Genomic DNA, 57,671 nt, shown 5'->3' with positions numbered 1-57,671 from the left:
AAATGCACAAAATCAAAACCAAGAACAAAAGAACAATAACCAACAAACTGAGGTAAAACCTGTAAAAGTAAATATTAAAGAAGGCATGACGACAAGCGACGTATCAAAAATACTTGAACAATCGGGCATTATTGATTCCGCCTCCAAATTTAATCAATACTTAATTAAACACGATTATCATAAGCGTGTACAAATTGGAACTTTTGAAGTAAAAAAAGGGATGAGCTACTACGAGATCGCAGAAGCCCTTACAAGATAAAAGGGGCTGCGATCCGTTTTTTTATAAATAAGGTTTGAAACCAGCCGTTTGTAAAAAAAGGAAGTTTTTCAAAACTCAAAATGGTGAAGTTCAGAACCACAAAAAGATTGCCCTTATCATTTTTCTCCCATTCCCGACCGTGTTGATTATTGTCATTCCAAGATCATTGTCCCAGCCTCAATTTTGTGCTTTTCTCGGCTTTTAAATTGTCTTTTTTTAATCAATAGTACTTATAAAAGCCCACCAAAATTTTATGCCTTTTCTTTCACAAAATTGCCCTATGCTCTGCCCGAAATTTTTCCATAACACTTGTCTCTTATATTTCAGACATAGACACGATATAATACTTACAATTCCATTTTATATGCGATAAACTATTTAAATCGAAAGACATAAAAAGTTCCCTTCCTATTTAGATAAATTTGGGCGGCGAACCAAAATTTATTTTAGCACTAGGAGGGGCTTTTTAGTATCGCGGAACCATTTACGAATAACATAGCGATTTTATTTATATAAAAAAGGTTTGCCTGAAAACGGCAAACCTTTAATCATTTAAAGCATAATGGCGGCCTTTAACTAAATATAAAACATTTTCCGCGATATTCGTTGCATGGTCAGCAGTACGTTCAATAAATCTTGCTACAAGAGAGAGCTGGGTAATTTGATTCATATACTCTAAGTTCTCAGGAATAATTTGCAAAAGCTCCTTAATTGCTTCACCATATAAATCATCTACTTCATCGTCTATTTCGGCTATTTTTCTTGCTAATGCAACATCTTCCTCATGGTAAGCTTTCAGCGATAAAGACAGCATTTCTGATGCCAGCTTGTGCATTTTTGTGATTTGTTCAAGCGGTTTTATAAGCGGTTCATTTCCAATTCGAATTGCTGATTTTGCGATGTTGACTGCGTTATCTGCCATTCGTTCGATATCAGCAGCTATTTTAATGGAAACAATGATTCTTCTTAGATCAATCGCAACGGGCTGCTGCTTTGCAATTAAAAGAATTGCAAAGTCATTAATTTCCTCTTCGAGCTGATCGACATTCACATCTTGCTCTAATACTTCAATAGCCAAATCGATATCCTGCTTTTCTAATGCGCGGATTGATTTGCCTAATGCAACTTCCGTCAAACTGCCGATTTCAATTAACTTGGTGTGTAACGTGTTCAAGTCAAGTTCGAATTTTTCTCTCATTTTTTTTCCTCCAACATGAACCGTGTTATTCAAAACAATTATTATCCGAAGCGTCCTGTAATATAATCTTCCGTCCGCTTATCTGACGGATTAGAAAAGATTTGGTCGGTTTCGCCAAATTCGATAACTTCTCCGTTTAAGAAAAAGGCAGTTTTATCAGATATACGTGCAGCTTGCTGCATGTTATGCGTTACAATAATAATGCTGTAATCTTTCTTTAATTCTTGAACCAATTCCTCAATTTTCAACGTAGAAATCGGATCAAGCGCTGACGTTGGTTCGTCCATCAAAATCACATCAGGTTCAATTGCTAAACAACGCGCAATACATAAACGCTGCTGTTGTCCTCCTGACAGGCCATACGCGTTTTCCTTCAACCGATCTTTTACTTCATCCCATATAGCCGCGCCTCTTAAACTTTTTTCGACGATTTCATCCAATATTTTTTTATCACGGATGCCGTGTATTCTCGGTCCATACGCAATATTGTCATAAATAGATTTCGGAAACGGGTTCGGCTTTTGGAAAACCATGCCGACTTGAGTGCGCAGTTCTTCAACACGATAAGATTTATCAAATATATTTTTTCCGCGATATAATATTTCACCGTTGATTCGAACGGATGGAATCAGCTCGACCATTCGATTCAATGTTTTGATATAAGTCGACTTTCCGCACCCAGAAGGACCGATGATTGCAGTTACTTCATTTTCATAAATGTCTAAATCAATGTTTTTTAGAGCTTGATCATCACCGTACCATAAATTTAAGCCGTTCGTTTTATAGACAATTTTCTTTTCATTCTTGTCTTCGCTATTTTGTTCATAAACAATTTCTTGTTCTTTTTTCAGTTCAGTTTTTTTCAATTCAGTAATTGCCAAAATAAAAACCTCCTTCATCCTTTTAGGAAAACCCATTTAATAACGCTTTTGAAATTTGTTTCGAATCAACACCGCAACCGAATTCATTACTATTAAGAAAATAAACAACACAATGATTCCGGCAGCTGCTACATTTTGAAATTCTGCTTGAGGTCGCGACGCCCAATTGTAAATTTGAATCGGCATAACCGTATAGGAGCTTAATAAATTCTCTGGTAAATAGTTAACAAATACAAATGCACCCGCCACAAGAAGAGGGGCTGTTTCTCCAATAGCTCGTGAAAAAGCTAAAATGCTTCCGGTAAGAATTCCAGGAATTGCAGCTGGAAGAACAATTCGATAAATTGTTTGCCATTTCGTTGCTCCCATTCCATAAGAAGCTTCACGTAACTCTTTCGGAACCGAACGGATCGCTTCTTGTGCCGCCACGACAATAACTGGCAATATTAATAAACTCATCGTTAAACCGCCTGCCAAAATGCTTCTGCCTAAATCCATTCCCCGAACAAATACTGTAAGCCCCAACAAACCAAAAACAATAGATGGGACACCCGCCAAATTCGAAATATTCGCCTGAATAAAATTTGTAAGTTTATTTTTTTTCGCATATTCCTCTAAATAGATAGCTGTTCCTACACCAAGCAGGAGGGAAATTGGAATGACCACTCCCATAACCCAAATTGAGCCGACCAGGGCTGCTTTTATTCCTGATGCAGAAGCTCTCCTAGAGGCAAAATTTTGGAAAAACTCCGGTGTTACATAACTAATTCCTTGAGTGAATATTCGGTATAACAGAATAGCAAGTACTACTAAAGCGAAAATGGTAGATACAAAAAACAGTGTTTGAAAAAAACGATTTTTCATGGCCCTTTTGCCCATCATTTTTCGAACAACCGTTTGATCAATGTACTTCATGTTAATATTCCTCCCTGAATCGGCGCGAGATAAATTGAGCTAATAAATTCATCAGCATTGTAAAGACAAAAAGCGTGGCACCGACAGCATAAATGCTGTAATAGATTGTTGTTCCGTATCCCGCATCGCCCGTGCTGACTTGAACGATATAAGCCGTCATCGTTTGAATAGATTCAGTTGGATCAAACGTTAATTTTGGAGTGGCTCCTCCAGCCAATGTGACAATCATTGTTTCGCCAATCGCACGGGAAATTCCTAGTACGAACGAGGCAACGACTCCCGATGTGGCAGCAGGAAGTACTACTTTTAAAGCCACCTCAAATTTTGTCGCACCTAAAGCAAGTGCGCCTTCTCGAATGGAATTCGGAACAGAGCTCATCGCATCTTCTGAAAGGGAAGCAATCATCGGAATAATCATAATTCCAACAACAATGCCCGGGCTTAATGCATTGAAAAAGCCAATATCAGGGATCAATTTTTGCAAGAGAGGAGTAACAAACGTCAGAGCAAAAAAACCATATACAATAGTTGGAATTCCTGCCAAAACCTCTAAAATCGGTTTGATAATCCTTCTTGTCCGATCTGACGCATACTCACTCAAAAAAATAGCAGATGCAAGACCGACTGGAAGCGCAACAATCATGGCAATAACCGTTACTAAAAGCGTGCCAGAAACAAGAGCCATGATTCCATATGAGGCATCATCTTTTAAAAACGGATACCATTCTTTTTCAGTGATAAATTCAAAAAAAGAAACTCGTGAAAAAAACATGATTGTTTCTGTAGCAAGAGTAGCAATGATTCCGATAGTTGTTAAGATGGAAATAGCTGCTGCAACAAATAAAACGGCTGGGACCATTTTTTCCATAAAATCGCGCGTGGATTTTTTTGTTTTTTTCTCTTTGATCATTTCCCGAACCGATTTTCCTGCAGATAAAGCCATCATGAAAACCCCTTTCATGCCCATAGGAAGATGAGAAGCAAGGATGCTTCTCATCCAACCAGTCTATTTATTTTTATTTTAAACCTTCAAGCGTTTTTAACTGTTCATCATATTGCTCTTGCGGAAGTTTTACATAGCCAACTTCCTCTGCCAATTGCCCAGCGTTTTCCAAGGCAAACTTCACGTATTCATACACTTGCGGCTTTTCTTTTAATGATTTGTTGTTCACATAAAAGAATAGCGGACGGGAAAGCGGTTCATAAGTTCCTTTTTCAATCGTTTCATTTGTCGGCTCGACTGCTTCCCCTTTAGAGTTTACAATCGGTACAACTTTCAACTGGTCTTTATTTTCTAAATAGTATGCATAGCCGAAATAACCTATTGCATTTTTATCGTTAGCGACTCCTTTTACAAGTACGTTATCGTCTTCGGACAATGTCGCATCTTTTACAATCGGCTCACCGCCTAAAACAACTTCATCAAAATAATCATACGTACCGGAATCTGTACCAGGCGAGAAGTATTTAATTTTTTCATCCGGCCACTCAGGGTTGATGTCAGACCATTTTTTCGGCTCGCCTTTCCAAATTTTTGCTAAATCTTCGATCGTAAGTTTATCGACCCAGTCATTTTCTTTGTTTACAACAACGGATAAACCGTCAAAAGCAATTTTGAATTCTGTATATTCAATACCATTTTCTTCAGCAACTTTTTTCTCTTCGTCTTTAATTGGGCGAGATGCGTTAGAAATATCAGTTTCACCAGCTGTAAATTTTTCAAAGCCCCCGCCTGTTCCTGAAATTCCAATTGGAGCTTTTACATCAGGATGTTCTGCAGCAAATTCTTCAGAAACAGCTTCCATTATCGGACCAACAGTTGATGATCCATCAATAGCGATTTCACCTTCTAATTTTTGCTCGCTTGATCCGCTTTCTGAAGATGATTGCTGTCCGGAGTTTGAACCATTTGTGTTTGCATCATCCGAATTACCGCAGGCTGCTGCAAAAGCTAATACAGAACTGATCATAATGGATGACGCCAAAAATTTAAAATTTTTCATTCGGTTACTTCCCCCTATTATTTCGTGATCTCATCTTACGTATATAAGATTAACTTTCAAGTATTAAACAAGTTTTAATAGAATGTAAAGCTTTTGTAAAGCTTGTTTTTTGTGTGTATAAAAAACAGATGATGCTGCGTAAACGGCATTCCGCATTTATTTTATCCCTTCTCTCCATCCGCTAGATTTGGCCTGTGTATGCGCTTTTCTTGTTTTAACGGGCGGTTGCTTTCTTTCAGCCTAATTTGTTTAACAAACAGATATATGAACGCATGGCCTGAACCTATTAAGAGCAATAAAAAAGGAATGGTTTTTGTTTCATTTGTCAAAGCAACTGTAAAAATAAAAAAGAGGATCGATAGGATTCTTCCTGCATTTAGAAAAATTTCTCGAACAACAATATATTCGATCCTTGCTTGCGCAATATTCCACCCTTTTCCAATCACATCATACGTGATCGAAGAGTACGGAACAAGCAAAATTGGATAGGCAATTCCGATTGCAATAGTATATATTAACAATCTTTCATAGGAAATTTGAAATAAAATGAGAAACAAGGAAAAGTATAGCATAAGCCCGCCGGCTAGAATAGCTTTTTTCCTCATTTTTTTCGTAATCCACCGAGAAGCCACAATATAAGTGAAAAAGGCTACGAAAGAATTTAGAAAACTAAATGTACCTAAAGCCATCTCACTTTTGGTCACGATGTATACAAACACATTAATGAAAAATGTAAATGTTCCTTCACGCAATCCTTGAAACACATGAGCGTTTGTAATTAATCTCCAATTTTTGTTTCTTTTTCTTTCTTGAATGATTTTCAATAAAATGTAATCTCCGTGAGCTTTTCTAGACGTAAAAAAGAAGCTCAACATGACAGCAACAGTAAATAACATTAACGAAACTGCAAAAATCACTTTATACCCAATAGTATTTGTAAGTCTTGAAATAATCAGACCGGCTAACATCGGTCCAATCATCCCTGAAAGGGAAGTTAATATCCCAAGAAAGCCATTAAAAAAGTCCCGTGTTTCCGGTTCAGTAATTTCAAATGTCAACACATTAAAGGCTAGCCAATAAAAACCGTAGCCGATGCCAATGATTGCACCTAACAAATACATGTAGTTGACAGCTTGATCTTTTAAAACTAAAACGGTTAGAAAAAATGCGGCTAAAAACGACACTCCTAGGCGAAGTACAACGACTCGATCAATTTTTTTGGATACTTTCCCAGCAATAATGAAAGCAAGCGGCTGAAAAATGACAATAAATAAATTGTATAATCCTAAATCAATCAATTCCCCTGACTGTTTCCATAAATAAACATTTACGAACGTATTCGAAAGTGCAATGCTTAATGAATAAAAACCGCCGATCATCAACAGCAGCATTAAATCATGGTCTGTTTTTCTTGATCCAATCCATTTTTTGACGTTTATCATATAAAACTCCCCTTTACTTGCTACTACTATTTTTCCTAGCTAAAGGGGAGTTATGTATAAAGAAAGGTGTTTTCGTTACCTTTCAGTGATCAGCCTCAAAAAAATGCACAGAAACCGCTGAAACGCGAATTATGCCAGTCATTTCCAAAAAATAGTAGAGTAGAAAACTGATTTCAGGGGCTGTCCAGAAAGTCAAATCCGTTTGTGTCGTCCCATAGGCTTGACCAGTTTGGATTTTTCTTTGTTGATTTCAAGGTCTAGTTTCTCCACCAGTTGCCTGTCAGCTACCGAGCGTCCTGGCATTTACTCGAGTTGGATTTGCACCAACTAGCAGATAACAGCTTAGCTGGGCGCGCCAAATAAAAAAAGGCTGAGATTCGAATATCTCAGCCTCTTATAACAGTTATTTTGCAGCGCTGTAGCGTTTTGCCACTTCGTCCCAATTCACAACATTCCAAAACGCTGCAATATATTCAGGACGACGGTTTTGGTATTTTAAGTAATAAGCATGCTCCCAAACATCAAGACCTAAAATTGGAGTTTTCCCTTCCATAAGAGGATTGTCTTGGTTTGGAGTGCTTGTAATTTCAAGCTCGCCGTTGTTTACAACCAACCATGCCCAGCCGGAGCCAAAACGACCAGCAGCAGCTTTAGCAAATTCTTCTTTAAAAGCTTCAAAACTTCCAAATTTTTTGTTAATTGCTTCTGCTAATTCTCCAGTTGGCTCGCCGCCTCCATTCGGTGAGAGGATGGTCCAGAACAAGCTGTGATTTGCATGTCCTCCGCCATTATTTCGAACAGCTGTACGAACAGATTCAGGAACAGCGTCTAAATTAGAGATTAAGTCTTCTACACTTTTAGATAAAAGTTCAGTTTGACCTTCCAAAGCAGCGTTCAAGTTCGTCACATATGTGTTATGATGTTTTGTGTGGTGAATCGTCATTGTTTCTTTGTCAATATGAGGTTCCAATGCATCATAGTCGTATGGCAATTTAGGTAATTCATAAGCCATAATGAATCTCCTCCTTAATGATTAATATGTACTAAATGCTTTCTGCCTTGAAGCTTTCATATTCAGATTACCAAACTTATTAAAATGATGCAATTAATGTGCAATTAAAAAAGCGGTTACATTATTCGACTAATTTTATGGACCCTGCAGGATTCGAACCTGCGACCGGACGGTTATGAGCCGTCTGCTCTAACCAGCTGAGCTAAGGGTCCTTTTTCAAACACATAAGTAAATTATCACTAAATAGCTGTTGAAGTCAATGGCTAATTTAGAATATTGTATAAAGAAAATGAATGATCATCAACAGCTGAATCAGCCCTTTTGCTACTGTGCTCGCCAACAACCCCAATAAAGAACCGACTCCAACCTTTACAGCCTCGCTAAATGTTTTGCGGTGTACGAGAAGCTCTGCCGCAACAGCCCCTAAAAAAGGTCCTAAAATAATGCCAACAAACGGGATGATAAATGGCCCGGCAATTAAACCAATCGTACTTCCCCATCCGGCTGCTTTACTTCCACCAAACCGTTTAACTCCTACCATATTTGCCAAATAATCCGATAGGAATAAAAGAATGATGAACATACTTTCAACAACCCAAAATGAAATGGTTAACTGGCTGAAGCTAAAACAAATTCCATAGATAAAAAAGGCTGCTACAATCAATAACGCTGACGGTAAAATGGGGAAAAGCAGCCCGACAAAAGATAAGATAAAAAGAGCAATGATCAAAATCCAAATGATTACATCCATTTGCTTATCCTCCTAGAAATTAGAAATCAATGAACAATTTAATCCACTTGAAACGATTATTGACGGTATCCTAAAACAGCTTCCGCAATATTCACCGAGTGGTCGCCAATTCGTTCTAAGTTGCTGATAATATCTACATATACTATTCCGCCTTGTCCGGTACAAATCCCTTCATTAATGCGGATAATATGTTTTTTGCGTAAAGTGCGTTCCATTCTATCGATTTTTTCTTCAGATTTCAATACTTTTTTTGCTAATACAACATCGTTATCATCTAAAGCGTCGATCGCATCCTTCACATTTTACAAGGTAATTTCAAACATTTCCAATAAATCTTCCAATGCCTGCACAGTAATGGTGACTTTATTATTATTTTTATAATCAATAAGCTCCACTATATTTTCAAAATGGTCGCCGATTCGTTCAATATCTCGAACAGTATCCATTAAAATGGAATGTCGGCGTGAATCATTTTGCGACATATCTTTTCCAGAAATCAATACGAGATAATCTGTTATTTTCCTATCTAAATTATTGATCGCCTCTTCAAGCTGCATCGCCATTTGTGCGTGCTTCTGCTGATTTGTCATCAAAAATTGTCTCGTTTCCTCTAGCCCTAATGATGCATATTGACCCATCCGAAGCACTTCTTCCTTCGCTTGCCCTAAAGCAATGGTTGGTGACTGTTCAATAAAAATTGGATCCAAATGCTTCGCTTTATACTCTATCGCTAAATCTTCACCAGGTATAACTTTTGTGACAAGCAGTGCAAGTGCACCGATGAACGGCGCTTGAACGATCGTATTGACAACATTAAATATTCCATGAGCAAAGGCAATGGTCATTTCAGGATTTAAATACAAATGGGCTTGCAATGATTCGATAAAATATTTGAAAATTGGTAAAATAATTAGAAAAATTGCCGTTCCGATTAAATTAAACATTACATGCGTCAAAGCAGCCCGTTTAGCAGCAATCGATGCTCCAATTGATGCCAAAACTGCTGTGATGGTTGTTCCGATATTATCACCGAATAATAAAGGCAGCGCAGCGTTGAGATCAATTAACCCTTGTGAAAACATCATTTGCAAAATCCCAATCGTCGCACTTGAACTTTGAACGATGATTGTAAAAACGGTTCCAATTACAACGCCAAGCAGCGGATTTGCACTTATGCTGACAGTCAAGTCATGAAAAATTTCTAATGATCTTAACGGCTTCATGCCGTCTCCCATCAATTCAAGCCCAAAAAACAAAGCGCCAAATCCAAAGATCACCTGCCCGATGCTGTTTATTTTTTTGTTTTTAGAAAAAAATAAAAGAACAGAACCTATAAATAAAATTGGCAAGGCATAAGCTTCGATATCGAATCCGATAATAAATGCCGTAACAGTCGTTCCGATATTTGCTCCCATGATCACGCCTATTGCTTGCTTTAAGCTCATGAAGCCGGCAGAAACGAGACCAACCGTTAAAACAGTTGTACCGCTGCTTGATTGAATTAACATTGTCACAAACATCCCAGCAAAAATACCCATAATAGGGTTTGTCGTAAACTTATCCAAAATATCTCGTAATTTATCTCCGGAGAATTTTTGCATACCTTCTCCCATACTTTTAATCGCAAATAAAAAAATTCCAATCCCGCCAAGAAATTCAAATAATATTTTTTGAACATCTACATCCACTCGTTTCACCTCCTTATTTTTCCAAATGTATTAACAGTTGAATCATTTTTGAAAAAGAAACGTTTATATTTCCCATTACCAAATTCCTTCAAATCCACTTTTTTTATTTTGCAATCGGTGCAGGCTCCTGCAGCTTCTATCTATAATAATGGATGAAGCCGATATGCCCCGCAAACAAAATTAATTTTTAACATGTTCCTCCCACACATGTTACTTTTATATTTTAAATTTAACAAAAAAATTTTACATTTTGTTCACAATTGTTATTCTTATTGCCGAATCGCCTATATAACTTATTTTCATTATTTTTGTTTCATTGGTACAATCAAATAGAAATGTTATAAAAGGAAGTGTTTCGATCAATGAATTTATTTGTCCTCCTTTTTAAAAGCATATACTCTCCAAAAACAATCGCTCTTACTAGATTTCAAAAAATCGGCAAACCTATTCTTTATGGATTTTTATTGGCCTTTCTTGCCGCCCTGCCCAATTGCATATATTTAAACTTAGCTATTGTAAATGCTATAAACGGGCTTGACCAAACGATAAATGAAAAAATCCCTGAATTCACCATTCATAACGGAACTTTAAAATCCGAGGAAAATGCGGTTGTGAAAGCAAAGCATGATCAATATACAATTATTTTTGACCCAAAAGGAACTTTCACAAGGGATGACTTGAAATGGCAGGAAAACGTCATCGGCATCTTATCGAATGAATTTGTTTTCGTTTCCAATGGCACAATGCAGCAGCTCGAGTATAACTTTTTTCAGGAAACAGAGATAACAAAAGAGGATTTGACAGCTGCCATCAAACAGCTGTCTGAAGTTGCTCCGATTATCATTCCCGTGATATCTGTCACACTATTTGCGATGTCAGCCACTTCTAAATTTGTGGAAATTACGTTTTTAGCTATTGTCGGGCTGTTGTTTAAAAAGAGGATGGGAAAAAGATTAAATTTTAAACAGCTTTGGACTATTTCAGCCTACAGCGTCACGCTTGCAACCGTGTTTTTTGCCATTATGAACTTTTTTCTCATCGATATATCCTTTGCTCTTTATATAAACTGGTTTGTACATATAACTGTTTTATATCTTGTATTAAAAGAAATCCCGAGCCCGAAACAACCAATAAAAGCTGCATAAAAAACCCCTTAAGGCAGAATTTCCAACTCTGCCTTAAGGGGTTATTAACACTATGATTTAAACTGAAATTTGTTTGTAGTGGACTTTAGAGATTCTGACAGTTCCATTAAAGTTAGTCCAATAGCATGGGTTTCGCGAATTTGTTCCATCTGTACTTTTGCGACAGATTGCATTTGCTCTGCACTGGCGAACGTTTCTTGAGAGACTGATAAAAAATTTTCAGCAGATTGCTCCATTTTAGGGAGCCAATCATCTAAAGTATGTAAGCTGTGTCTTGTTTCAGACAATATTTCATTCACTTTTCCAATCTCATCTACTAGTTGATCAAATGAAAGCCGCGATTTACCTGCAACTTCTAAATGGTTTTGCACAAGCTCCAAAATTAGCTTAAACTGCTGATAAGCGCTCTGAGAAATATCATGCATCATTTTTACAGACTGTGCTATGTCTTCCGTCGCTTTGGATGACTGTTCAGCCAATTTTCGGACTTCCTCAGCAACGATAGCAAATCCTTTGCCTTCTTCTCCAGCTCTTGCTGCTTCAATTGTTGCATTTAATGACAATAGCTTTGTTTTCTCAGATATTGCATATATCATTTCCACAACCTTTTCAATCGCCGTCGAATGATCTCGAACACTTTGGATCGTTTTAGACATAGTTTTGCACTCTTTTTCAAAGCGATTTAACGATTCGATCATCTGTCTCATATTTTGTTCTCCCGTGTTGGCTGATCGGTTCATGCCTTGTGCGCTTGAGAAAAGGCGCTCTATTCTCTCCAGCACAGTTTGAACTGTATTTTTCATGGAATGAAATACTTTTGCGCTTTCTTCAGAGCTTGAAGCTGTTTGCTGCGCACCGTTTTTCACCATTTCAATCGCTTCAACAAGATTCGTATGTAATGTTAATACGTCATCAGAAGAGTGTTTAAGCTTCCGGCCTGTCGAAAACAAATTTTCTGTTGTGGTATTAATCCTTTGAATCATCATCCCCAAATAGCCTGCCAATTGCTTAAAGCTTTTGATGAGCGAAAGGATTTCTGGAAGATTTGTATTTATGTTTAAATCAAGCTGAATATCTCCTTCACGCATTTTTCTCATTTTTTCCCTCAAAATCGTCAACGGTTTTGTCATACTTCTGACAGCTAAAAACAATATTCCCATCATAAAAAAGACACTGATTATTCCAATCCAGATTGTATTGTAAGCTAGTTCATGCACAGGCTTTATAAAACTTTCTGTCGGAACGGCAAGCAAAAAAATTCCTTTCAATTCCTGCATTTCTTTAAAGGCCAACGTATAATCTTGTCCATTGAAAGATTTATGAATAATTCCGCTATTTTTTTTCGTTATTTCCTTTACAATTGCAGTTGGGATTTGAGTTTTTGTTTTAACGCTAACCGAAAATGGTGTGGCCTTTTCATTTCGAACGAAAAAAAAGTCAGCATTTAAACCGTCCTGAATCAGCTGGGAGGATTGCCTTTGAACGACTTCTTTATCAAATCTTTCGAAAAAATCATCAGAGCTATTTACATAAGCATACAGAAGATTGCTGGCAGCAATCTCTGTCATATATACTTCCCTTTTTAATCGATCCTCTATCAAATTAAAAGTTGTTTCACTTGCTTTTTGGTAAGCAGTATAACCGACAACAGTTATCGAACTAATAAGAAGTATGAGCGCAAACAAAATCAATCTTACAGATAGAGGTATTCGCTCTCCTATCGACATGTTCTTTCTCTTCTTTTTCACTATTATGATTTCCCCCTTTATAAGCTTAACAGCATTATGACAAAAGATTATTAAGGGAATTTAAAGTTTTTTTATTTTTATTGTAAATTCCTCCACATTTTGCTACATACTATTTTCCAATTATTTTTAAATACGTATAGGAGTAAACATTGAACGAGCGACAACATAAAAAATAAAAGCTTAAACAACAACTGTTCATTGCCAATCCACAAGCTAAAAACAACCGGTCCGAGCGCAACCCCTAAAAAGCGCGCCATCCCGTATAAGCTAACTACAATCCCTCTTTCTGCATCATCAACACTTGATATGATCAACGAATTAATAACCGGCAGCACAAAACCTAAGCCGCCAAATGAAATAGTGATAAAAAACAAAAATAGCGAAAACTGTTGAAAAATCAAAAAACTGAAAAATGATAAAAACGTCATGAACATCCCTACCAATAAAAAAAGAAAACGGTTTTTTACATAGTCCAATCGCTTTCCTGTCCAATAAGACGATATAGATAATGCGCCTAACGGAAAAGAGTATACAAATCCTTTAAAGAATCCATCGATATGATATAACTCTTCAATTAAATAGGCTAAATAATACAGCAGCCCAAAAAGCAAAAACATACTTGTACCGCCATACAGGTAAAGAGATAACAATCGCGCTTTTTGCACCTTTAACACATCAGCTATTCTTTGCACATATTCGTGAAGCGATATTTTTTCCTCGCCTGATGGAGAAGTCTTTATAAAAAAAAGAATGAAAAAAAGTAAGAGAGTTCCAATAATAGGGAAAAGAATGAATGGAAAATACCATGCTACAAGGGCTAACAAAGCTCCTAAAATGGGAGCGGCTACTTTTGCAGTTCCGTTGAACACTTCTAAAACGGCAAGAGCTCGATCCCGTTTTTCGGCCGTAAACATGTCTCCTGCTAATGACATGGCTAGAGACGATATTCCTCCTGTGCCAAGCCCTTGCACCAAACGTCCAGCTAACAATGTCCAAAAAGCAATAGATTTGTTGACAAAACCGCTGAAAAAACAGATAGCCCCACCTATGATCAGCAATAAAAGCGACCATAAAATAAATGTTTTTCGGTCGTAACGGTCGGAAAGGAAACCTACGATTGGGATGATGATCGCTGCAGGTATATTAAATATGCTTAAAATAAAGCTCGTCTGTGCAGCTGTAATTTCAAGCGCTTGTCCAAACTCCGGCAATATCGGGATCAGCATCGAATTCCCTAGCACCATCATAAACGGAAGCATCCCTAATAACATAATGATGATATGCTCTCTCATATTTATCTCCCTTCGTTTACTCGAATTTCGAATTGATGCATGAATTCATTGTTGACAGCAGGGAATGCGTTAAACCGAAGAATATCTTGGACGTTTTCAAAATGCTCTTCGATCGTAAAGCTGCCTCTTCTACCCTTTAGGTTTAACTGAGCTTCCCTCTCGCATTAATTCAGGCACTGGCTTCAGCTTGAACATATTTTCGGAAAGAATAGCTGGAAAGGATCTGAATTCATAAATTTGAGCCCGCATTGCCTGAAAGCTTTAATCTGTATAAATTTTCCATTTGAGAAGGAAGAAAGATCGAAAAAAGCATCGAACTCGCTTTGCAACAGCTTCAGCAGCTTGTCTCAAGCGAGAAAAGAGATGTTGATTTCTCCCCAGGTCCTCCGAACTTGCTAACTTTTCACTTGTGTATGCCAGCAAAGACATAATTGGTATGTTTGTACATAAAAAAACATATATGTTAATAAAGAACAAAACGGGGGAACATAGAGATGAAACGTTTATTTTCCGCTTTACTAGTTATCTTTTTCAGTTTTGTTATTTATTATGATTTAAAAAACGGTACATTACCTGTATCTTCCATACAAAATGAACAGCATGCTGAAGAACAATTTATGGAGGTAAAAGTGAAGGAAGGAGATACGGTTCTTTCCATTGTTGAAAAAATACACAATAAGCCTGTTCCAGCAAGCATTGAAGAGATTATTAAAGATTTTGGGGAATTAAATTCAAATGAAGATGTGTACAGTATACAAGCAGGAAAAACATACAAATTCCCCTTATATAACAATTAGTTAAAGTTTTTAATTCTTGTCATTGCTTGGCTATGATTGGTACAATATCATAGGATGGCAAATGTTCCATCAAACGTATTTATATTTAAGGAGCGATAAACGTGGGCGAAATCACACATCGTACGAAAACACGTCCAGTCAAAGTAGGCAACATTCAAATTGGCGGAAATAATGAAGTAGTCATTCAAAGCATGACCACAACGAAAACGCATGATGTTGAAGCCACAGTAAAAGAAATTCACAGACTGGAAGAAGCAGGTTGTCAAATCGTTCGTGTTGCTTGTCCTGATGAACGGGCTGCAAATGCAATTCCAGAAATCAAAAAACGCATTAACATTCCTCTAGTTGTCGATATACATTTTGATTACCGGCTCGCTTTAAAAGCGATTGAAGGCGGAGCAGATAAAATACGGATTAACCCGGGGAACATCGGGCGAAGGGAAAAAGTAGAAGCCGTTGTGAAGGCTGCGAAAGAAAGAAACATTCCAATCAGAATTGGAGTAAACGCCGGTTCACTTGAAAAAAGGATTTTAGAAAAGTACGGCTATCCTACTGCTGACGGAATGGTTGAAAGTGCATTGCATCACATAAAAATTTTAGAGGATCTTGATTTTCACGATATTATCGTTTCTTTAAAAGCGTCTGATGTACGGCTTTCAATCGAAGCATATGAAAAAGCTGCAAAGGCGTTTGATTATCCTCTCCATTTAGGGATTACCGAATCTGGCACTTTGTTTGCGGGGACAATCAAAAGCGCTGCCGGCCTTGGAGCCATTTTAAGCAAAGGCATCGGCAATACTTTGCGTATATCATTAAGCGCTGATCCCGTCGAAGAGGTGAAGGTTGCCCGAGAATTGCTGAAATCATTCGGCCTGGCTGCCAATGCAGCAACACTTATTTCATGCCCTACATGCGGAAGAATTGAAATAGATCTCATTAAAATCGCGAATGAAGTCGAAGAATATATTTCAAAAATTCGTGCGCCAATCAAAGTAGCTGTTTTAGGATGCGCAGTAAACGGTCCAGGCGAAGCGAGAGAAGCCGATATTGGAATTGCTGGTGCACGAGGCGAAGGATTGCTTTTTAGAAAAGGAAAAATTGTTCGGAAAGTTCCGGAAGAAACAATGGTCGAAGAATTAAAAAAAGAAGTGGATTTAATCGCTGAAGAATATTTCAAAAAACAAGAAAAGGAAAAAGTTTAAAGCTTGGAGCGGATGCCCCAAGCTTTTTGTTTTTGTTAAAAAAACGGCAATACGAAAATTCCAAGCAGCAAGGAAACGATACCTATTCCGATCGCCCATGCTCCCAGATTTTCCGCACCGCGCCGACGGGCGATAAACCCAATAATGATACCCGTTGCTCCTAATAAAACGGGCAAAACAAATAAAGAAATAATCGATAGTGCCAGCGCCAGCCATCCTAAATTGCGGCCGCCAGCTTCATCGGCGTCATTATTATAATTATATGTTTCATTTGTATTTCTAGATTCAACTGCTCCAGCTTCTGCCGCAGTTTCTTCTAGATAATCTCGGTTTTCATTATTCCGGTTTTCAAAATTTCGGTTTTCCTGAATGGCATTTATTTCAGTTGATTTGCCGGCATGTGGGAAATTTTTGTTTGCCATTGCCATATCCCTCGCTTTCAAAAGATAGGAGCATTTATAGTATAAGCAAATCAATTCCCATTATTATGGAAATGTTTTCAAATAGGATTTAATGTTGGATCAGAGGACGGGAAGAAATATGTTGATCCTTTATTTTTTTACTATTTGTGAAATTTTATTCTTTTTTTAAGAAATGACAAAACTCGAGTTCATCCCTTCTTATCATGAATTCCCATAAAAAACAAACCTTGTGATCAAATTTCACAAGGTTTGTTCATGGCAATTCGGGCATAACCCATAAATTTCAAATTTATGTCCATTAATTTTATATCCGTCCAAATACTCCTCTATCGTATTCATTGGGCATGATTCGATCTCTTTCGTTTTTCCGCATTCCATGCAAATAAAATGGTGGTGATGATGTCCTAAGTCACAATGAAAGCGAAAGTGCTTTTCACCTGAAAGCTCTGTCGTTTCCAATATACCCAACTCTGCAAACAATGATAAATTCCGGTAAATCGTATCAAAACTTAAACCGGGATAGCGCTTATTCATTTTTTCCAAAACATCTTTAGCTGTCAAATATTTATCAGAATCGGCAATTAGTTGAAGCATTTCTTTCCTTTTGGATGTATATTTATATCCCTTTTCTTTTAAATATTGTAAAGCTTGTTCGACATTCATATTTTGCCCCTCCTAGCTTTTGACAAAATAATGGAAAAAATCAAAGCCAATACCTCTAAAATGACAATTGTTCCTCCCGGAGCAATATCTAAATAATAAGATAATACTAAACCGATTAAAACGGAAGCTTCTCCTATTATAACGGAAAGAAAAATTGTCTTTTTAAAACCGGTTGCTATTCTAATGCTTGCAGCAACAGGAAGGGTCATAAGCGAGGAAACTAACAAAATTCCAACAACTCTCATGGAAACGCTTATCACTAGGGCAACTGTTAAAATAAACAAAAGATGCAAGCCTTTTGCCGGCAGCCCTAATGCAGATGCATATTCTTCATCAAACGACAGTAAAAACAATTCCTTATAAAACAATACGATCAACAAAATAACCAATGCTGCAACACCAGTAATAATATATAAATCCGTCCTAGAAACCGCACTAACACTTCCAAATAAGTAATTAAAAAGATCTGTATTAAACCCGTCTGCCAAAGAGATAAATACAACGCTAAAACCGATCCCAGCCGACATAATTATCGGAATGGCCAATTCCGCATAAAATTTATAAAAAGCTCGCAGCTTTTCAATCACAAGTGAGCCTAAAACAGAAAAACCCATTCCTACATAAATTGGATTCAATGAAGAAAAGAAGGATATTTTTGAAGATAAAAAAAGACCGCCCGCAATTCCAGCCAAGGTCACATGACTCAGTGCATCTGCAATTAGTGATAATCGTCTGACCACCACAAAAACACCTAAAAGAGGTGCGATAAAACCGATTAAAATACCTGAAAGAAATGCATTTTGCAAAAACTCAAATTGTAAAATACTGCTAAACATCTTCATTTCCTCCATCTACTCATGATCATGCGTTATTAACTGAACTGGATGCCCGTACAATGAGGTCAATTCCGTTTCTTTCAGGCGTTCAAATTCGTCTTTATTTCCATGGAAATAAAGTTGTTTGTTCAAGCAAGCAACATGCGTAACTTTATCTGTAATAGCTCCAATATCATGGGTAACAAGTATTAATGTGATTTCCAATTCTTTATTCAAATGATGCAAAAGCTGATAAAAATGATTGACTGTCTGACTATCTACACCTACAGTTGGTTCATCTAAAATCAATAATTTAGGTTCACTGACAAGTGCGCGAGCAATAAATACCCTTTGCTGCTGTCCTCCTGAAAGCTCACCGATATTTTGGTGAACTGCCTTTTCCATTCCAACTGCCCGGATCGCTTCCATTACCTTTTCCCGATCAGCTTTTTTCATTTTTTTAAACAAACCGAGTTTGGGAGTCAAGCCGCTCGCTACTACTTCAAAAACAGTAGCCGGGAACGAAGAGTTAAAGCTGTTTGCCTTTTGAGAAACGTAGCCAATTTTATGCCAATCGTTAAATTGATGAATATCTTCACCAAATAAATGAATCGTCCCTTTCTGAGGCTTTAAAAGCCCTAGCAGACATTTCAATAATGTCGATTTTCCGGAGCCGTTCGGCCCAACTAAACCTAAAAATGCTCCTTTTTCAATGGAAATATTGATATTTTCGAGCACATATTTTCTCTCATATTGAAAAAAAAGGTTTTTTACTTCTACTATTTTTTCCCCCATGCTTCTCACCTATTTTATAGGAATCATTACGATTTATTTTTATCATTAAAGTATACAGGAGAAGAGCACATTTGTAAAGAAAAATGTGTTCTCCCTCTATTTCAATGTGTTAATTAATGGATGGCAGATTTAAATTTTCCGCCCTTCGTTTCTTGTGTATTCATAATGGTAATAAACGCGTTCGGGTCAATCTCATGTACAATCGATTTTAATTTTGCCACTTCAAGCCTTGTAACAACTGCATAAATGACGTCTTTTTCCGTATCCGTGTATCCGCCTTTTCCCTTTAATTTTGTCGTTCCGCGTCCTAAGCGTGACAATATGGCATCAGACACTTCATCGTAATGATCAGATATAATGATGGCGGCCTTTGTTTCATCAAGACCTTGAACAACCGCATCAATTGTTTTAAAGGCAATATAATATGTAAAGATGGAATACATGGCTTGCTCAATCCCGAAGACAAACGCTGCGCTTCCAAAAATGAAAATATTCAAAAACATCACGATTTCACCAACGGAAAAGGGAATTTTTTTCGTTAAAAGAATTCCTAAAATTTCTGTCCCGTCCAGAGATCCTCCGTGTCGGATGACAAGTCCCACTCCTGCACCGAGCAAAAAACCACCAAATACAGTGGCTAGCAAAGGCTCTGTAGTAAAGACCTCAAAATCATGGGCCAGCCTTTCCGCAATGGCCAAACAAATGATGCCAAATATGGACGAAAACATAAATGTCTTCCCAATCTGCTTATAACCGGAATACATAAAAGGAAGGTTTAACACAATAACTAATGTTGCGAAATTAATGATTTTAATATGATTCGAAAATATGTGGTCTAAAATAAGCGAAATACCGATGATACCGCCATCAATCATATGATTTGGGACTAAAAACAGCTCGATGCTTACGGCTGCCAGAACAGCTCCGATCACAATCATTAACAATCGATAAATGATGTGTCTTAAGCTTTCTTTTTTATGATGTTTTTTACTCATCTTCTCCTCCTAGTTTTTTTAATCATATTGTATTATAAAAATTTTGCTGAGACGATATTTATGTCATTTTCTCCACCCATTTTTTTTAAAAAAAGGCAACTATCTTCCCCTCTGTTCATACGAATAAGAGGGGAGGCGAGATCTTTGATTTTATTTGAAAAAATTATTCAACAAAAAATTAACAGTTTAAAACCTGAAGAACTTGTGTCATATGCAAAGCAATATGATATATCCATTTCGATTAACGAAGCAAAACAGCTGCTTCAACTCGTACAGGGAAAAAAAATCAACGTGTTTCATGAAGAAGAAAGAATTGCTTTGTTAAAACAAATTGCCAAAATCACTTCGCCGGAAACAGCCAAAAAAGCAAATCAATTATTTTTGCAATTCTTCAATGGCAATTGGAAATAAAAAAGGCAAGTTCCCTAAAAAAGGGAGCTTGTCCTTTTTTATTGATTCGCTATTTTTTCCAAAACATTTTCATCAAACGTCTTATTCTTCAGCATGTCAATTTCAAATTTATAAGGCGGCTTTTTATTTTTTTTGTCGTCACCGACATACGGAGTTTCTAAAATTTTTGGCAAGTCTTTTAATTGCGGATGGTGGACGATATAATTGATTGCTTTAAATCCTATGTGGCCGAATCCGATATTTTCATGACGGTCTTTTTGGGCCCCGCGCGGATTTTTGCTGTCGTTTATATGAACAACTTTTAAACGGTCGATGCCGATGATTTTATCAAATTGATTTAAAACCCCATCAAAATCATTGACAATATCATAACCGGCATCATGAGTATGGCAAGTGTCGAAACAAACGGACAAATGTTCATTGTAGGTAACACCATCAATGATCATCGCAAGCTCCTCAAACGTTCTTCCGCATTCTGAACCTTTGCCGGCCATCGTTTCAAGGGCGATTTGCACTTTTTGCCCCCTCTCCAGCACTTCATTTAAACCTTCAATAATTTTTTTGATTCCGGCTTCTGCACCGGCTCCAACGTGAGCTCCCGGATGGAGCACGATTTGTTTTGCACCGATTGCTTCCGTGCGTTCAATTTCCGATTTTAAAAAATCAACGCCAAGCTGGAAGGTCGCTAAATTTGTTGTATTGCCAATGTTAATAATATATGGTGCGTGAACGACAATTTCTTCGATGCCATGCTCTTTCATATGCGCCAAACCTGCTTCGATATTTAAATCTTCAATTTTTTTTCTTCTCGTGTTTTGCGGGGCTCCTGTATAAATCATAAACGTATTAGCGCCGTATGAAACTGCCTCTTCACTTGCCGCAAGCAACATTTTCTTGCCGCTCATCGATACATGCGAGCCAATTTTTAACATGTTTTTCCTCTCCTTACAACCTTTTATTTATTTTTTCTTGCTTGCTTTTTCTTTAGCTTTTCAATTTGTTCTTTCATCTTTTTTTTGTATCCTGGTTTTACCGATTTTGGCTTTTTGATGATTCCGATAATCGCGTTTGTTTCCATTGGTTGTTTTTTTCTTTTTTGTCTGCGATTTCGGTCATCGAGCGCTTTCCATATTCCGTTTTCAATATCTCGATTTTCAAAGATTATCCCCATTTTTTCAAGCTTTTGCAGCATTTGTTCGTTATCGTCTTCATAGATTGTATAGGCAAATCCTGAAAAGCCAGCCCGAGCCGTTCTTCCGGTTCGGTGAATATAAAAATCTAAATCAGTCGGCAGCTCGGCATTGATTACATGGGAAACACCTTCAATATCAATTCCTCTTGCAGCTAAATCAGTTGCTACTACAACTTGATAGGCAAGATCCTTTATTTGACGCATTTCTTTTTTCCGTTCACGCGGGGTAAGACCGCCGTGGATTTGCCCAACCTTTAATCCCTTTTCGGCAAGACCGTATGCCACATCTTGGGCATTCGCTTTTGTATTCACAAAAATTAACGCTAAATAAGGGTTTAAGGAAACTACCATATTGTATAAAAGATCTATTTTGTTTCGATGCCTCAGCGGAACAAGGACATGCGTGATGTTTTTGGCATGTACTTGTTTTGGAGATACATGAACATACTCAGGATTTTCCATATATTTTTTTAAAAAAGGCTTTAATTTTTCAGGAATGGTGGCAGAAAACACAAGCATTTGCAGTTCTTTTTTCATTCGACTAGCTATTTGGTCGACCTCATAAATAAAGCCTAAATCTAGCATTAAATCGGCTTCATCCACAACTATGCTTTTGGTCGAATATAAATCTAGCGCCCCTTCCTTGACAAGATCAAGAATTCTGCCAGGTGTTCCGATCACAAGATGGGGCTGAGTTTTTAGCTTTTCGATCGCCCGCATTTTATCTGTACCGCCAATAAAAAGTTTTGCATGTAATTCTTTTTCCGGCGGGGCAAATTTTATGATTTTTAACGCTTCCTCGTAAATTTGGGTCGCGAGCTCTCTCGTCGGTGCTAAAACAACAACTTGGACACGCTTTTCCTCTCCGCAAATGCTGTTGATTAACGGTAGCAAATAAGCATGTGTTTTGCCTGTACCTGTTTGTGATTGGCCGATGGCACTTGCTCCTCTTAATATGATTGGGATCATTTGTGCTTGAATTTCAGTCGGTTCTTTAAAACCTAACGACTGAACGGCATCTATAATAAAATCTTGAAATGGAAAATCTTTAAAATCAGCTGCCATTGCAAAACAACTCCTTCATAATCAATCAACCCATTTTTTGATTATAAACAATATAATGGAAAAACTCCAATTTTAATAAAACATTTTCCTAAAACGCCGCATAGTTTAATGTAGGTAAAACAGCAAAAGAAAGGGGAAAAGTTTATGCATCCTTATCGAGCTTTTCCTCCCTTCCGGCAGCAGCCATTGATCCGCCCTTTTTTTGGCGGAGGCTACCATCCTTTTTGGGGGCAGCCACCTGTTCAGCAATGGCCGGTTCCGCCTAGGGGAGGATTACAATCGCTTTTTTCGCGTTTTCTTCCATCGAGCACAATGCATGCAGGAAGTATACCGTCAAGCGGTGCTGTTCAAAGTTTAACAAACCCTGCCAATCTTTCAAACATGTTGACGAATGTCCAAAAAGTTCTCGGTGTCGCTCAGCAAGTCACACCGATGGTTCAGCAATACGGTCCTCTGATTCGTAATCTCCCGGCAATGTTCAAAATTTATAGAGAATTGAAAAATGCTGATACAGACAGTAGCGAAGAAGATGATATAAAAGAAAATTCGTCATCTAAAAGATTGAAGGAACAGACAGCCGATGACAGCCCTTCAGATGAAAATACGTCGGGCGAATCAAAACCTAAGCTTTATATTTAATTGTGTTTTGTTTTCTTCCTCCATGTTAGGTATAATGATGTTAGATAGTCAAGCCGCTTGACGGCTTTTTTATTTTCCTTTACTAAATATCAGGAGGAAAAAACATGGAGGTTATTAAAATTTCCCCTCGAGGATACTGCTATGGTGTTGTTGATGCAATGGTGATAGCCAAAAATGCAGCAATGGATAAATCACTGCCTAGACCGATCTATATTTTAGGAATGATCGTTCATAATAAACATGTAACAGATGCCTTTGAAAAAGAAGGGATTATTACGTTAGACGGAAAAAATCGACTTGAGATTTTGAAAAAAGTCGATAAAGGAACCGTTATTTTCACTGCTCACGGCGTTTCGCCAGAAGTGCGCAAAATAGCGAAGGAAAAAGGGCTTGTCACGATCGATGCTACATGCCCTGACGTCACAAAAACTCATGAACTTATTAAGCAAAAAAAAGAAGAAGGGTATGACGTCATTTATATTGGAAAAAAAGGGCATCCGGAACCGGAAGGAGCAGTAGGTGTAGCGCCGGATATCGTTCATTTAGTCGAGACTGTCAACGATGTTGAAGAGCTCGATATTTCCAACGACAAAATCATTGTTACGAACCAAACAACAATGAGCCAATGGGACGTAGCTGATATAATGGAAAAAGTGAAGGAAAAATATCCGCATGTCGAGTTTCATAAAGAAATTTGCCTCGCAACACAAGTTCGCCAGGAAGCTGTGGCCGAACAGGCAAAAGAAGCTGATTTAACCATTGTCGTCGGCGATCCGCGCAGCAACAATTCAAACCGGCTTGCGCAAGTATCTGAAGAGATTGCGGGCACGAAAGCTTATCGTGTGGCGAATGTAAGTGAAATCAAACTGGAATGGCTTAAAGACGTTAAAAAAGTTGCCGTTACAGCCGGTGCATCAACCCCAACGCCGATTGTCAAAGAGGTCATTCGATTTTTGGAGAATTATGATCCAGAAAATCCAGAAACATGGGATTTAACTTCAAATGTCCCTCTTGAAAAAATATTGCCAAAGGTAAAAGTCAAAAAATCATAGACAAAACCTTTTTAATGATTAAAGGGGATCGGTCCACTAAAAAGGACTGATCCCCCTTTTAATTATAGAAACTTGAACGGATCTGTATGGACGCGGGAAGGAATAATTTCTACTTCCAGATTTTCTTCAGCACACAGCTTTGTTAGTTTTTCCGCCACTCCCTCTTTCATCACCTTTTCAATGTTGTGACCTGGATCAACTACATGTAAGCCGAGCATCATAGCATCGTGAGCTGTGTGGTAATATACATCACCAGTTACATAAACATCTGCGCCTCTCATTTTTGCCTGATAAATGTATTTATTTCCGTCTCCGCCTAAAACGGCTACTTTTTTTATAGTTGCCTGTAAATCCCCTACTACTCTTACTTTTTCCACTTCTAAAGCTTTCTTAACATGCTCTGCAAATTCCTTCAATGTCATTTCTTTTTCAAGCTCTCCAATTTTCCCTAATCCAAGCTGTTTCCCTTCGTTTTCTAATGGATAGATGTCATAAGCAACTTCTTCATAAGGATGCGCCTTCAACATCGCTTGAATGACTTTCTTTTGGATTGACTGCGGGAAGATCGTTTCAATTTTGACTTCTTCAACCATTTCAAGCTTTCCAGTATCTCCGATAAAGGGATTTGCATTTTCCAAAGGTAAAAATGTTCCTGTTCCTGCCGAGGAAAAAGTGCAATAACTGTAGTTGCCGATAAATCCAGCACCCGCTTTGCCAAGCGCCTCCCGAACGTCCCCCTCATAGTCTTTTGGTACAAATACAGCAAGCTTTTTTAATGGGTCTTGATAAGTTGGGACAAGTATTTTTTGATTCACCAGTTGTAAGCGGTCGGCCAAAAGATCATTCACTCCGCCTGGAGCCACATCCAAATTTGTATGGGCTGCATAAACGGCAATTTCATGCTTGATGCATTTTTCTATAATACGCCCTGCCGGATCATCTGTTCTAATATGCTTTAAAGGATGAAAAATGGGAGGATGATGAGCGATAATTAAATCAACCTTTTGATTGATTGCTTCATCAACGACTTCCTCCAAAACATCCAGAGCGACCATAATTTTTCGGACAGGCTTGTTTAATGTGCCGATTTGCAGCCCGATCTTGTCTCCTTCCAATGCATAATGCTTTGGAGAAAACCGTTCAAATAATTGAATAATATGTTGGCCGTTAGCGATTTTCTTCATTTATTTTATGACCTCCTCAATGATCTCGATCACCTTTTTTATTTCTTCTTTTTTTTGCATAAGCTGTTCATTTCCGTTGGATTGCTCCAGCTGCCGTAGAATGTCCTTCCGATGAGAAAGCTCGTGTTTCCATTTTTTTAAAAAAACGTTGTTCTTTTCTTTTAACAAAAATGGACCCATTAACAAAGCTGCTTCAAATGGCAAAGCTTCGTACGGTTTCATTGCATTTCCACGCTTAGCGGACAGCACCTCATATATTTTTCCGCTCTCTTCTAGAATTGTTTCTCCTTCGAGCTCCCAACCATTGTCAATCAGCCATTTTCGAACTTCAATTGCATGAATATTCGGCTGAAGTACAAGCCGTTCAACCTTCCCGAGCTTCTCTTTTCCTTCCTCCAAAATCGTTTTAATAAGCGAGCCGCCCATGCCAGCGATCGTGATGCATGTTGCCTCATCCTTTTGTAATACGGACAATCCGTCCCCTTTCCGAACGGAAATTACATGCTGGAGCCCGTTTTTTTCCACTTGCTTTTTTGCCGCTTGAAAAGGGCCTTCATTGATTTCACCGGCAATCGCTTTCACTGTTTTTTTGGCAAGCACTAAATAACATGGCAAATATGCATGATCTGATCCAATATCTGCTGTCACCTGATTATTCGGAACAAATTCTGCCACAGCCGACAGTCTTTTTGAAAGTTGGACACTGTTCAATTTATTTCACCCTTTATTCCAATTTGGTAAACATGAAAATACGAAAAAAGTCCCCCAAAAGGAAGACTTTTCAACCAATATGTTTTTTATTATTTAATTTTAGAAACCCATTCGGCCATTTCATCAAGCTTTTCTTCAGGTACTAGCCCGCCAGGCATCGCACCGCGGCCGTTTTTAATTGTTTCTTTAATTTCATCAACAGACAATTTGTCGCCAACACCTTTTAATGAAGGACCTGCTCCGCCTTCAAAGTTTTGACCGTGGCAGCTTGCACAGCTTTGCTTGAATATATCCTCCGGCTTTGCATTAGCGACGTCTTCCGTTTTTTGTCCGCCCCCCTCTTTTTCTTCAGCCATCTCTTTCATATTATCCAGTCCGATGAAAGAAAATGCAACCATTAGTCCAATTCCAAACACAATGATTAATGCAAATGGAATAAGCGGATTACGATTCATTTTGTAACCTCCCTTATGTATAACCGTACATTTGCTTTTTTCGCTCAACATGGACGAGCTGAAACTAACCTAAACAATCTCTATTGTACTTTAATTTTCTTTGAAGGAAAAGTCTTTCTATATAAGTTCCTTGTGATGTTCACGAATTAGACAAAAAAACAATTTAAAAAGATCTTATGTTTTTTAACAAATGTCATTTGCAAAATGAAAGAAGATTCAGTAAAATATAGTACAAATAGTTATTGTTGTTAGCGTTTACATATATTGAAGGGAAGGCAGACGAATAAGTCTGCCCAAGGAAAGAAAAAAACATTTTTATTTTTATTCCAAAAAGTCTTTCAGCCGCTTGCTTCGGCTTGGATGGCGCAATTTTCGCAGAGCCTTCGCTTCAATTTGCCGAATGCGTTCTCGAGTGACACCGAAAACTTTTCCTACTTCTTCCAGAGTCCGAGTTCTTCCATCGTCCAGTCCAAAACGAAGGCGCAGAACGTTTTCTTCCCTGTCTGTAAGGGTATCGAGAACATCTTCAAGCTGCTCCTTTAATAATTCATATGCAGCATGCTCTGATGGAGAAGTAGCCTCTTGGTCTTCAATAAAATCACCTAAGTGCGAATCGTCTTCTTCGCCAATCGGTGTTTCTAATGATACAGGTTCTTGGGCAATTTTTAAGATTTCTCTAACTTTTTCTGGAGTCAAATCCATATCTTCAGCGATCTCTTCTGGTGTCGGTTCACGACCCAAATCTTGAAGCAATTGGCGTTGGACTCGAATTAACTTATTGATTGTCTCAACCATATGGACAGGGATGCGGATCGTTCTCGCCTGATCTGCAATTGCCCGTGTAATTGCCTGGCGAATCCACCATGTTGCATATGTGCTGAATTTGTATCCTTTTCGATAATCAAATTTTTCAACAGCTTTCATCAGCCCCATGTTGCCTTCCTGTATGAGATCGAGGAAGAGCATTCCGCGGCCGACGTAGCGTTTTGCAATGCTGACGACTAGGCGCAGGTTGGCTTCTGCAAGCCTTCTTTTCGCTTCTTCGTCCCCTTGTTCAATACGCTTGGCAAGTTCGATTTCTTCATCAGCCGATAAGAGATCAACCCGGCCGATTTCTTTTAAATACATTCGAACCGGATCATTTATTTTCACACCCGGCGGTACACTAAGATCATTTAGATCAAATTCTTCTTCATCTTCTTTGTCTAAATCCGGCAAATTGGAATCAACATCTTCGTTTTCGCTAATTAATTCGATTCCTTGTTCATTAACGTATTCATAAAACTCATCCATTTGATCTGAATCAATATCGAAATTTGCCATTTTCTCAGCAATTTCTTCATATGTTAATACTCCGCGTTTCTTTCCTAATTGAATAAGCTGATTTTTCACTTCCTCAACAGTTCCATCAGCTTCTAAATCTTTTGAATGGGCTTGTTTTTCAGCCATTGGATCCCCTCCTTCCAGAGTTATACAAGCTTTCACATTAATCCTTTTTTCAGCTGAATTACTTCCATTGCAATTTCGGCAGCTTTTACATAATCTTTTCGTTTTTCAGCCTCTTTCTTCTCAGCTTCCTTTTCCTTTAGGATGAGCATTTTTTGATGGTTCAAGATATGTTTTACATAGTCTTGAAGCTCTTGCTCAGTCAATTGTTCGCCAATTGTCATCATGGCAATTTCCGATACAATTCGGCTTAATGAAGGATCTTTGAGCTTCGTCAAAAAGTGGCTTATGTCCGGATCGTTCCCTTCCTCATAATAAGCGTATAAATAGGATGAAATAGCCCGATGCTCCTCCACGTTAAAATTTCCACCAATCGCATGAAGAACCTTTTCTGCCACTTCCCTGCTTTTCAACATATGAGCAATTAGAAGGCGTTCTGCCTTTTGATAAGCAGGCATCAGTGCATTCCGTTGTAATGCATCAGTCTTGAGGCTCGTTTTTTCTGGTCTTCTTCTTTTCCGCTTATTTATATTCCGAAGCTCTGCCATTAACGTTTCTTTTAATACGGAAAATTCTTCAGAAAGCTGCGTGATATACAGCTCTTGTTCGATCCCACTCGGAAGGCCGCTTAATTCGTTAAGCACTTCTTGAATGTATCTCGCTCGGTCCCCTTCATCCTGGAGATTTTTCCCCTTTCGAAAATATTCCATCTTAAATGCCATTAATGAGAGACTTGCCCCTATTACATCGTTTTTGAATTTTTCCTTTCCGTATGTCCGAATGTAGTCATCAGGGTCTAACCCTTCAGGCATTTTAGCAATCCTTACATTACATCCTGCTTCAACAAGCAATTTAGAAGCTCTGAAGGCAGCTTCAATTCCAGCGGAATCGGAATCGTAGCAAATGACAACTGTTCCTCCGCTTCTGGCTAAGAGCTTGACCTGTTCTTCCGTCAGCGCTGTTCCCATTGTTGCTACACTATGCTCGATTCCTGCATGAACGGACGATATAACATCCGCAAACCCTTCAAACAACACCACTTCCTGTTTTCGTCTAATGAAAGGTCTTGCTTGGTGGAAATTATAAAGAATCCGTCCTTTGTTAAATATTTTTGTCTCAGGGCTGTTTAAATATTTTGGCTGTTTGTTTCCTAGCGACCTTCCGGAAAAAGCGACTGTACGGCCTTGTGCATCTTTAACTGGAAACATGATCCGATTGCGAAACCGATCAAAAAAAGAACCGTTAGATTCGCTTCGGATAATTAATCCTGTTTTTTCTAATAACGGAAGTTCAAAACCTTTTTTCAGCAAATATTTTAAAGAAAAGTCCCAAGAATCTAAAGCGTAGCCAATCTCAAATTGATCGATTAATTCTTTCGTAAAACCCCGATGAAGCAAATAATTTAACGCGTTTTGCCCTTCTTTTGTATTTAGTAATAAATGATGGTACATTTTTTTCAGCAGTTCATGCACTTTTATCATTTTCTCTGCTTCGCTGTTGTTTGGGTATGTCGATTCTTGAGAAAGCGCCGAGCCCCCTGGAATGTCCAAACCAGCTTTTTTTGCTGTCATTTGTACAGCTTCTGTAAAGCTGCATCCTTCAATTTGCATGAGAAAGGTAAAAACATTTCCGCCAGAACCGCAGCCAAAGCAGTGGAAAATTTGTTTTTCAGGTGAAACAGAAAATGAAGGTGTATTTTCGCCGTGAAAAGGACATAGTCCAAAAAAGTTTCGACCCTGCTTCTTTAATTGAACATATTCACTCACAACATCTACTATATCTACAGCATGTTGTACTTTTTCTATAAATTCCTCGGGAAGCATTTTCCCCATATGAACAACTCCGTGCCTTAAAATTTATTCAATATGAATTTTAAAATTTCCTGCATAATTCGACAATATTTTTTCAAATGCTGTGATAAAATGATGACGATCTTTATCTTGGAATTTTTTTGGCCCTTTGATATAATTGCCGTTTCTTCTTTCCCTTGCCGAAATATACCGGAGATGGAGAACAGAGTCGATTGTATCTTCTGTAAACAGCATTCCTCTTGGAGAGAGAACATGTGTGCATTTTTTAAGCAGCATACCGGCTAGTCCGATATCTTGTGTAATGATGATGTCATGTTTTTTTGAGTTGTTAAAAATGTATAAGTCGACAGATTCCTTTTCTTGATCGACAAATACCCAGCTATTCCCGTCATCCTTTTTACCTACATGAGCATATGATGCAATGAAACAAACCGGGACTTTATATTTTTTTGCGACTGATGCAATTTCTTCTTTGACGGGGCATGCATCAGCATCGACAAAAATAGTGATATTTTTCCCATCATATTTCTCTATTCTTCATCACCTCAAAGAATCCTGCCTGCAATTTAAACTTTTTACAAAAAGTGATTTGTCGAATTTTCTTTCTCCAACCCCCTTGACATCTTCCTGTAAATAGTTTATTCGTATTTTTTTTAGTCTAAACCTAAAAAGCATAATTTTATCACAATTTTTTATTATAATACAATACACTGCATTATTCCATCATTTTATCTTTCACCATGAAAAAAACCTACTATATTCTTAAGATCGGAATAAGCAGGTTTTATCACATGTTATTTTTTTAAGAATAAATTTTGGATATGATTGGCTGTTTCTTCAACTGCTTTGTTCGATACATCTATAACTGGACAGCCGATTTTTTGAACAATTTTTTCAAAATAAGCTAATTCTTCTTTAATTCTGTCTATATTGGCATATATAGCCTGATCATTAAGCCCGAGCTGCTTTAATCTTTCCTTTCGGATATAATTCAGCTTTTCCGGACTGATTTTTAGACCGACGCATTTCTCTTTGGAAACTTTAAAAAGTTCTTCAGGGGGTTCTACTTCTGGAACAATAGGAACATTAGCTACTTTTAATCGTTTTAGCGCCAAATATTGCGACAAAGGCGTTTTGGAAGTCCGCGATACACCGATCAAAACAATATCGGCTTTCAAAATTCCTCTCGGATCGCGGCCGTCATCATATTTAACAGCAAACTCAATTGCTTCTACTTTTTTGAAATAGTCTTCATCAAGCTTCCGAACTCTTCCGGGCTCATACTTCGCTTTTATTCCATATGACGTTTCCATTTTATCAATTAAAGGACCAATGATATCGTGGTAGATCACACCTTCTTTTTCCGCTTCTTGAATAAGAAGATTCCTAAGTTCGGGGACAACGATTGTGAAGCAAATGATCGCATTATCCATTTTCGCCAATGCGACAACTTCTTTGATTGTATTTGCATCCTCCACATAAGGCACCCTTTTCACATTCGTTTCATATTGAGAGCCGTTAAATTGACTGATAGCTGCTTTTACAACGAGATCTGCCGTTTCCCCGACTGAGTCTGAAACAATATAGATCGTACGATTATTCATTCGGATCCCCCATTCTTACATAATATCGTCATCAACTAATCTTACCAATATTTTTGTAATGTTTGTTTTCGTAATTCTTCCTATCACTTCAAAACCGCCGTCCACTTCTTTTACAACGGGCAGTGCATCGATTTGCTTTTCAATTAAAATCCTTGCTACATCAATAATAAGATCTTCCTTTTTGCATACGGTTATATTTGGCATTCTAGTCATAATAATATTGACGGGGATTTGGGTTAATTCCTGTTTGCCGATGCTTGCCCGGAGGAGATCTTTTCTCGACAGCACTCCCACTAGCAACGATTGATTATCTACCACAAATAATGTCCCGACATCTTCCAAAAACATTGTACAAATTGCATCATAAACAGAAACATTATCGTTGACAACGACTGGGATCGACTGAAAATCTTTTACTTGGAGCTTTTTTAATTTCTCTGCAAGCAAATTGGCGCCTGATTTCCCTGTATAAAAATAGCCGACTCGCGGCCTTGCGTCAAGGTATCCAGCCATTGTTAAAATTGCTAAATCAGGTCTTAGCGTAGCTCTTGTCAAGTTTAAACGATCTGCAATATGCTCACCTGTAATTGGCCCATGCTCCTTAACGATTTGCAATATTTGTTCTTGCCGTTTATTAAGCTCTATTGTCCTCACCACCTTGAAAAAGAGGCTGCATTATAAAAATATTATATATGATTTCAATATTTTGAAAAGGTTTTCTATTGCTCATTACGGCGAAAGGAAAGACGATTATCCTCGGGATAATCGTCCATTTGCATTTATTTTACGATAATTTCATTCACTTTGGCAAAAGATGTGATTATCTTTGTTAATTGTACCATTTGGGACAGCCTGTTTTGTTTAACCGATTCATCCTCTGCCATTACCATAATATTATCAAAATAACGATCAATCACCGGCTTTAAAGCTTTCATTTCCAAAAATGCTTCTTTAAAATTACCCTCTTTTTGCAATTTTACAAAATTTTCTTCAAGCCGTAAATACGCTTGATACAATGTTTTTTCTTCTTCCTTCTCGAACAGCTCTTCTTTAATATTGCCCTCTTGGCCCTTAGACGAGATGTTGACAACACGAGACAGCGATTCAATTACTTCTTTAAAGTCACCCTTTTGGCTTTCTTCTGACAGAACGGCAGCCCGCTCAAAATATGCATTAACTTCATGGTAATTGGATTGTAATACCGATTCAATTATATCATGGCGGACATTTTCTTCATGAAGCGCAAATTTGACTCTCATTTGGAAGAACGACAGCAATTCTTTTCTCAAATTGTCTTTATTTTCTAAACCATATACATTTATAGCAAGGTCGAACAATTCCTCCAATTCAAGCCGCCATTGTTTGGCTCGAAGAATTTGAACAATGCCACTTGCTTGTCTTCTTAATGCATACGGATCTTGTGAGCCAGTTGGAATCAAACCGATCGAAAAAAATCCTGCAATTGTATCCAGCTTGTCCGCAAGCCCTACAATGGCTCCGCTCAACGTTTCAGGCGTCTTGTCGGAAGCATGCCGCGGCATATAATGCTCATTTATTCCTTTTGCAACCTCTTCCTGTTCACCCTTTAAAAGAGCGTATTTTTCTCCCATAATTCCTTGAAGCTCAGGAAATTCATAAACCATTTGCGTAACAATGTCAAATTTGCAAATGGAAGCAGTCCGTTTAATATAAGCTTTCTCCTCATTGGAGCATTCAAGCTTTTCGCTAAGCTTTTCTGATAATTTTACAATTCGGCGAACCTTGTCACCGATGGAGCCCAGTTCTTCATGAAAAACAATTTTTTCAAGCTTCTCCAGTGCGGTATCGATGGCAAGCTTTTTGTCTTCTTCGTAGAAGAAATTTGCATCGGAAAGTCTTGCCCGAAGGACCTTTTCATTCCCCTTGGCAATCGTTTCAATGTTTTGATCATTCCCGTTTTTTACGGTAACAAAAAACGGAAGCAGCTTTCCATCTTTATTTTTGACAGGAAAATATCGCTGATGCTCCTTCATCGTCGTCACTAACACTTCTTCAGGCAATGTTAAAAACTGGTCTTCGAATGAACCGTACAGGGCGGTCGGATATTCCACCAAGTTTGTAACTTCCTCGAGCAAATCTTCATCAACAGGGATGATCCAGTTTTCCTTTCTTTCCAGTTCCTCCAGCTGTTGAATGATCATTTGTTTTCGTTTTTCATAATCGGCGACAACAAACTGGTTCAACAAAGTATTTTCATAATCGCGTGGAGTGGAAATTTCCGCTTTCGTCCCTAAAAAGCGATGGCCATACGTAACATTTCCTGTCGGAACATCGGTAATGGAAAACGGAATGATGTCTTGTCCAAATAAGACAACTAACCATTGGATCGGACGGATATAGCGAAGATTCCAATTTCCCCAACGCATATTTTTCGGAAAATGGATGGTTTGAATAATCTCTTCTAACCCTGGGAGCAGTTCTTTCGTTTCTTTCCCTTTTTGAAATGTTTGAACAAAAGCGTACTCAACACCGTTTACTTCTTTAAAGGATATGTCGTTTGTGGAAGCTCCTTGGCTCCGTGCAAAGCCTAACGCTGCTTTTGTCCAATTTCCATTCTCATCAACCGCAATCTTTTTTGCCGGTCCTTTTGCTTCGCCAAGCAAATCTTCCTGTTTTTCATTTACATCCTCTACAAGGACGGCAAGACGTCTAGGAGTTGAATATTTTTTTATTTTGGCGTAAGAAATGCGATGTTCATCCAGCCAAGCTCCTACTTTGTCAGCCAGCTGATCAATCGAAGACAGGATGACGCCGGCAGGCATTTCTTCAAGCCCGATTTCGATAAGTAAATCCCGTTTATTCATGATTTTCGGCCCCCTTGTTTTTCAGCATTGGAAAACCGAGTTTTTCCCGTTCTTCATAAAACGTTTTGGCAACTTTTCTTGCCAGCTTTCTCACTCTGCCAATATATCCGGTTCGTTCTGTAACAGAAATAGCTCCTTTTGCGTCAAGCAAATTAAATGTGTGCGAGCATTTTAAAACGTAGTCGTACGCTGGATGAACGAGACCTAATTCCATCTGTCTGTGCGCTTCTTTTTCATACGTATTAAACAGTTCAAATAGCATGTTTGTATCGGATGTTTCGAACGTATACTTGGAATGCTCATATTCAGGCTGATAAAAAATGTCCCGATATGTAAATCCGTTTGTCCATTCAAGGTCAAATACATTTTCTTTTTCTTGAATATAAGACGCCAAACGCTCTATTCCATAAGTTATTTCAACAGAAATCGGTTTGCATTCCAGTCCTCCGACCTGCTGAAAATACGTGAATTGAGTAATTTCCATTCCGTCAAGCCAAACTTCCCAGCCAAGCCCTGCGCAGCCGAGAGAAGGATTTTCCCAGTTATCTTCCACAAAGCGGATGTCATGTTCCAGCGGATCAATTCCAAGAGCCTTTAATGAATCTAAATAAATTTCTTGTATGTTTTTCGGAGACGGCTTCATAATGACTTGGAATTGATGGTGTTGATAAAGGCGGTTCGGATTTTCCCCATACCTTCCGTCAGCAGGTCTTCTTGACGGCTCTACGTAAGCAACATTCCACGGTTCTGGCCCGATGGAGCGAAGAAATGTGTATGGGCTCATGGTTCCGGCACCTTTTTCTACATCATATGCCTGCATCAAAATACATCCATGATCGGCCCAATGCTTTTGCAGCGTCAAAATCATTTCTTGAATGTTCATTCATCATGCACCTCCACAATTAAGTTATGTTCGAACAAAATAAAAACCGTCCCTAATGCAACAAAGTTGCATAGGGACGGGATGACCCGCGGTTCCACCCTATTTGCTGAAAAACGTTTCAGCCTCTCGTAAACCGTTATTGCTCTGGAACGCCGTTCCCTGCATCCTCATACCTTAGCTCGCACCATCCTAAGGTCGCTTTCTATGAAGATTGCAGGTACTCTTTTCCTTCATCGCATTTTATTATTCAATTTGACATGTATCATTTCCGCTCATTACATGACATTAAATCGCTTTTTCTAACAGCATGAGGGGGGGATAAATCCTTCATTTGAAAGGTTTCACATCCATGTATATGGTTTACAACATTTCTTTTAAACTGTCAAGCTGATTTAAAAATTTTTTCGATTTCAGCGATAGACCTGCATATTCCTGATAATATTGATCAAGAACAAATCTCAGTTCTTTTTTTGTTTCAGCGGAAACGGATATTTGACCAATGCGGTTTAAGTCAATAGAATAAAACAGCTGCAACAGCTTCACTGTCTTCTGAGAAATATTGAGCCTGTAAGGATCTTTTTCAAAACAGCGGCTGCAAATCAATCCGTTTTCTTTTAATGAAAAATGAAACGGTCCGTTTGTTTCGCCGCTTACTGCACATTTGTTTAATTCGGGATATAAACCGAGAACGTTGAGCATCTTTATTTCAAATATATTGGTCAAAATTTCCGCATCCTTTTCTTCATTCAGCAGATGAAGTGTTTGAAATAAGAGCTCAAACAAAAAAGGGTTTCTGTCTTTTTCATCTGTTCCTTTATCAAGGAGCTCTACAATATATGAAGCATATGCAGTCAAAAAAATATTTTCCTTAATCTCTCTAAAAGCGGAAATGATTTCTCCTTGGCTTAAATTGCCCAATCCAGAAGATTGATGATACAAAAAATTTCCATACGTAAAAAGTTGGGTAACAGCTGCGAGGCGGCTGTTCGGTTTATTTGCGCCCCGTGCCATTACACCAACTTTCCCAAACTCCCTTGTATATATTGTAACAACTTTATTGGTCTCACCATATTCCGTTGTACGAATGACAATTCCTTCCGTCTTTACAAGCATTTCTCCACCATCCTATTGGATACAGCACTACTAAACAGGGAGATCAACCTCAGTCCGCTCTTCTTCCTTCATTTGACAATCTTTCGTCCGCTCCTTTTCAAGCTCTTTAAAAAGGAGATATGTGTCAATATTACCTGTAAACGTGAATACTTTCCAGGTAAAATCTAACATATTATCCCCACCTTTCTGTCGTTGTTCCTAAGCTATATCCAATTCATTGTTATCATAGCCTTTTTGACTCATTTTCATGTTTTGAAAATATTTCTAACTTCCTTCAAGTCAATTAATATTCGTCTTCCCTAAATCCAAAATCTCGCAATTGCGACAGGCGATTTCTCCAATCTTTTTGCACTTTGACCCACAGCTCTAAAAAGACTTTTGATCCGAGCAAGTTTTCAATGTCAACCCTTGCCCTTTTCCCAATTTCTTTCAACATTCTTCCTTGCTTCCCAATGATAATACCTTTTTGAGAGTTGCGTTCCACAACAATTGTTGCAGCTATATATACTGCATGGTTTTCTCTTTTTTCAATAGAATCAACAACAACTGCGACAGAATGCGGGATCTCTTCTCTTGTCAAATGCAATACTTTTTCGCGAACTAGTTCAGAAATGATAAAACGTTCCGGGTGATCTGTCACCTGATCACTAGGATAATATTGCGGACCTTCCGGCAAATACGCTTCAATTTGCCCTAGCAACGTTTCAATGTTGTTTCCTTGCAGGGCAGAAATTGGAACAATTTCCTGAAACTCGAACTTTTCCCTGTATTGGTCAATAAGCGGCAATAAATCATCAGGATGAACCCGATCGATTTTATTGACAACTAAAAATACAGGAGTATCGGTTTCCTTCAATCGTTCCATGATATATTCATCACCGCGGCCTAATCCTTCTTCAGCATTAATCATAAACAGAATTAGATCCACTTCTTTGAGCGTATTTTGAGCGACTTTCATCATAAAATCGCCCAATTTATGCTTTGGTTTATGAATACCGGGAGTGTCGATAAAAATAATTTGTGAGTTTTCCGTCGTATAAACCCCTTGTATTTTGTTTCTCGTTGTTTGAGGTTTATCGCTCATAATCGCAATTTTTTGACCGATTACACGGTTAATAAAAGTCGATTTGCCGACATTCGGACGGCCGATGATTGATACAAATCCTGATTTAAATTCTGTCTTATTCATGTAAATCCTCCGATGTAAATGCTTCTGGTAATAGTTGTTCAACTGTTAGCTCGTTATAGTCTCCGTTAAGATTCGCCAAAATCACCTTCATATTTTTAGGACAGAGCTCTGCTATGACTTGCCTGCAAGCGCCGCATGGCGATACAGGGCGCTTTGTATCCGCAACTATGGCAATAGCTGCGAATTCATTTTCACCTTCTGAAACCGCTTTATATATAGCAGTGCGCTCGGCACAATTGCACATGGAATAAGCTGCGTTTTCAATATTGCATCCTTTGTATACTTTTCCATCCTTTGTCAGAAGTGCTGCACCTACTTTAAATCGAGAGTAAGGTGCATAAGCAAATTCTCTTGCTCTTTTTGCTTCTTCAATCAGTTGATGGGAGTCCATAGCTTCCTTCCTTTCGTTTACGTTGCAGCTTATACTCATTATTTTACATCATTTTTCATTTAATTTCACGTTTATTTTTTCAGAAAATTCTACATTTTTCACGAAAAAACTTCAATTATTTTGGGGGCAAAAATGATGAATCCGATGACAACCGAAACGGCTGCATAAACCAATACTGCTCCTGCAGCTGCATCTTTTGCAGTTTTAAGCAGAGGATGAAATTCTTTCGACACAGCATCAGCGATTCGCTCAATGGCAGTATTGACCAGCTCTAAAGCTAACATTCCGCCAATTAATAGGAGAATGACAATCCATTCAATTAAGCTAATGTTGAAAAATAATCCGGCTGCGATCACGATGATCGCAGCTGTCACATGAATTCTAAAGTTCCGCTCGGATTGGAAGGCTGCAGCTATTCCTTGTACGGCAAAATAAAAGCTTTTCAACAAAGTCTTCATGTTTATCCTGTTCTTTTCAATCCAAATTTCTCTAAAATTTCCTTTTGCCTTGAAAACATTTTTTCTTCTTCTTCTTTTGTCATATGATCATAACCTAATAAATGCAAAAAGCCGTGAACAGATAAAAATCCGAGCTCTCTCATAAATGAGTGGCCGTATTCTTCTGCTTGCTCTTTCGCTTTTTCTATTGAGATAATGATATCCCCTAAATGAGGGGGGAGATCAGCACCTTGGATCTCCACTTCATCTTCTCCTGTTTCTTCAAGCGCAAATGAAATCACATCTGTCGGCTGATCTTTTCCCCGGTAATCCCGATTGATCTCTTGAATGTGTTTATTAGTAACAAAGGTTATAGATACTTCCGAATCTTTGGGAACACGTTCTTCTAAAGCAGCAAATTGCAGCAAATTTTCGATCGTTTCTATTTCCTCAGAAGAGAGTGTTTCCGTCTGGTCGAAAATGTCAATGGATAATGTCATGTTTTCTTCACCTTCTTTTCATGAAATTCCGGATATTCAATTCTTGAATGAAAAATCCCCTTCAATGTTTCACACAATATTTTTGCCACCGTTTCAAGCTCTTTAAACGTTATATCACATTCGTCGAATTGCCCGTCTTGAAGTTTATCTTTTATGATGGAACGAACAAGCTTTTCAATTTTTTCGGGCATCGGATTTTTCATTGAACGAACAGCTGCTTCTACACTGTCAGCGATACAAATAACGGCAATCTCCCGCGTTTGCGGCTTCGGACCCGGATATCTAAACTCACTTTCCAAAATAGGCTGATCACTATTTTCTTGGGCTTTATGGTAGAAAAATTTTAAAAGCGATGTTCCATGATGCTGCAGAGCAATATCGATAAATTCTTTCGGCATTTTATGCTTCCTTAACATTTCTGCTCCCTCTTCAGCATGAGCAATAATAATGTTTTTGCTTAGCTGAGGGGACAATTTATCATGCGGATTTTCCATGTTCATTTGGTTTTCAATAAAATAGCGCGGCCGTTTCGTCTTGCCGATATCGTGATAGTAGCTTCCAACTCTTGCCAACAATCCATTCGCACCGATCGCTTCGCAAGCAGCCTCGGCTAGATTGGCCACCATTACACTGTGATGATAAGTACCAGGCGCCTCCGTTAATATTTTCCTTAATAAAGGATGATTCGGATTCGACAGTTCAATCAGCTTCATCGTCGATAAAATGCCAAAACCTGATTCAAAAAAAGGCATTAAACCGATTGTCAAGACGGAAGAGATAACACCTGATACAATCGCCATAAGAAAATAAGAACCGATCTCTAGATTCGAATAAATTCCATTTTGAATGAATAAAATAGCGGTGATCACAACAATATTAACAGCCGAAACGAAAAGACCAGCTTGTAAAATTTTCGAACGGACGTTATGTTCCCCTAGAAACAGAATGGCTGCGATGCACCCGCATAAGTAGTAAAGACCAATTGTAAAATTAAATGTGCCAGTGACTCCATCATTAAAAATCAAGCTTCCGCAAAAAGCATATATAATGCTTGTCACGAACGCAAGGCGGTCATTAATCAAAAGCTTTGTCAACATGACTCCCATCAGCACCGGGACAATAAAGCCGATATGAGAATAGTCCATTTTTTGAAATAAGCTGATAATCTTCATGACCGTTAACGTTATCGCCAGGATGATGGTAAAGAGAAGCAATGACTGGTTTTTACTCGTAAAGAACGAGTTCTTTTCTTTTTCAAAAAAATATGCAAGATAGATCATCACTAATAAGACTAAAATGAAAAGACCAATGATCGGCTGAAATGTGTACTTATTATCTAAAAGGCCCAACAATTCCAGCTTTCTATATACTTCCCTGTCAATTAATTGGCCCTCTTCGACTATAATTTGACCTTGCTTAATTTGAACCTCCTGCACTTTTTCTTTTGCTTCTTCCCGCTTTTCATCTGTTGATTTAGGGTCAAATACATAATTGGAAATAATTGCGCTGCGTCCAATCTCTTCAGCTGCTGAGCGTATCTTATCCGGCAAATTCACGTTTTGAAGCCGTTCTTTCACTTTGTTTCTCGCTTCTTCTAATTTTTCAGCCGGAATCGGCTCGCTCATCGTTTCATTGACAGCCGTAACAACCGCATCTTTCGCCAGCGTAAGCTGTCCTTCATTCGCACTTAACAACGATGTATATACGCTTTCAGGATATTTATCATACATATCTCCTAAACTGCTTTTAAGCCTGTCAAGCTTCTCTTTGCTGCTCATTTCGGCATTAGAAGAAGCCTCCATGATGGCATCAAATAAAGATTCGACCAAATCCACACTGTTGTCCGCATATTCTTTTTTTAGCACATATTGATCTTCCACGCTTTCAGCAGCTTCTTCTCTTCTCTTTTCCGTCATTTCCTTATCGACAACGGTAACAGGTGCGTAAATCGTTTGGTCGGATACTGAAAATAATTTGGCATCAAACGTGTCCGGTTCTACATTGCTGTATAAAACGGTAAACAAAATTACTCCAATAACGGGATATAAGAAAAGATGAAGGGATTGCATTTTTTTCAAAAAATGGAATATCGGCTGTTTCCTGTCTTTGCGATCCATTTTTCTTTTCATTTGTCACAGCACCTCCGATCAATTCTATGCAAAAAATGACCCGGTCATGATGAGCGGGTCTTACTGATCATCTTTTTCATAAGCCTCAATAATTTTTGAAACGAGCGGGTGCCGCACGACATCAGTTTCCTTTAAATATACGAATGAAATGCCCCGAATGCCCGATAATTTTTCATTCGCTTCAAGCAGTCCTGATTTTACTCCTTTGGGCAAATCCACTTGTGTCAGGTCGCCTGTAATGACCATTTTGGATCCAAAGCCTAAACGGGTTAGAAACATTTTCATTTGCTGAGTTGTTGTATTTTGCGCTTCATCTAAAATAACGAACGCATCCTCAAGTGTTCTTCCGCGCATATACGCCAATGGAGCAATTTCAATAACTCCTCTTTCTAACAAGCGCTCCGTATGGTCCACGCCTAAAATATCGTGTAGAGCATCATATAAAGGTCTTAAATAAGGATCTACCTTTTCTTTTAAATCGCCGGGCAAAAAACCTAAATTTTCACCAGCTTCAACGGCCGGCCGCGTTAATATGATTTTATTTACAAGCCCATTTTTCAAGCAATGGACGGCCATGACAACAGCGAGAAACGTTTTTCCTGTTCCTGCTGGACCGATTCCAAATACTAAATCATGCGTTTTAATTGCTTGAAAATACTTTCGTTGACCTAGCGTTTTTACACGAATGGTTTTTCCTTTTGCATTTTTCGCAACTTCTTCATCGTATAGGGATTCAAATTCATCGATCTTCCCACTTTTCGCCATTTTTGTTGCATAAAGTACGTCTTGTTCGTTAATCGAAATTCCTTTTCGAATAACCGAAAGAAGGGATTTCAAGATGTCTTCAACCAGTTCAGCTTTTTCTTTATCTCCTGAAACATATACCGCTTCACCGCGCGAAATGATCGATACGTTTAACTCTTCTTCAATTCTTTTTAAATGAACATCATGAATCCCAAATAAATTAATGGCTTCATTCGGATTTTCTAAACTCTGGCTGATTGTGACTAAATCTTCTGTCATTCTCTAATCTCCCTGAACCCGTTTTATTTTTACAATGTTTTCAATAACTTGGAAGTGTATTTTCAATCTTACTTTACCATTCTCGACGTCTTCGTGCAAAACTTTTTCGCCAACAATTTTGACATCTTTTCCAAGTTTTCGAATTAAGTCATTTTTCCCGGCAGCAATCGCTTGCCGTTTCGCTTCATCCACAGAATATTTTCTGTGAAAGGTTTCCGTCTCACGAATCGTTTCTTTCTTATAGTTAACTGGAAGATCCCATTTTAAAAATTTTAATGGACGCTCGTCTCGCTCCACCGCATATTGCGGATATTCCGATTCATCATTGCGAAACATCCCCCAAATAGGAAGGGAAAAAGAACGAAAGGAGAGAAAATGCTTCGTGACTGACTTTCCTGAAAATAACTGGAAAGTTGTTTGAAGCGGCACCTCCACTGTTGAAATATACCAAGTTTCGCCTAATATTTCTCCGTCTGCTGCCACTTTTCGTATTTTATCACCTTCTCCAACTACACCGGAAACTAATATTTGTCCTTTTCTAACAAAATCATGAACGTCTACTAAAGGTTGTCCTTTTTCAACATACATTTTTGCTATAACAGCTTCCTTCGCGGCCACTAAATGCCTCGGCCCCTCCACTTTGCTTTTTTGCTCTTTTTTCTTTTCGGCTACTTCCAGAGAATATGTCGTTCCTTTTAATTTGACACCGATCCATGTTATATCATCTATTTGGCTCATCAAACGATTTTGAACTGTTTGATTGCTCGATGTCAAAAACTGAAACGTCCCTCTTTTAATTCCTATTTTGTCCAATTCTTTTTGTATTAAATGCTCTGTTTTCGGACTAGCCCCTTTTATTTCAATATGCCAAATCATGTTGGATAAAAGAAATGTAATGGCAATGAACAGAACAATTCCAATAACAAAACCAAAATTTCTCCATGATTTTTTTAATAAAAATGGAAATCCTATCCTTTGGTGAAAGGTGCACTTACATTCATGTTTACGAACTACTTTTCGTAAAGCCTGTACATCTTTAAGGCGTATAAAAAAAGAAATTGCACCGTTTTCCAGCCGCTTTACATTTATTGTGACAATGCCAAGCCGCGTGCAATCGTTCAACATTCTTTCTGAGCCGGTTCCTTCCGCTATTACCTGAACGAAGCCTGTAAAATATAACAACCAATTGTTCCGCATCCCGATCCCCCTACTGATCAATATATAATACTTGTTCAATTTTCCCTTCTACAAGGAGCTCTTCTGGCAATATCGCTTTCATCACAAAATCGCTTCCTTTAATGAGCATCTGGCCTTGCTGCAGCAAAACTCGAATCTCTTTATCTGTAAAAGAAAGCAGTCCTTTATGATTTTCTATATATATATGCAATGTACCGATCATCGTAACACGGGGAAGATCCATCATGACGTCAGCTGGTATTTGCAATCCTTCTGTCAATATGCTTTTTATTCGCTGATGCCATTTTTTGCCCATAAAAGAACCCCCTTCATCCTCATATTTATGAGAGACAAAAGGGGATTAACACCATTAATTCATTTATTTTATGAAATTCGACCGATGGGGCTTTTTGGATCGGGGTTCATCTAAAATGACGCTCCAAATGACTCCTTTTGCAGCTGAATGCATGTGTAAAGCTGATGGTTTCTGTTTTTTATTTTTATTATGAAAAGATTTCATATTCGATTTGTCTTTTTCAGCTTTTTTTAGTTGGCTGGATAGGCCTGTGTGTACATTTTGAATTTGATTCCATTCATTTGGAGGGCTTGTCGAAACATTTTTAACCCTTTGTTTTATTTGTTTTGCAGCTTGTTTCCTTTTTTTCTGCTGCTCTTGATCTTTTTTATTTCTGCCAAACAAAGAAGAAATAATCCCGATTAAAATAACAATGAACAGCGGATTTTCAAATATTTCCATATGACACCTCCTTTGATGGACAGAAAGATCATTCTTCTTCATCACCAGCAGAGTTTTTTGTCATTTTTCCGATAGAATCACGCATATTTGTATCAGCGGTAATGTTTTTGATGTTCATATAATCCATAACTCCAATATTTCCTGATTTTAAAGCTTCCGCCATTGCCAGCGGAACTTGCGCTTCCGCCTCAACAACTTTTGCCCGCATTTCTTCAACTTTAGCGCGCATCTCCTGCTCTCTTGCCACCGCCATCGCCCTGCGTTCCTCCGCTTTAGCTTGCGCGATGTTTTTGTCTGCTTCCGCTTGATCTGTCTGCAGGATCGCACCGATGTTTTTGCCGATGTCAACGTCCGCGATGTCGATGGATAAAATTTCAAAGGCTGTTCCTGAATCGAGTCCTTTGTTTAAAACTGTTTGTGAAATCATATCAGGGTTTTCCAGCACTTTTTTATGATCATCAGAAGAACCAATGGTGCTGACAATTCCTTCACCTACACGTGCGATAATCGTTTCTTCCCCGGCACCGCCAACAAGCCGGTCGATATTGGCTCGCACCGTGATGCGGGCTTTTGCTTTCACTTCAATTCCGTCCATGGCAACACCTGCAATAAACGGGGTTTCGATTACTTTCGGATTTACGCTCATTTGAACGGCTTCAAGCACGTCTCTTCCCGCTAAATCAATCGCAGCACAACGTTCAAAGCTCAATTCAATATTGGCTCTTTCAGCTGCAATTAATGCGTTGACAACTCGATCGACATTTCCTCCTGCCAAATAATGGCTTTCCAATTGATTCGTTGTGACATCAAGGCCGGCTTTATGCGCTTTAATTAACGGATTGATCACTCGACTTGGAATGACTCTGCGCAGCCTCATTCCAATAAGAGTCAAAATACTGATGCGAACGCCAGCTGCTAGAGCAGAAATCCAGAGCATAATCGGCACAAAAGAGAACAAGATGCCAAGCAAAATAAGACCTAATACGATAAGACCTAGTAAAAGAAAAAATGATACATCCATGTGACATACCTACCTCCTATTCATTTTCATTAATAGCTCTTACAACAATTCGTGAGCCTTCTACTTTAACAATTTTCACTTTTTTTCCTTTCTCAATATACGTCCCTTCTGTCACAACATCCAATCTTTCCTCTCCATCGGTCATTACTGTTCCTGCCGGCCGTAAAGCAGTCACAGTTACACCCGTTTTCCCAATTAAATCTGTACGATTTTGATTGGATACATAACCTTTCTCCGTGCTGATTGAATCATTTAAAATAATTTTTTTAAACCATTTCATACGCTTACCAATCACCTTTGACAAAATGAATATTGTGAATATCGAAATGGAACCGGCAATAAAAAGAGAAACCGCCATATGTCCTATATGATCAGCTGCTAAAAATAAACTTAAAAGGACTGAAAGAAAACCGATTGCTCCAATAATTCCTCCTGGAACAAACAACTCTGCAATTATAAGCAGAACCCCAAGCACGAACAAAACAACCGTTTCCAATCCCGCAAGCCCTGCAATAAAATGACCGAAGAAAAACAAAAACAGCGCCAATAGTCCAATAAAACCAGGAATGCCAAACCCAGGAGTGTACAATTCTAACACAAATCCTAAACCGCTAATCGTTAATAATATCGGAATGGTATACATATTTGTTACAAAACGGGCTATTTTTTCAGCAAACGTCTCCTCAGTCTCTTGGATTTTTGCACCTTCCATTCCGATCGATTTCAAAAGCTCTGCCCGGCTTTTGGCGATGCCTTCACCATACCCGACTTCCATCGCTTGTTTTGCTGTTAATGTTAGTAATTCTCCTTTTTCTGCACCATATTCGGGCATATTCAAGCTGCTGTCTACCATCGCCTCAGCGAACATAGGGTCTCTGCCATGAAGCTCAGCAGCATTTCTCATCTCTGCTTTCCAAAACGATTGCACTTTTACTTCTGCAGCATTGCCATTGGAGTCAATGACAGCCGCTGACCCAATGGTACCGCCAGGATGGTAATATATTTGATCAGCCCTTAATGCTATATAAGCCCCTGCGGAAATCGCATGTTTATTTACATAAGCGATTGTTTTGATATCTGTATCCATAATCATTTTGCCTATTTCTATCGCTGCCTCTAAAGCACCGCCAGGAGTGTTCAATTCAAAAACAATGACATCCGCCTTTTCTTTTTCCGCCTCCTGAATGGATCGTTTAATAAAATGCACCAATCCTTTTTCAATTGTATTTTCAATCGGAATAAAATAAACGGTTTTCCCTTCAGCTGATTTGGCATCAAAAGACGCACAAATAATCGACAAGATGAGCAGCAGAGCGCAAATAGCGAAAAACTTATTGTTTGATTTCAGGCCTCTCCCCCCTTATTTTTTGCCTAATATTATTACGGACAATTGCGCAGAAAGTTTCAAAAATCAACAATTCTGCAAACAAACATGAAACGAAAAAATATTTTCATTATTTTTCATATTATGTTACTATTAAAAAAAATATATAACCATCTACTAGGGGTGTCCAATTAGCTGGACTGAGAGAAGAACGCGCCTGAAGTTCTTCAACCCTTTGAACCTGATCTGGATGATGCCAGCGTAGGGAAGTAGGTAGCGGGAGTATTTTATTGCCTTCTTTTTCTATATTGAATTGATCGGGTTCGTGCTAAAGCGAACCCGTTTTTATTTTTCACGTCCCATCTCCCCTCCTATTTTTCTATGCACATCTTCAGATAAAAAAATGGAGGAGGAGAAAAATGAAACATTATTTCGAAAACATGCAGTTTCCAGCAAGCAAAAAAATTTATGTGACTGGGTCGAGACCCGATATTCGGGTTCCGATGAGGGAAATTCAATTAACTCCCACGAAAACGGAAGCGGGAACGTTTGAAAATGAACCTGTAAAGGTTTATGACACGAGCGGTCCCTATACAGATCCTGATTTTCAGGCAGATATTCATAAAGGTTTGCCGGCTGTGCGCAAACAGTGGATTTTAGACCGTCATGATGTTGTAGAATATGACGGGCGCCAGGTAAAGCCTGAAGATAATGGATTTCGCAATTGGGAAGATCACAATATTGCCACACCTTTTCATCGAAAGCCTTTCAAAGCAAAAAAAGGTGCTGTCGTTACACAAATGCACTATGCAAAAAAGGGGATCATCACCCCAGAGATGGAGTTTGTGGCGATTCGTGAAAACATGGATCCTGAATTCGTTCGTCAAGAAGTCGCTGCCGGCAGGGCCATTATTCCGTCCAACATTAATCACCCGGAAAGTGAACCGATGATCATCGGCCGGAACTTTCATGTAAAAATTAATGCCAACATTGGCAATTCAGCTGTAACATCGTCAATCGAAGAAGAAGTTGAGAAGATGCTTTGGGCCATCCGCTGGGGCGCTGACACAATTATGGACCTGTCAACAGGAAAAAATATTCATGCAACAAGAGAATTTATCATCCGCAACTCGCCCGTGCCGGTTGGAACCGTCCCGATTTACCAAGCGCTCGAAAAAGTAAATGGCGTTGCTGAAGATTTAACATGGGAAATTTACCGTGATACATTAATTGAGCAAGCAGAACAAGGGGTCGATTATTTTACTATACATGCCGGCGTGCTGCTTCGCTATATCCCTTTGACCGTCAAACGGACGACCGGAATCGTATCCCGCGGCGGTTCGATCATGGCGCAGTGGTGTATGGCGCATCATCAAGAAAACTTTTTATACACTCATTTTGAAGAGATTTGCGAAATTTTAAAAACATATGATATTGCCGTTTCATTAGGTGACGGCTTGCGTCCCGGATCTATTCGAGATGCCAATGATGAAGCGCAATTTGCCGAATTGAAAACGCTCGGTGAATTGACGGAAATCGCCTGGAAACATGATGTCCAAGTCATGATCGAAGGCCCTGGGCACATTCCGATGCATAAAATTAAAGAAAATGTTGATTTAGAAAATGAAATTTGCAAAGGGGCTCCTTTTTATACCCTCGGTCCATTAACGACCGATATTGCTCCCGGCTATGATCATATTACGTCAGCCATTGGAGCAGCCATGATCGGCTGGTACGGAACGGCCATGCTATGTTATGTAACTCCGAAAGAGCATTTAGGCCTTCCCAATAAAGAGGATGTGCGCCAAGGTGTTGTTGCTTATAAAATTGCAGCCCATGCCGCAGATTTGGCAAAAGGGCATCCAGGCGCCCAAATAAGGGATGATGCTTTATCAAAAGCCCGTTTTGAATTTCGCTGGAACGACCAATTTAATCTTTCTCTCGATCCTGAACGGGCACGCGAATATCATGACGAAACTTTGCCGGCAGAAGGAGCGAAAATTGCCCATTTTTGTTCTATGTGCGGTCCAAAATTTTGCTCGATGAAAATTTCCCACAATTTAAGAAAAATGGCCGGTTCAAGTGATTCTGATTTCGTTCAGGAAGGTTTGAGGCAAAAAGCAAAAGAATTTATAGAGGGCGGGTCATCCCTTTATCGATAAATAATTTTCAAACTAATGCTCCTAGAAGCTTTAATGGCTTCCAGGAGCTATTCATTCATTAAACGTTTGATCAATCCCGCTGGTTCAATCGGAGCTAAACTTTTATGATATTCATCCACTTTCGATAAAAATTTTGATAGCTGCTTAGATTGCAGCGCTCGAATAATGGAGGCCGAAATATTTGTTTCCTCTTGCCAATTTCGAAAATCAAACACCATCCCGAATTTCGTTAATTTCTCCAAATTTATTTCTTCCTGTCCTGGAAGAGTGTGGTATACAAATATAGGAATTTTTTTGTATAAACATTCGCTGATTGTCACACCCCCGGGCTTTGTCATGATAAAATCGACGCGATTGTACAGATCGTTCATTTGTTCTCTTGAAGAGATGTAAGGCAAAGGAGTAATTCGTGGATGGTTTTGTTTTATTAATCGATCATAAAGCTTTCTGTTTTTTCCGCATAACACCATATAATGGATATCATCATCGCGGCTGATTTTTTCCGTTATCTTCTCTATTGAACCGACGCCTGAACTTCCTCCCGAAATTAATCCTCGATAAAAACGCATGCTATGTACATGTTCATCTTTCCTTTTTGTAAAATTTGGGTGAATAGGAATCCCTGTAACAAAAATCTGTTCTTTTTTTATACCTTTTTCGAGCAAATAATCTTTCATATATGAGTGACCGACAAAATGATAGTCAATTTCTCTTTTTCCCCAAAGATGATGAATAAAAAAATCTGTGTATACATTGATAACAGGGATGTTGATTTGAGAAGAGGCTTTCAGCCTGGCAAGCAAGTAGGAAGGAAGAGCATGAGTACAAACAATCATTTTCGGATTCAATTCATCAATGATCTTTTTTAAATGCCGGAGAAAAAGTGCCTCATAATGGAAAAACCTTTTGGCGCTCTTTTGTTCCGCGAGCACTGACCTGTGGTACATATGGCTGTATGATTTAGGAAAACGGCCAATCCATTGCAAATAAAAGGAAGATATCAGCCTTTCTATTTTTCCAAATTTCGATGACAAAAGATCCATTTTTTCGCAATGAATGTCAGGATCAAGCCGTAACAACCCTTCCATTAGGGCATCAGCTGTTTGATGATGGCCTGAAGGTATGGTCAAAAAAGGAAGATATAAAATTTTTTTCATATCGCTCACCATTGTTATTGATGGAGTTCTTTAAAAGTTTTTTCTTAATTTCGCATGCCTATTCGAAAAAAATTTTTTATAAATAAAAACAATTCGTATGCTAAAAAATAAACTGTAAGAAAAAAAGTGAAAGGTGTTGCAAATGGGAAGGTTGAGATATTGTTTTTTTAAGTTTTGGTGCCTATTGGATCCCATTTATTACCTTTGTTCGCGGCTTGAGTATGTGAGGGACAAGGAGAATAATCGTGACATTTTCCGGGTTCGATTGACAAAATATAAAGGAAGGGAAATAATTCTTTCAGACGGTACAAAAATTAAAAAAAATGATCTTCTGTTAAAAATACATCTTCATAACGTCTATTTAATGAAGGAACTGAATCGTTTTAAGAGCGAAATTCAAAAAGGAAGATACATTTACTCTAAAACAGAAAAAGGGCTGCCAAATATCGTTCAATACTTGCGGAATCATTCACAATTTCATAATGTGAAAGGGATTATTGGAATAACTATTTTAAATAAAGGCTCTGAACGGCTGGGCTTTGAAACGTTTTCCATTCAAAATCCATTTTATAAATGGTATAAGCTTTTGACATTTACCCCTATGTATTTAATCATTCAATATCGTTTCGATAGCTTGAAGCGGCCGCCGAAATATTTAATGATGTCAAAAGAAAAACTGCTCAAACTATATGGATAGAACGGTTTTCGCTTCATCAAAAAAGAGCGTATGAACAGCTCAGGCGCCGCTTATACGCTCCGTCATGTTGATCCCGTTGAGGTTTCAATGAAAATATTTGGGTTAACTCCGAAATAAATCTTTTCCCTTTCAGAGCAAATAGTGCTGTCGTTTTTCCCTGTTCTCACAGCCAGATAGACGTGTGATGGTTTTCCTTTATTGCCGCCGTATTTTCCCGATAATCTTCATTGAGATCAGCGATCTTTCCGAATTGTTGCCCTCTGCTCAATTTTTTGCGGACATTTGCATAGCAGTTATATTCTTTCGCCGACAAGCTTGCTATCAACAACTAAACCACTATTGATGAATTGCAAGGCAGCTACATTCATTAATCGACTGCCGCAGTCCATAGGATGAATCCGCTGCAAAAACTTAAAAGCTTGCCGCACATAGAAAGCGGCAAGCTTTTTACTCGAATTATGAAAGCAAATCCTGAACCAATTTATTGACAAGCGAGCCATCTGCTTTTCCTTTTACTTTTGGCATAACGGCTCCCATTACTTTCCCCATATCGGATTTGGACGTTGCGTTCACTTCCGAAATTGTTGTTTTAATAATTTGTATTAATTCCTCTTCAGATAATTGCTCAGGCATATATTCAGTTATTACTGCAATTTCAGCTTTCACTTTTTCAACTAAATCTGAACGACCTGCATTTTCAAATTCTTGGAGGGAGTCTTTACGTTGCTTTAATTCTCGAGAAAGTACCGTTAATTCCTCTTCTTCAGTCAACTCACTTTTTCCGAGTTTAATCGCTTCATTTTGCAAGGATGCTTTTACCATGCGAATGACTGAAAGGCGATCTTTCTCTTTATTTTTCATCGCTTGCTTCATATCTTGATTTAAACGCTCAAGAAGACCCATAATCAATATACACCCTCTTTTAATATTTACGCTTTCTTGCAGCTTCAGATTTTTTCTTGCGTCTTACGCTAGGCTTCTCATAAAATTCGCGCTTTCTATATTCCTGCAAAGTACCAGTTTTTGATACTTGGCGTCTGAAGCGGCGAAGAGCATCCTCAAGCGATTCGTTTTTACGTACGATCGTTTTAGACATCCTTTTTCCCTCCCTCCGAACAAAGCCAGTTCATGTTCCTTATCAAAAAGAACATTTACTAAGTTAGTATAATATAATCGATTTATTTGGTCAATGTTCAAAACATCTTTCCTATTCCTTATGACTTTTTTTACCGGACAGGTTTACAAGACTGTTTCATATCAGCTTTTGTATGGAAGAATTTCCAAATTCATTATGTATATAAGGTAATGATTCAAGATCGTTTGAAAGCCGCCAAACAGGCTGTCTGAAAAAATATAACTAGTTCGATTGAAAAAAAATTACTCGTTCATAAGGTCTTATTGTGACACCTTGTCCATAGACTGTTGATGAGGTGGTTTTCATGGGAATGCAATTGCTGTTATTATTTTTTTCTTGTTTCCTTTTATTTTTTTGCGGAATGGCAATGATGAAATACGGATTTCAGCAAATGTCCCATAGGCAGCTGGAGAAATGGCTGTACAACTGCACGAATGCCCCAATCAAATCCTTTCTAACCGGCATGATTGCAACAGCTCTTGTTCATAGCAGTTCTCTAGTGATGGTGATTACAGTTAGTTTTGTTTCCGCTGGTTTGTTAAAGTTTAAAGATGCAATTGGAATTATTTTAGGTTCCAATGTCGGGACGACCTTTACGACCGAATTTCTAGCCGTTGAAATAGATGACTATTTAGGGATGATGTTTGCAATTTCTCTTCTTCTCATGCTTTTTAAAAATAGAATTTTATTTTCATTAGGCTGTTCATGCTTCGGCATATCGTGTATATTTTTAGCTTTGAACGGGTTTGAAAAAGCTGCTTTTCTTTTGTCTGACCTGCAGGTTATGTCTGATCTGCTTGCCAAATCGAGTGACCATTTGCTTTTTTCTGTCGGAATAAGCGCGGTCTTCACCGGAATTATTCAATCATCAACTGCATTAATCGGAATTGTCATGAGCTTTATGAACGAACAGCTGCTGCCATTAGAAACAGGATTAGCTTTTGTTCTCGGCGCAAATATCGGCACCTGCATTACAGCTTTATTGGCCTCGATCGGCTCTAAACAAGAAGCGAAATATACTGCTTTTGCCCATCTTTGGCTGAATGTGTTTGGAGTGATCCTGTTCGTTCCGCTTATTCCTTTTTTCGCAAATAATTTAAAATTGTTAACAAATGAACCAGATTTCCAAATCGCTCACTTTAGCCTGATTTTTAACTTGATAACTTCTTTAATCATTCTCCCGTTTGCGAATCAATATGCAAATTTTGTATTATGGTGGACAAAAACTATTTCAGCATGGATAAAAAAATAATCCCGCAACAAACTGCGGGAAAACTTTTTTAAACTAAATGTAAAAAATCCAGCAATTCTGTGATTATAATAGATTAACGTTCACTTCCTTTTATAATCGCCACTCCAGAACTAGTACCAATTCTTGTCGCACCGGCTTCTATCATCATGATCGCAGTTTTATAATCGCGGATTCCGCCAGATGCTTTCACGCCGAATTTCGGACCTACTACTGCACGCATAAGCTTCACATCGTCAACTGTTGCACCACCGGTAGAAAATCCTGTCGATGTTTTGACAAAATCTGCTCCGGCTTTTACAGCTAGCTCACACGCTTTTCTTTTCTCATCAACATTTAATAGACATGTTTCAATAATCACCTTTATCAAAGCTTTTCCGTTTGCCGCTTCAACGACAGCACGAATATCTTCTTCAACGGCATGATAACGCTGATCCTTTAATGCGCTGATGTTTATCACCATATCTAATTCCGCTGCACCTTTTTGAACCAACTCTGTCGTTTCATATGCCTTTACTTCAGTAGTTGTTGCTCCAAGTGGAAAACCAATCACTGAGCAAACTTTCACATCTGATTTTTGCAGCAAATTAGCTGCTGTTTCCACCCATACGGGGTTAACACAGACAGATGCAAATCCGTACTCCTTCGCCTCAAAACAAAGCTTTTCAATATCTGCCTGCGTGACATCCGGCTTTAAAACAGTATGGTCAATATACTTCGCAATTTCCCTTTTCATGAGAAGGCTCCCTTCATAAAAAGTGGTACAGCTTACAACAAAGTCTGTTTTACACAAGAAAAAGCTAGATTAAGAAGACTTCTGTAAATAGTCTTCATCGACTATACGGACTACTTGTCCTTCATTATATGGATAGCCAGCCTTAGTTAATTTCACCTTCACAATTTTCCCAACCATCTCTTTCGTCGCCGGAAAAACAACTTTTAAATAATTGTCCGTATATCCTTCATATTTGCCGCTGTCTGGAGCTTCTTTATAAGGTTCTTCTGGAATAACCTCCAGTACTTGTCCCTCAAATTTTGAGGCATATTCTTTTGCTAGTTGATCGCTTAATGCGATCAGCCGGTGTACGCGTTCGTTTTTTATGTCTTCGTCAACTTGATTTTCCATTCGGGCAGCTGGTGTTCCTGTCCGCTTCGAATAAGGGAAAACATGAAGCTCAGAATAACGGTGTTCTTTAACAAAGTTGTATGTTTCCATAAATTCTTCTTCCGTTTCACCCGGGAAACCTACAATCACATCAGAAGTTACCGCAAGCCCAGGCAAAGCTTCCCGCAGCCGTTTCAGACGCTCAGCATAAAATTCCGTCGTATATTTACGGCGCATCCGCTTTAAGACACTGTTTGATCCTGATTGAAGCGGTATATGCAAATGGCGGACAATTTTATCGGACGTTTTCAGCACTTCAATTACTTCATCAGTTATTTGGCTCGCTTCAATTGAAGAAATTCTAAGCCGCTTTAATCCTTTCACTTCAGAATCAATATCGCGAAGAAGCTGCGCAAAATTATAATCTTTTAAATCTTCCCCATATCCTCCTGTATGGATGCCGGTTAAAACAATTTCTTTGTATCCAGCATCCACCAGCTTTTGAGCCTGTTTAATCACTTCTTTTGGATCCCGGCTCCGCATAAGACCGCGTGCCCAAGGAATAATACAAAACGTGCAAAAATTATTGCAGCCTTCTTGTATTTTTAAAGACGCCCGCGTCCGGTCTGTAAAGGAAGGTACGTCCATCTCCTCGAATACCCGAGCTTTCATAATGTTTGTCACACCGTTGATCGGCTGGCGCTCCTTCTTAAACTGCTCAATATAATCGAGCATTTTTTTTCGATCTTGTGTACCGACAACGATATCAACCCCAGGAATGGCCATGACTTCTGCGGGTGCCGTTTGCGCATAACAACCTGTAACGCAAATAACACTGTCAGGGTTTTTGCGGATCGCTCTCCGTATTACTTGGCGGCTTTTTTTATCACCTGTATTCGTCACCGTACAAGTGTTAATGACATATACATCCGCAATCGCTTCAAAATCCCGGCGCTCATATCCCGCTTCTTTAAATAGCTGCCAAATAGCTTCTGTTTCATAATGATTTACCTTACATCCTAATGTATGAAAAGCAACAGTCGGCATGTTTTTCACCTCGACAGTTCAAAATGATAGGATACTGCAGATAATAAATAAAGAGGAGCCGTTTCCGCCCGCAATATTCTCGGACCTAGCCCGCATAAAAGAAAGCCGTTATTGGATAACTGCTTAATCTCCTCGGCTGTAAAACCTCCTTCTGGTCCAAAAACAGCGAATAATGATCCTCCCCGCTGCAAAGAATTTAAAGCACGAAATAAATTGCTCGTTTCACCTTTTTTTGCATGCTCTTCATAAGCGACAATTTTTACATCGGCTGATGCAGCATAAGAAATGACATCCTTTAATGAAGCTGGCTTCGTCACCTCAGGAATTATGGTCCGATGTGACTGTTCCGCAGCTTCTTTCGCAATTTTATTCCACCGCTCTAATTTTTTATTTATTTTACCTTCATTTAATTTTACAATTGAACGAGCAGCATTAAAAGGGATAAACTTGGAAGCACCAAGCTCCGTCCCTTTTTGAATGACGAGCTCCAATTTATCCCCTTTAGGCAGCCCATTCGCTAATATCACTTTTACCGGAAGCTCGGAATTGTTCTCGATCCACTCTAAAATGGAACAGCATACTTTATCGGCAGATATTTGAACAATTTGGCAAAGGGCTGAATATCCATCCTTTGTTACACATATAATTTGATCATTCTGTTTCATCCGCATCACCCGGGAAATGTGGTGGACATCTTCCCCGGTGATGTCAATAATATCAGTTAATTCTTTTTTTGCATAATGAATAAAATAACGCTGCATCTTCAATCCCTCTATTTTTTTGCGATAAAGGCGACCCAATCTTCCATCGTCATCGTCTCTTCAATCGTAAAACCAGCTTCGATTAAAGCTTGCTCCACTTCGTGTTTTTTGTTTTGAATAATTCCGGAAGTAATAAAATAACCGCCGTTTTCTAAACGCTCATGCGCATCACGAACAAATCGCAATATGACTTCAGCTAATATGTTTGCAACAATTACGTTCGCTTTAACATCGATATCGTCCAACAAATTGTTTTGCTTGACTTGAACAAGATGCTGCACTTTATTCAATTTAACATTTAATCGCGCGCTGTCCACTGCAACTGGATCCAAATCAAGTGCGATGACTTTATCGGCCCCCAGCAAAGCACTCGCGATGCTCAATACGCCTGACCCTGTACCGACATCAATTACAATATTTCCCTTTTGCACCTTTTTTTCAAGTGCTTGTATGCAGAGAACTGTTGTTGGATGGGTTCCAGTTCCAAACGCCATACCAGGATCCAATTCAATGATCAGTTCATCGGTGTGAGCAGGTTCATACAGCTCCCATGTGGGGACAATCGTAAATTTTTTTGAAACCTTCACAGGACGGTAATATTTCTTCCAAGCGGTAGCCCATTCTTCCTCATTAACTTCACTAATTGTAATATGGTTCCGCCCCAAATCAATATCATACAACAGCAGGTTATTTATCCGTTCTTTTATCCCTTCCACCGTCTCGCCTAAAAAGCTATTCACAGGAAGGTACGCTTTAATGATGACACCTTCATCAGGATAGTCTTCAGGATCAAGCTGATATATTTCTCCATATTGATCTTCTCTTTCTTTTATAAGATCATACGGATCTTCAATAACTACTCCACCAGCACCCGCTTCATGTAAAATATTAGAGATAGGTTCAACAGCTTCTTCCGTTGTATGGATGCTAATCTCTGACCACTTCATTTTAGTAACCCCAATCCTTTAATCTCCTTTAAACGCCCGCTTCACTTTATCAAAAAAACTTTCTTCCTGTACATCAGGTTGATTCCCGCTGATAGCCGCAAATTCCCGCAGCAATTCTTTTTGTTTTTCCGTAAGGTTAGTTGGTGTAACGACGCGAACAGTTACATATTGATCTCCTATGCCATGGCCGTGAACATTTTTGATCCCTTTTCCAGACAGTCTGAATTTTCGGCCTGTCTGCGTGCCTGCAGGTATTTTTAATTTCACTTTACCGTATAAAGTAGGAACTTCAATCTCATCTCCAAGCGCAGCTTGTGCGAATGTCAGCGGCATTTCACAATAGATGTCATCACCATCGCGGACGAAAAATTCGTGTTCCTGTACGTGGAAAACAATATATAAATCACCTGATGGACCGCCGTTAATTCCCGGCTCTCCTTTCCCTTGTATGCGGAGCTGCTGACCGTCATCTACACCAGCTGGAATTTTTACTTGGATTTTTCTGCGTTTCTTCACTTTTCCGCTGCCGCCACAAGTTGTACAGCGATGTCTGATAAATTTACCTGTTCCGTTACATTGATAACAAACGCGCCGATTCACAAAAACACCAAAAGCTGTTCGCTGCTCTGAGCTGATTTGACCCGAACCTCCGCAATGCGGACAAGTTTCCGGAGTAGTACCAGGTTTCGCTCCTGAACCGTGGCAAGTATCACATGTTTCTTCGCTAGGAATTTCAATTGTCGTTTCCTTTCCGAACGCAGCTTCTTCAAATGAAATCGTCATCGTATATTGAATATCTGCACCTGCTCGAGGAGCATTCGGATCTCTTCTTCTTCCTCCGCCAAAGATCGAACTGAATAAGTCATCAAATCCAAATCCCCCGAAATCCGCTTCAAATTCTTCACCGTTAAAGCCGCCGAAGCCTTGAGTAGCACCTGCATGACCGTAGCGGTCATATTGGGCTCTTTTTGTGTCGTCGCTTAACACTTCATACGCTTCTTTTACTTCTTTGAATTTTTCGGGCGCGTCTGG

At 38.7% G+C, this 57,671-nt stretch carries 57 protein-coding genes, 1 tRNA gene, 2 pseudogenes, 1 riboswitch and 1 other annotated feature (2 of these 62 cut by a window edge); of the genes and pseudogenes, 10 read left to right on the top strand and 50 right to left on the bottom strand.

The genetic code is table 11. The features are described 5' to 3' along the window. Positions 1 to 259, top strand: partial view of an endolytic transglycosylase MltG gene (locus tag FB379_RS01620; protein ID WP_066247568.1) — the end only. 287 nt of this gene lie to the left of the window's left edge; the window shows 259 of its 546 coding nt (coding positions 288-546); its start codon lies beyond the left edge, outside the window; its stop codon occupies positions 257 to 259. 544 nt (positions 260 to 803) lie between these two features. Here FB379_RS01620 and phoU read toward each other — a convergent pair. The 10 genes and pseudogenes from phoU to FB379_RS01570 form a co-directional block, all read right to left on the bottom strand. After that, positions 804 to 1,457: a phosphate signaling complex protein PhoU gene (phoU, locus tag FB379_RS01615; RefSeq protein WP_063388079.1), complete on the bottom strand. Its 654-nt coding sequence runs from the start codon at positions 1,455 to 1,457 to the stop codon at positions 804 to 806. Between the two features lie 41 nt (positions 1,458 to 1,498). Next, entirely contained in the window at positions 1,499 to 2,290 is a 792-nt protein-coding gene (pstB, locus tag FB379_RS01610) for a phosphate ABC transporter ATP-binding protein PstB (RefSeq protein WP_269467022.1), read from the bottom strand. 84 nt (positions 2,291 to 2,374) lie between these two features. After that, on the bottom strand, positions 2,375 to 3,253 hold the full coding sequence (pstA, locus tag FB379_RS01605; RefSeq protein WP_063388078.1) for a phosphate ABC transporter permease PstA: 879 nt from the start codon (positions 3,251 to 3,253) through the stop codon (positions 2,375 to 2,377). 1 nt (position 3,254) lies between these two features. Next, a complete protein-coding gene (gene pstC / locus FB379_RS01600) occupies positions 3,255 to 4,196 on the bottom strand; it encodes a phosphate ABC transporter permease subunit PstC (RefSeq protein WP_063388077.1) in 942 nt (313 codons plus the stop codon). Positions 4,197 to 4,269: 73 nt separating this feature from the next. Continuing rightward, on the bottom strand, positions 4,270 to 5,256 hold the full coding sequence (locus FB379_RS01595; RefSeq protein WP_063388076.1) for a PstS family phosphate ABC transporter substrate-binding protein: 987 nt from the start codon (positions 5,254 to 5,256) through the stop codon (positions 4,270 to 4,272). 161 nt (positions 5,257 to 5,417) lie between these two features. Further along, the gene (locus FB379_RS01590; protein ID WP_144596785.1) at positions 5,418 to 6,698 is read right to left on the bottom strand and encodes an MFS transporter; all 1,281 of its coding nucleotides are present in this window, start codon (positions 6,696 to 6,698) and stop codon (positions 5,418 to 5,420) included. 403 nt (positions 6,699 to 7,101) lie between these two features. Further along, positions 7,102 to 7,710: a superoxide dismutase SodA gene (gene sodA / locus FB379_RS01585; protein ID WP_063388074.1), complete on the bottom strand. Its 609-nt coding sequence runs from the start codon at positions 7,708 to 7,710 to the stop codon at positions 7,102 to 7,104. Between the two features lie 138 nt (positions 7,711 to 7,848). Continuing rightward, positions 7,849 to 7,922: transfer RNA gene (locus FB379_RS01580), tRNA-Ile, on the bottom strand. 56 nt (positions 7,923 to 7,978) lie between these two features. Continuing rightward, positions 7,979 to 8,461, bottom strand: coding sequence for a DUF456 domain-containing protein (locus FB379_RS01575; RefSeq protein WP_063388073.1), 483 nt, complete (start codon positions 8,459 to 8,461; stop codon positions 7,979 to 7,981). A gap of 56 nt (positions 8,462 to 8,517) precedes the next feature. Beyond that, a pseudogene (locus tag FB379_RS01570) lies at positions 8,518 to 10,149 on the bottom strand (Na/Pi cotransporter family protein). A gap of 362 nt (positions 10,150 to 10,511) precedes the next feature. On the opposite strand from FB379_RS01570, the gene FB379_RS01565 reads away from it, so the two are divergent. Then, on the top strand, positions 10,512 to 11,294 hold the full coding sequence (locus FB379_RS01565; protein WP_144596783.1) for a DUF1189 domain-containing protein: 783 nt from the start codon (positions 10,512 to 10,514) through the stop codon (positions 11,292 to 11,294). A 50-nt stretch (positions 11,295 to 11,344) separates the two neighbouring features. On the opposite strand, the gene FB379_RS01560 is transcribed toward FB379_RS01565, so the two are convergent. Continuing rightward, positions 11,345 to 13,042 carry a methyl-accepting chemotaxis protein gene (locus tag FB379_RS01560; RefSeq protein ID WP_144596781.1) on the bottom strand — a complete coding sequence of 566 codons (1,698 nt, stop codon included), beginning with the start codon at positions 13,040 to 13,042 and terminating at the stop codon, positions 11,345 to 11,347. 77 nt (positions 13,043 to 13,119) lie between these two features. Then, a complete protein-coding gene (locus tag FB379_RS01555; RefSeq protein WP_144596779.1) occupies positions 13,120 to 14,334 on the bottom strand; it encodes an MFS transporter in 1,215 nt (404 codons plus the stop codon). Between the two features lie 494 nt (positions 14,335 to 14,828). Between FB379_RS01555 and FB379_RS01550 the strand changes: the two genes are divergently transcribed. Continuing rightward, entirely contained in the window at positions 14,829 to 15,131 is a 303-nt protein-coding gene (locus FB379_RS01550; RefSeq protein WP_063388069.1) for a hypothetical protein, read from the top strand. Positions 15,132 to 15,226: 95 nt separating this feature from the next. Next, on the top strand, positions 15,227 to 16,333 hold the full coding sequence (ispG, locus tag FB379_RS01545; RefSeq protein WP_094246222.1) for a flavodoxin-dependent (E)-4-hydroxy-3-methylbut-2-enyl-diphosphate synthase: 1,107 nt from the start codon (positions 15,227 to 15,229) through the stop codon (positions 16,331 to 16,333). A 35-nt stretch (positions 16,334 to 16,368) separates the two neighbouring features. Here the strand turns inward: ispG and FB379_RS19075 are convergent, their stop codons facing one another. The 5 genes from FB379_RS19075 to FB379_RS01520 all read right to left on the bottom strand — a co-directional run bounded on the left by FB379_RS19075 (position 16,369) and on the right by FB379_RS01520 (position 20,023). Further along, on the bottom strand, positions 16,369 to 16,755 hold the full coding sequence (locus FB379_RS19075; protein WP_311066327.1) for a DUF4190 domain-containing protein: 387 nt from the start codon (positions 16,753 to 16,755) through the stop codon (positions 16,369 to 16,371). A 240-nt stretch (positions 16,756 to 16,995) separates the two neighbouring features. Then, the gene (gene zur, locus FB379_RS01535) at positions 16,996 to 17,418 is read right to left on the bottom strand and encodes a zinc uptake transcriptional repressor Zur (protein WP_063388066.1); all 423 of its coding nucleotides are present in this window, start codon (positions 17,416 to 17,418) and stop codon (positions 16,996 to 16,998) included. Beyond that, positions 17,415 to 18,254 (bottom strand): metal ABC transporter permease, encoded by an 840-nt coding sequence (locus FB379_RS01530; RefSeq protein ID WP_063388065.1) that lies wholly within the window; start codon positions 18,252 to 18,254, stop codon positions 17,415 to 17,417. Before FB379_RS01530 ends, zur begins: the two co-directional genes overlap by 4 nt. A gap of 15 nt (positions 18,255 to 18,269) precedes the next feature. Then, positions 18,270 to 19,028 carry a metal ABC transporter ATP-binding protein gene (locus FB379_RS01525; RefSeq protein ID WP_066247563.1) on the bottom strand — a complete coding sequence of 253 codons (759 nt, stop codon included), beginning with the start codon at positions 19,026 to 19,028 and terminating at the stop codon, positions 18,270 to 18,272. 113 nt (positions 19,029 to 19,141) lie between these two features. Next, positions 19,142 to 20,023 carry a YitT family protein gene (locus FB379_RS01520; RefSeq protein ID WP_144596777.1) on the bottom strand — a complete coding sequence of 294 codons (882 nt, stop codon included), beginning with the start codon at positions 20,021 to 20,023 and terminating at the stop codon, positions 19,142 to 19,144. A gap of 144 nt (positions 20,024 to 20,167) precedes the next feature. Between FB379_RS01520 and FB379_RS01515 the strand changes: the two genes are divergently transcribed. Then, positions 20,168 to 20,434 (top strand): DUF2624 domain-containing protein, encoded by a 267-nt coding sequence (locus FB379_RS01515; RefSeq protein ID WP_063388062.1) that lies wholly within the window; start codon positions 20,168 to 20,170, stop codon positions 20,432 to 20,434. A 38-nt stretch (positions 20,435 to 20,472) separates the two neighbouring features. On the opposite strand, the gene FB379_RS01510 is transcribed toward FB379_RS01515, so the two are convergent. Beyond that, complete coding sequence (locus FB379_RS01510; protein WP_066247561.1) at positions 20,473 to 21,366, bottom strand: deoxyribonuclease IV; 894 nt, start codon at positions 21,364 to 21,366, stop codon at positions 20,473 to 20,475. 23 nt (positions 21,367 to 21,389) lie between these two features. After that, entirely contained in the window at positions 21,390 to 22,691 is a 1,302-nt protein-coding gene (locus tag FB379_RS01505) for a DEAD/DEAH box helicase (protein WP_144596775.1), read from the bottom strand. Between the two features lie 123 nt (positions 22,692 to 22,814). Here FB379_RS01505 and vrrA point away from each other — a divergent pair. Together vrrA and FB379_RS01495 are read left to right on the top strand one after the other, a co-directional pair. Continuing rightward, a pseudogene (vrrA, locus tag FB379_RS18670) lies at positions 22,815 to 23,330 on the top strand (VrrA/YqfQ family protein); the annotation flags it as partial. 104 nt (positions 23,331 to 23,434) lie between these two features. Further along, positions 23,435 to 24,382 carry a 4-hydroxy-3-methylbut-2-enyl diphosphate reductase gene (locus tag FB379_RS01495; protein ID WP_130156326.1) on the top strand — a complete coding sequence of 316 codons (948 nt, stop codon included), beginning with the start codon at positions 23,435 to 23,437 and terminating at the stop codon, positions 24,380 to 24,382. A 62-nt stretch (positions 24,383 to 24,444) separates the two neighbouring features. Here FB379_RS01495 and FB379_RS01490 read toward each other — a convergent pair whose 3' ends face one another. From FB379_RS01490 to FB379_RS01380, 23 genes are all read right to left on the bottom strand, one after another. Continuing rightward, on the bottom strand, positions 24,445 to 25,566 hold the full coding sequence (locus FB379_RS01490; protein WP_130156324.1) for a Nif3-like dinuclear metal center hexameric protein: 1,122 nt from the start codon (positions 25,564 to 25,566) through the stop codon (positions 24,445 to 24,447). Beyond that, a complete protein-coding gene (locus tag FB379_RS01485) occupies positions 25,567 to 26,277 on the bottom strand; it encodes a tRNA (adenine(22)-N(1))-methyltransferase (RefSeq protein ID WP_094246228.1) in 711 nt (236 codons plus the stop codon). 89 nt (positions 26,278 to 26,366) lie between these two features. Further along, positions 26,367 to 26,732: a cytochrome c550 gene (gene cccA, locus FB379_RS01480; RefSeq protein WP_063388055.1), complete on the bottom strand. Its 366-nt coding sequence runs from the start codon at positions 26,730 to 26,732 to the stop codon at positions 26,367 to 26,369. Positions 26,733 to 27,053: 321 nt separating this feature from the next. Then, on the bottom strand, positions 27,054 to 28,181 hold the full coding sequence (gene rpoD / locus FB379_RS01475; protein ID WP_063388054.1) for an RNA polymerase sigma factor RpoD: 1,128 nt from the start codon (positions 28,179 to 28,181) through the stop codon (positions 27,054 to 27,056). Positions 28,182 to 28,213: 32 nt separating this feature from the next. Further along, positions 28,214 to 30,010 carry a DNA primase gene (gene dnaG, locus FB379_RS01470; RefSeq protein ID WP_144596773.1) on the bottom strand — a complete coding sequence of 599 codons (1,797 nt, stop codon included), beginning with the start codon at positions 30,008 to 30,010 and terminating at the stop codon, positions 28,214 to 28,216. Between the two features lie 24 nt (positions 30,011 to 30,034). Next, entirely contained in the window at positions 30,035 to 30,523 is a 489-nt protein-coding gene (locus FB379_RS01465) for a YaiI/YqxD family protein (protein ID WP_066247551.1), read from the bottom strand. A 260-nt stretch (positions 30,524 to 30,783) separates the two neighbouring features. Next, positions 30,784 to 31,593, bottom strand: coding sequence for a pyruvate, water dikinase regulatory protein (locus FB379_RS01460; RefSeq protein WP_063388051.1), 810 nt, complete (start codon positions 31,591 to 31,593; stop codon positions 30,784 to 30,786). Between the two features lie 15 nt (positions 31,594 to 31,608). Then, a complete protein-coding gene (ccpN, locus tag FB379_RS01455; protein WP_094246231.1) occupies positions 31,609 to 32,247 on the bottom strand; it encodes a transcriptional regulator CcpN in 639 nt (212 codons plus the stop codon). A 125-nt stretch (positions 32,248 to 32,372) separates the two neighbouring features. Further along, entirely contained in the window at positions 32,373 to 34,436 is a 2,064-nt protein-coding gene (gene glyS, locus FB379_RS01450; RefSeq protein WP_144596771.1) for a glycine--tRNA ligase subunit beta, read from the bottom strand. Then, entirely contained in the window at positions 34,429 to 35,319 is an 891-nt protein-coding gene (gene glyQ, locus FB379_RS01445; RefSeq protein ID WP_063388048.1) for a glycine--tRNA ligase subunit alpha, read from the bottom strand. Before glyQ ends, glyS begins: the two co-directional genes overlap by 8 nt. Positions 35,320 to 35,388: 69 nt before the next feature. Next, positions 35,389 to 35,562 (bottom strand) — a binding site (T-box leader). Positions 35,563 to 35,679: 117 nt separating this feature from the next. Next, complete coding sequence (gene recO / locus FB379_RS01440; protein WP_144596769.1) at positions 35,680 to 36,432, bottom strand: DNA repair protein RecO; 753 nt, start codon at positions 36,430 to 36,432, stop codon at positions 35,680 to 35,682. Positions 36,433 to 36,462: 30 nt separating this feature from the next. Further along, positions 36,463 to 36,603: a YqzL family protein gene (locus FB379_RS01435; RefSeq protein WP_065095532.1), complete on the bottom strand. Its 141-nt coding sequence runs from the start codon at positions 36,601 to 36,603 to the stop codon at positions 36,463 to 36,465. A gap of 112 nt (positions 36,604 to 36,715) precedes the next feature. After that, positions 36,716 to 37,621, bottom strand: coding sequence for a GTPase Era (gene era / locus FB379_RS01430; RefSeq protein WP_094246235.1), 906 nt, complete (start codon positions 37,619 to 37,621; stop codon positions 36,716 to 36,718). Next, complete coding sequence (locus FB379_RS01425) at positions 37,614 to 38,012, bottom strand: cytidine deaminase (protein WP_063388045.1); 399 nt, start codon at positions 38,010 to 38,012, stop codon at positions 37,614 to 37,616. The genes era and FB379_RS01425 overlap by 8 nt, the downstream gene beginning before the upstream one ends. A 98-nt stretch (positions 38,013 to 38,110) precedes the next feature. Then, positions 38,111 to 38,470: a diacylglycerol kinase family protein gene (locus tag FB379_RS01420; protein WP_063388044.1), complete on the bottom strand. Its 360-nt coding sequence runs from the start codon at positions 38,468 to 38,470 to the stop codon at positions 38,111 to 38,113. A gap of 2 nt (positions 38,471 to 38,472) precedes the next feature. Further along, positions 38,473 to 38,949, bottom strand: a complete 477-nt coding sequence (gene ybeY, locus FB379_RS01415) for an rRNA maturation RNase YbeY (RefSeq protein WP_130158844.1) — start codon at positions 38,947 to 38,949, stop codon at positions 38,473 to 38,475. Next, positions 38,946 to 41,078, bottom strand: coding sequence for an HD family phosphohydrolase (locus FB379_RS01410; protein WP_063388042.1), 2,133 nt, complete (start codon positions 41,076 to 41,078; stop codon positions 38,946 to 38,948). The genes ybeY and FB379_RS01410 overlap by 4 nt, the downstream gene beginning before the upstream one ends. A gap of 60 nt (positions 41,079 to 41,138) precedes the next feature. Further along, positions 41,139 to 42,101 carry a PhoH family protein gene (locus FB379_RS01405; RefSeq protein ID WP_063388041.1) on the bottom strand — a complete coding sequence of 321 codons (963 nt, stop codon included), beginning with the start codon at positions 42,099 to 42,101 and terminating at the stop codon, positions 41,139 to 41,141. Positions 42,102 to 42,104: 3 nt separating this feature from the next. After that, entirely contained in the window at positions 42,105 to 43,298 is a 1,194-nt protein-coding gene (gene yqfD / locus FB379_RS01400) for a sporulation protein YqfD (protein WP_144596767.1), read from the bottom strand. 10 nt (positions 43,299 to 43,308) lie between these two features. Continuing rightward, positions 43,309 to 43,593: a sporulation protein YqfC gene (gene yqfC, locus FB379_RS01395; protein WP_063388039.1), complete on the bottom strand. Its 285-nt coding sequence runs from the start codon at positions 43,591 to 43,593 to the stop codon at positions 43,309 to 43,311. A 63-nt stretch (positions 43,594 to 43,656) separates the two neighbouring features. Further along, the gene (locus FB379_RS01390) at positions 43,657 to 44,034 is read right to left on the bottom strand and encodes a hypothetical protein (RefSeq protein ID WP_144596765.1); all 378 of its coding nucleotides are present in this window, start codon (positions 44,032 to 44,034) and stop codon (positions 43,657 to 43,659) included. Positions 44,035 to 44,062: 28 nt separating this feature from the next. Then, a complete protein-coding gene (gene floA, locus FB379_RS01385) occupies positions 44,063 to 45,055 on the bottom strand; it encodes a flotillin-like protein FloA (protein WP_066247540.1) in 993 nt (330 codons plus the stop codon). A 16-nt stretch (positions 45,056 to 45,071) separates the two neighbouring features. After that, complete coding sequence (locus FB379_RS01380; RefSeq protein WP_242009267.1) at positions 45,072 to 46,355, bottom strand: NfeD family protein; 1,284 nt, start codon at positions 46,353 to 46,355, stop codon at positions 45,072 to 45,074. Positions 46,356 to 46,548: 193 nt separating this feature from the next. Then, a riboswitch (TPP riboswitch) is annotated at positions 46,549 to 46,664 on the top strand. Between the two features lie 134 nt (positions 46,665 to 46,798). Here FB379_RS01380 and thiC point away from each other — a divergent pair. Beyond that, positions 46,799 to 48,541 (top strand): phosphomethylpyrimidine synthase ThiC, encoded by a 1,743-nt coding sequence (gene thiC, locus FB379_RS01375; protein ID WP_144596763.1) that lies wholly within the window; start codon positions 46,799 to 46,801, stop codon positions 48,539 to 48,541. 47 nt (positions 48,542 to 48,588) lie between these two features. Here the strand turns inward: thiC and FB379_RS01370 are convergent, their stop codons facing one another. Then, positions 48,589 to 49,698, bottom strand: coding sequence for an MGDG synthase family glycosyltransferase (locus tag FB379_RS01370; protein ID WP_144596761.1), 1,110 nt, complete (start codon positions 49,696 to 49,698; stop codon positions 48,589 to 48,591). Positions 49,699 to 49,840: 142 nt separating this feature from the next. Here FB379_RS01370 and FB379_RS01365 point away from each other — a divergent pair, with 142 nt between their 5' ends. Continuing rightward, on the top strand, positions 49,841 to 50,395 hold the full coding sequence (locus FB379_RS01365) for a YkoP family protein (RefSeq protein WP_063388033.1): 555 nt from the start codon (positions 49,841 to 49,843) through the stop codon (positions 50,393 to 50,395). A 456-nt stretch (positions 50,396 to 50,851) separates the two neighbouring features. Here the strand turns inward: FB379_RS01365 and FB379_RS01360 are convergent, their stop codons facing one another. Next, on the bottom strand, positions 50,852 to 51,298 hold the full coding sequence (locus tag FB379_RS01360; protein ID WP_063388172.1) for a GatB/YqeY domain-containing protein: 447 nt from the start codon (positions 51,296 to 51,298) through the stop codon (positions 50,852 to 50,854). 19 nt (positions 51,299 to 51,317) lie between these two features. Beyond that, entirely contained in the window at positions 51,318 to 51,491 is a 174-nt protein-coding gene (gene rpsU / locus FB379_RS01355; protein ID WP_063388032.1) for a 30S ribosomal protein S21, read from the bottom strand. A 343-nt stretch (positions 51,492 to 51,834) separates the two neighbouring features. Between rpsU and FB379_RS01350 the strand changes: the two genes are divergently transcribed. Beyond that, positions 51,835 to 52,782 (top strand): Na/Pi symporter, encoded by a 948-nt coding sequence (locus FB379_RS01350; RefSeq protein WP_144596759.1) that lies wholly within the window; start codon positions 51,835 to 51,837, stop codon positions 52,780 to 52,782. Positions 52,783 to 52,855: 73 nt separating this feature from the next. Here FB379_RS01350 and deoC read toward each other — a convergent pair whose 3' ends face one another. The 5 genes from deoC to dnaJ form a co-directional block, all read right to left on the bottom strand. After that, entirely contained in the window at positions 52,856 to 53,515 is a 660-nt protein-coding gene (deoC, locus tag FB379_RS01345) for a deoxyribose-phosphate aldolase (RefSeq protein WP_144596757.1), read from the bottom strand. 69 nt (positions 53,516 to 53,584) lie between these two features. Continuing rightward, a complete protein-coding gene (gene mtaB, locus FB379_RS01340; protein WP_066250569.1) occupies positions 53,585 to 54,931 on the bottom strand; it encodes a tRNA (N(6)-L-threonylcarbamoyladenosine(37)-C(2))-methylthiotransferase MtaB in 1,347 nt (448 codons plus the stop codon). 5 nt (positions 54,932 to 54,936) lie between these two features. After that, positions 54,937 to 55,692: a 16S rRNA (uracil(1498)-N(3))-methyltransferase gene (locus tag FB379_RS01335; protein ID WP_144596755.1), complete on the bottom strand. Its 756-nt coding sequence runs from the start codon at positions 55,690 to 55,692 to the stop codon at positions 54,937 to 54,939. An 11-nt stretch (positions 55,693 to 55,703) separates the two neighbouring features. Further along, on the bottom strand, positions 55,704 to 56,639 hold the full coding sequence (gene prmA / locus FB379_RS01330) for a 50S ribosomal protein L11 methyltransferase (RefSeq protein ID WP_063388027.1): 936 nt from the start codon (positions 56,637 to 56,639) through the stop codon (positions 55,704 to 55,706). Between the two features lie 18 nt (positions 56,640 to 56,657). Then, a protein-coding gene (gene dnaJ, locus FB379_RS01325; protein ID WP_063388026.1) for a molecular chaperone DnaJ crosses the window boundary here: on the bottom strand, positions 56,658 to 57,671 show its 3' portion. Its footprint extends 117 nt past the window's final position; only the last 1,014 of its 1,131 coding nucleotides appear in the window; its start codon lies off the right edge, out of view — the gene reads right to left on this strand; its stop codon occupies positions 56,658 to 56,660.

This window comes from Aeribacillus composti, from assembly GCF_007827555.1.
Classification (GTDB): Bacteria; Bacillota; Bacilli; order Bacillales; family Aeribacillaceae; genus Aeribacillus; species Aeribacillus composti.
The sequence above is the reverse complement of the archived record's forward strand: the minus strand, read 5'-3'. Positions and strand labels throughout refer to the sequence as shown.

What these genes read in the sequence shown, in the direction of transcription:
- FB379_RS19075 (WP_311066327.1), bottom strand. Translation starts at nt 16,755, where the DNA reads ATGGCAAACAAAAATTTCCCACATGCCGGCAAATCAACTGAAATAAAT.
- FB379_RS01565 (WP_144596783.1), top strand. Translation starts at nt 10,512, where the DNA reads ATGAATTTATTTGTCCTCCTTTTTAAAAGCATATACTCTCCAAAAACA.
- FB379_RS01365 (WP_063388033.1), top strand. Translation starts at nt 49,841, where the DNA reads ATGGGAAGGTTGAGATATTGTTTTTTTAAGTTTTGGTGCCTATTGGAT.
- rpsU (WP_063388032.1), bottom strand. Translation starts at nt 51,491, where the DNA reads ATGTCTAAAACGATCGTACGTAAAAACGAATCGCTTGAGGATGCTCTT.
- yqfD (WP_144596767.1), bottom strand. Translation starts at nt 43,298, where the DNA reads ATGCGGAACAATTGGTTGTTATATTTTACAGGCTTCGTTCAGGTAATA.
- FB379_RS01590 (WP_144596785.1), bottom strand. Translation starts at nt 6,698, where the DNA reads ATGATAAACGTCAAAAAATGGATTGGATCAAGAAAAACAGACCATGAT.
- floA (WP_066247540.1), bottom strand. Translation starts at nt 45,055, where the DNA reads ATGGATGTATCATTTTTTCTTTTACTAGGTCTTATCGTATTAGGTCTT.
- thiC (WP_144596763.1), top strand. Translation starts at nt 46,799, where the DNA reads ATGAAACATTATTTCGAAAACATGCAGTTTCCAGCAAGCAAAAAAATT.
- rpoD (WP_063388054.1), bottom strand. Translation starts at nt 28,181, where the DNA reads ATGGCTGAAAAACAAGCCCATTCAAAAGATTTAGAAGCTGATGGAACT.
- FB379_RS01595 (WP_063388076.1), bottom strand. Translation starts at nt 5,256, where the DNA reads ATGAAAAATTTTAAATTTTTGGCGTCATCCATTATGATCAGTTCTGTA.
- ybeY (WP_130158844.1), bottom strand. Translation starts at nt 38,949, where the DNA reads ATGACATTATCCATTGACATTTTCGACCAGACGGAAACACTCTCTTCT.
- FB379_RS01555 (WP_144596779.1), bottom strand. Translation starts at nt 14,334, where the DNA reads ATGAGAGAGCATATCATCATTATGTTATTAGGGATGCTTCCGTTTATG.
- FB379_RS01530 (WP_063388065.1), bottom strand. Translation starts at nt 18,254, where the DNA reads ATGTTTAGCAGTATTTTACAATTTGAGTTTTTGCAAAATGCATTTCTT.
- pstC (WP_063388077.1), bottom strand. Translation starts at nt 4,196, where the DNA reads ATGGCTTTATCTGCAGGAAAATCGGTTCGGGAAATGATCAAAGAGAAA.
- FB379_RS01410 (WP_063388042.1), bottom strand. Translation starts at nt 41,078, where the DNA reads ATGAAAAGAAAAATGGATCGCAAAGACAGGAAACAGCCGATATTCCAT.
- FB379_RS01490 (WP_130156324.1), bottom strand. Translation starts at nt 25,566, where the DNA reads ATGAAGAAAATCGCTAACGGCCAACATATTATTCAATTATTTGAACGG.
- FB379_RS01420 (WP_063388044.1), bottom strand. Translation starts at nt 38,470, where the DNA reads ATGAAGACTTTGTTGAAAAGCTTTTATTTTGCCGTACAAGGAATAGCT.
- FB379_RS01550 (WP_063388069.1), top strand. Translation starts at nt 14,829, where the DNA reads ATGAAACGTTTATTTTCCGCTTTACTAGTTATCTTTTTCAGTTTTGTT.
- zur (WP_063388066.1), bottom strand. Translation starts at nt 17,418, where the DNA reads ATGAATGTCGAACAAGCTTTACAATATTTAAAAGAAAAGGGATATAAA.
- FB379_RS01350 (WP_144596759.1), top strand. Translation starts at nt 51,835, where the DNA reads ATGGGAATGCAATTGCTGTTATTATTTTTTTCTTGTTTCCTTTTATTT.
- FB379_RS01360 (WP_063388172.1), bottom strand. Translation starts at nt 51,298, where the DNA reads ATGGGTCTTCTTGAGCGTTTAAATCAAGATATGAAGCAAGCGATGAAA.
- FB379_RS01460 (WP_063388051.1), bottom strand. Translation starts at nt 31,593, where the DNA reads ATGAATAATCGTACGATCTATATTGTTTCAGACTCAGTCGGGGAAACG.
- FB379_RS01390 (WP_144596765.1), bottom strand. Translation starts at nt 44,034, where the DNA reads ATGGAAATATTTGAAAATCCGCTGTTCATTGTTATTTTAATCGGGATT.
- era (WP_094246235.1), bottom strand. Translation starts at nt 37,621, where the DNA reads ATGAATAAGACAGAATTTAAATCAGGATTTGTATCAATCATCGGCCGT.
- recO (WP_144596769.1), bottom strand. Translation starts at nt 36,432, where the DNA reads ATGCTTGTAAAGACGGAAGGAATTGTCATTCGTACAACGGAATATGGT.
- yqfC (WP_063388039.1), bottom strand. Translation starts at nt 43,593, where the DNA reads ATGGGCAAAAAATGGCATCAGCGAATAAAAAGCATATTGACAGAAGGA.
- FB379_RS01510 (WP_066247561.1), bottom strand. Translation starts at nt 21,366, where the DNA reads ATGTTAAAAATTGGCTCGCATGTATCGATGAGCGGCAAGAAAATGTTG.
- FB379_RS01575 (WP_063388073.1), bottom strand. Translation starts at nt 8,461, where the DNA reads ATGGATGTAATCATTTGGATTTTGATCATTGCTCTTTTTATCTTATCT.
- sodA (WP_063388074.1), bottom strand. Translation starts at nt 7,710, where the DNA reads ATGGCTTATGAATTACCTAAATTGCCATACGACTATGATGCATTGGAA.
- FB379_RS01435 (WP_065095532.1), bottom strand. Translation starts at nt 36,603, where the DNA reads ATGTTAGATTTTACCTGGAAAGTATTCACGTTTACAGGTAATATTGAC.
- pstA (WP_063388078.1), bottom strand. Translation starts at nt 3,253, where the DNA reads ATGAAGTACATTGATCAAACGGTTGTTCGAAAAATGATGGGCAAAAGG.
- FB379_RS01525 (WP_066247563.1), bottom strand. Translation starts at nt 19,028, where the DNA reads ATGGGGGAAAAAATAGTAGAAGTAAAAAACCTTTTTTTTCAATATGAG.
- phoU (WP_063388079.1), bottom strand. Translation starts at nt 1,457, where the DNA reads ATGAGAGAAAAATTCGAACTTGACTTGAACACGTTACACACCAAGTTA.
- glyQ (WP_063388048.1), bottom strand. Translation starts at nt 35,319, where the DNA reads ATGAACATTCAAGAAATGATTTTGACGCTGCAAAAGCATTGGGCCGAT.
- deoC (WP_144596757.1), bottom strand. Translation starts at nt 53,515, where the DNA reads ATGAAAAGGGAAATTGCGAAGTATATTGACCATACTGTTTTAAAGCCG.
- FB379_RS01370 (WP_144596761.1), bottom strand. Translation starts at nt 49,698, where the DNA reads ATGAAAAAAATTTTATATCTTCCTTTTTTGACCATACCTTCAGGCCAT.
- FB379_RS01495 (WP_130156326.1), top strand. Translation starts at nt 23,435, where the DNA reads ATGGAGGTTATTAAAATTTCCCCTCGAGGATACTGCTATGGTGTTGTT.
- FB379_RS01425 (WP_063388045.1), bottom strand. Translation starts at nt 38,012, where the DNA reads ATGGACTCCCATCAACTGATTGAAGAAGCAAAAAGAGCAAGAGAATTT.
- cccA (WP_063388055.1), bottom strand. Translation starts at nt 26,732, where the DNA reads ATGAATCGTAATCCGCTTATTCCATTTGCATTAATCATTGTGTTTGGA.
- mtaB (WP_066250569.1), bottom strand. Translation starts at nt 54,931, where the DNA reads ATGCCGACTGTTGCTTTTCATACATTAGGATGTAAGGTAAATCATTAT.
- prmA (WP_063388027.1), bottom strand. Translation starts at nt 56,639, where the DNA reads ATGAAGTGGTCAGAGATTAGCATCCATACAACGGAAGAAGCTGTTGAA.
- FB379_RS01520 (WP_144596777.1), bottom strand. Translation starts at nt 20,023, where the DNA reads ATGAGTAAAAAACATCATAAAAAAGAAAGCTTAAGACACATCATTTAT.
- glyS (WP_144596771.1), bottom strand. Translation starts at nt 34,436, where the DNA reads ATGAATAAACGGGATTTACTTATCGAAATCGGGCTTGAAGAAATGCCT.
- FB379_RS01505 (WP_144596775.1), bottom strand. Translation starts at nt 22,691, where the DNA reads ATGGCAGCTGATTTTAAAGATTTTCCATTTCAAGATTTTATTATAGAT.
- dnaG (WP_144596773.1), bottom strand. Translation starts at nt 30,010, where the DNA reads ATGGGGAAAATGCTTCCCGAGGAATTTATAGAAAAAGTACAACATGCT.
- FB379_RS01335 (WP_144596755.1), bottom strand. Translation starts at nt 55,692, where the DNA reads ATGCAGCGTTATTTTATTCATTATGCAAAAAAAGAATTAACTGATATT.
- FB379_RS01405 (WP_063388041.1), bottom strand. Translation starts at nt 42,101, where the DNA reads ATGACAGAAGATTTAGTCACAATCAGCCAGAGTTTAGAAAATCCGAAT.